General features: G+C 70.9%; 34 protein-coding genes and 1 pseudogene. 28 read left to right on the top strand and 7 right to left on the bottom strand.

Annotation, left to right across the window (positions count from 1 at the left end):
• The 4 genes and pseudogenes from AB0G15_RS38330 to AB0G15_RS38315 all read left to right on the top strand — a co-directional run.
• A pseudogene (locus tag AB0G15_RS38330) lies at nt 1-117 on the top strand (succinate--CoA ligase subunit alpha); the annotation flags it as partial.
• Nucleotides 118-623: 506 nt separating this feature from the next.
• Nucleotides 624-2,285: a DUF6350 family protein gene (locus AB0G15_RS38325; protein WP_362850000.1), complete on the top strand. Its 1,662-nt coding sequence runs from the start codon at nt 624-626 to the stop codon at nt 2,283-2,285.
• A gap of 88 nt (nt 2,286-2,373) precedes the next feature.
• Entirely contained in the window at nt 2,374-2,892 is a 519-nt protein-coding gene (locus tag AB0G15_RS38320) for a SigE family RNA polymerase sigma factor (protein ID WP_362849998.1), read from the top strand.
• The gene (locus tag AB0G15_RS38315; protein ID WP_362849995.1) at nt 2,879-4,300 is read left to right on the top strand and encodes a hypothetical protein; all 1,422 of its coding nucleotides are present in this window, start codon (nt 2,879-2,881) and stop codon (nt 4,298-4,300) included. Before AB0G15_RS38320 ends, AB0G15_RS38315 begins: the two co-directional genes overlap by 14 nt.
• 340 nt (nt 4,301-4,640) lie before the next feature.
• On the opposite strand, the gene AB0G15_RS38310 is transcribed toward AB0G15_RS38315, so the two are convergent.
• Nucleotides 4,641-5,051 carry a hypothetical protein gene (locus tag AB0G15_RS38310; RefSeq protein ID WP_362849992.1) on the bottom strand — a complete coding sequence of 137 codons (411 nt, stop codon included), beginning with the start codon at nt 5,049-5,051 and terminating at the stop codon, nt 4,641-4,643.
• Nucleotides 5,052-5,130: 79 nt separating this feature from the next.
• On the opposite strand from AB0G15_RS38310, the gene purN reads away from it, so the two are divergent.
• From purN to AB0G15_RS38290, 4 genes are all read left to right on the top strand, one after another.
• On the top strand, nt 5,131-5,751 hold the full coding sequence (gene purN, locus AB0G15_RS38305) for a phosphoribosylglycinamide formyltransferase (RefSeq protein ID WP_362849989.1): 621 nt from the start codon (nt 5,131-5,133) through the stop codon (nt 5,749-5,751).
• A 46-nt stretch (nt 5,752-5,797) separates the two neighbouring features.
• Entirely contained in the window at nt 5,798-7,342 is a 1,545-nt protein-coding gene (gene purH / locus AB0G15_RS38300; RefSeq protein WP_362849986.1) for a bifunctional phosphoribosylaminoimidazolecarboxamide formyltransferase/IMP cyclohydrolase, read from the top strand.
• A gap of 150 nt (nt 7,343-7,492) precedes the next feature.
• Nucleotides 7,493-7,675: a hypothetical protein gene (locus AB0G15_RS38295; RefSeq protein WP_362678706.1), complete on the top strand. Its 183-nt coding sequence runs from the start codon at nt 7,493-7,495 to the stop codon at nt 7,673-7,675.
• Nucleotides 7,676-7,723: 48 nt separating this feature from the next.
• Complete coding sequence (locus AB0G15_RS38290) at nt 7,724-8,584, top strand: bifunctional methylenetetrahydrofolate dehydrogenase/methenyltetrahydrofolate cyclohydrolase (RefSeq protein ID WP_362849983.1); 861 nt, start codon at nt 7,724-7,726, stop codon at nt 8,582-8,584.
• A 26-nt stretch (nt 8,585-8,610) separates the two neighbouring features.
• Here the strand turns inward: AB0G15_RS38290 and AB0G15_RS38285 are convergent, their stop codons facing one another.
• Complete coding sequence (locus AB0G15_RS38285) at nt 8,611-9,267, bottom strand: FHA domain-containing protein (RefSeq protein ID WP_344749230.1); 657 nt, start codon at nt 9,265-9,267, stop codon at nt 8,611-8,613.
• A 181-nt stretch (nt 9,268-9,448) separates the two neighbouring features.
• Here AB0G15_RS38285 and AB0G15_RS38280 point away from each other — a divergent pair, with 181 nt between their 5' ends.
• The 3 genes from AB0G15_RS38280 (at nt 9,449) to AB0G15_RS38270 (ending at nt 12,226) form a co-directional block, all read left to right on the top strand.
• On the top strand, nt 9,449-10,570 hold the full coding sequence (locus AB0G15_RS38280; protein WP_362678713.1) for a citrate/2-methylcitrate synthase: 1,122 nt from the start codon (nt 9,449-9,451) through the stop codon (nt 10,568-10,570).
• Between the two features lie 34 nt (nt 10,571-10,604).
• Nucleotides 10,605-10,892: a DUF3017 domain-containing protein gene (locus AB0G15_RS38275; RefSeq protein WP_362849980.1), complete on the top strand. Its 288-nt coding sequence runs from the start codon at nt 10,605-10,607 to the stop codon at nt 10,890-10,892.
• A gap of 116 nt (nt 10,893-11,008) precedes the next feature.
• Entirely contained in the window at nt 11,009-12,226 is a 1,218-nt protein-coding gene (locus AB0G15_RS38270; protein ID WP_362849977.1) for an NADP-dependent isocitrate dehydrogenase, read from the top strand.
• A gap of 1,238 nt (nt 12,227-13,464) precedes the next feature.
• Here AB0G15_RS38270 and AB0G15_RS38265 read toward each other — a convergent pair.
• Complete coding sequence (locus tag AB0G15_RS38265; protein ID WP_362849974.1) at nt 13,465-15,015, bottom strand: sigma factor-like helix-turn-helix DNA-binding protein; 1,551 nt, start codon at nt 15,013-15,015, stop codon at nt 13,465-13,467.
• Between the two features lie 274 nt (nt 15,016-15,289).
• On the opposite strand from AB0G15_RS38265, the gene AB0G15_RS38260 reads away from it, so the two are divergent.
• The 3 genes from AB0G15_RS38260 (at nt 15,290) to AB0G15_RS38250 (ending at nt 20,037) form a co-directional block, all read left to right on the top strand.
• Complete coding sequence (locus AB0G15_RS38260; RefSeq protein ID WP_362850003.1) at nt 15,290-17,746, top strand: transporter substrate-binding domain-containing protein; 2,457 nt, start codon at nt 15,290-15,292, stop codon at nt 17,744-17,746.
• A gap of 216 nt (nt 17,747-17,962) precedes the next feature.
• A complete protein-coding gene (locus AB0G15_RS38255; RefSeq protein ID WP_362849972.1) occupies nt 17,963-18,940 on the top strand; it encodes a malate dehydrogenase in 978 nt (325 codons plus the stop codon).
• Nucleotides 18,941-19,197: 257 nt separating this feature from the next.
• A complete protein-coding gene (locus tag AB0G15_RS38250) occupies nt 19,198-20,037 on the top strand; it encodes a hypothetical protein (protein WP_362849969.1) in 840 nt (279 codons plus the stop codon).
• An 83-nt stretch (nt 20,038-20,120) separates the two neighbouring features.
• On the opposite strand, the gene galE is transcribed toward AB0G15_RS38250, so the two are convergent.
• Nucleotides 20,121-21,080, bottom strand: coding sequence for a UDP-glucose 4-epimerase GalE (gene galE, locus AB0G15_RS38245; protein WP_362849966.1), 960 nt, complete (start codon nt 21,078-21,080; stop codon nt 20,121-20,123).
• A 122-nt stretch (nt 21,081-21,202) separates the two neighbouring features.
• Between galE and AB0G15_RS38240 the strand changes: the two genes are divergently transcribed.
• From AB0G15_RS38240 to AB0G15_RS38220, 5 genes are all read left to right on the top strand, one after another.
• Nucleotides 21,203-22,516 (top strand): hemolysin family protein, encoded by a 1,314-nt coding sequence (locus AB0G15_RS38240; protein WP_362849964.1) that lies wholly within the window; start codon nt 21,203-21,205, stop codon nt 22,514-22,516.
• 199 nt (nt 22,517-22,715) lie between these two features.
• Nucleotides 22,716-23,720 (top strand): tryptophan--tRNA ligase, encoded by a 1,005-nt coding sequence (trpS, locus tag AB0G15_RS38235; protein WP_362849961.1) that lies wholly within the window; start codon nt 22,716-22,718, stop codon nt 23,718-23,720.
• 159 nt (nt 23,721-23,879) lie between these two features.
• Complete coding sequence (locus tag AB0G15_RS38230) at nt 23,880-24,812, top strand: YihY/virulence factor BrkB family protein (RefSeq protein WP_362678750.1); 933 nt, start codon at nt 23,880-23,882, stop codon at nt 24,810-24,812.
• Between the two features lie 64 nt (nt 24,813-24,876).
• Nucleotides 24,877-25,248 (top strand): PadR family transcriptional regulator, encoded by a 372-nt coding sequence (locus AB0G15_RS38225; protein ID WP_362849957.1) that lies wholly within the window; start codon nt 24,877-24,879, stop codon nt 25,246-25,248.
• Nucleotides 25,249-25,345: 97 nt separating this feature from the next.
• Nucleotides 25,346-26,398: a hypothetical protein gene (locus tag AB0G15_RS38220; protein WP_362849954.1), complete on the top strand. Its 1,053-nt coding sequence runs from the start codon at nt 25,346-25,348 to the stop codon at nt 26,396-26,398.
• A gap of 129 nt (nt 26,399-26,527) precedes the next feature.
• On the opposite strand, the gene AB0G15_RS38215 is transcribed toward AB0G15_RS38220, so the two are convergent.
• A complete protein-coding gene (locus AB0G15_RS38215) occupies nt 26,528-27,772 on the bottom strand; it encodes a D-alanyl-D-alanine carboxypeptidase (RefSeq protein WP_362849952.1) in 1,245 nt (414 codons plus the stop codon).
• Between the two features lie 87 nt (nt 27,773-27,859).
• Between AB0G15_RS38215 and AB0G15_RS38210 the strand changes: the two genes are divergently transcribed.
• Entirely contained in the window at nt 27,860-28,078 is a 219-nt protein-coding gene (locus AB0G15_RS38210) for a hypothetical protein (RefSeq protein ID WP_362849950.1), read from the top strand.
• On the opposite strand, the gene AB0G15_RS38205 is transcribed toward AB0G15_RS38210, so the two are convergent.
• The gene (locus AB0G15_RS38205; RefSeq protein ID WP_362849947.1) at nt 28,037-29,458 is read right to left on the bottom strand and encodes a peptide ligase PGM1-related protein; all 1,422 of its coding nucleotides are present in this window, start codon (nt 29,456-29,458) and stop codon (nt 28,037-28,039) included. The genes AB0G15_RS38210 and AB0G15_RS38205 overlap by 42 nt on opposite strands.
• 537 nt (nt 29,459-29,995) lie before the next feature.
• Between AB0G15_RS38205 and AB0G15_RS38200 the strand changes: the two genes are divergently transcribed.
• The 7 genes from AB0G15_RS38200 to AB0G15_RS38170 all read left to right on the top strand — a co-directional run bounded on the left by AB0G15_RS38200 (nt 29,996) and on the right by AB0G15_RS38170 (nt 38,532).
• Nucleotides 29,996-31,237, top strand: coding sequence for a M20 family metallopeptidase (locus AB0G15_RS38200; protein WP_362678769.1), 1,242 nt, complete (start codon nt 29,996-29,998; stop codon nt 31,235-31,237).
• Nucleotides 31,238-31,537: 300 nt separating this feature from the next.
• A complete protein-coding gene (locus AB0G15_RS38195; protein WP_362849945.1) occupies nt 31,538-32,617 on the top strand; it encodes a BMP family ABC transporter substrate-binding protein in 1,080 nt (359 codons plus the stop codon).
• Between the two features lie 100 nt (nt 32,618-32,717).
• Nucleotides 32,718-34,241 (top strand): ABC transporter ATP-binding protein, encoded by a 1,524-nt coding sequence (locus AB0G15_RS38190; RefSeq protein WP_362680578.1) that lies wholly within the window; start codon nt 32,718-32,720, stop codon nt 34,239-34,241.
• Nucleotides 34,242-34,320: 79 nt separating this feature from the next.
• Nucleotides 34,321-35,469 (top strand): ABC transporter permease, encoded by a 1,149-nt coding sequence (locus AB0G15_RS38185; protein WP_362849942.1) that lies wholly within the window; start codon nt 34,321-34,323, stop codon nt 35,467-35,469.
• Nucleotides 35,466-36,746 (top strand): ABC transporter permease, encoded by a 1,281-nt coding sequence (locus tag AB0G15_RS38180; RefSeq protein WP_362849939.1) that lies wholly within the window; start codon nt 35,466-35,468, stop codon nt 36,744-36,746. Before AB0G15_RS38185 ends, AB0G15_RS38180 begins: the two co-directional genes overlap by 4 nt.
• A gap of 95 nt (nt 36,747-36,841) precedes the next feature.
• A complete protein-coding gene (locus tag AB0G15_RS38175; RefSeq protein ID WP_362849937.1) occupies nt 36,842-37,249 on the top strand; it encodes a cytidine deaminase in 408 nt (135 codons plus the stop codon).
• 2 nt (nt 37,250-37,251) lie between these two features.
• Entirely contained in the window at nt 37,252-38,532 is a 1,281-nt protein-coding gene (locus AB0G15_RS38170) for a thymidine phosphorylase (protein ID WP_362849934.1), read from the top strand.
• Between the two features lie 150 nt (nt 38,533-38,682).
• On the opposite strand, the gene AB0G15_RS38165 is transcribed toward AB0G15_RS38170, so the two are convergent.
• The gene (locus AB0G15_RS38165; RefSeq protein ID WP_362849932.1) at nt 38,683-39,123 is read right to left on the bottom strand and encodes a MarR family transcriptional regulator; all 441 of its coding nucleotides are present in this window, start codon (nt 39,121-39,123) and stop codon (nt 38,683-38,685) included.
• Nucleotides 39,124-39,210: 87 nt separating this feature from the next.
• Here AB0G15_RS38165 and AB0G15_RS38160 point away from each other — a divergent pair, with 87 nt between their 5' ends.
• The gene (locus AB0G15_RS38160; protein ID WP_362849930.1) at nt 39,211-40,734 is read left to right on the top strand and encodes an MFS transporter; all 1,524 of its coding nucleotides are present in this window, start codon (nt 39,211-39,213) and stop codon (nt 40,732-40,734) included.
• Nucleotides 40,735-40,909 lie beyond the last annotated feature (175 nt).

The following is a 40,909-nucleotide window of genomic DNA, read 5'->3' as shown; positions in this document are numbered from 1 at the left end:
GGCTCGGCCGGCACCGCCCAGGCCAAGAAGGACGCCCTGGAGAAGGTCGGCGTCCGCGTCGGCAGGACCCCGAGCGAGACCGCCCGCCTGATGCGCGAGGTCGTCGAGTCGCTCTAGCGCACGGCCCCGGGTTCACGGCCCCGGGAACGGGCTGACGCGGCGGCGCATCGCCCCGGAGCGTGCTCCGGGGCATGGGCTCCGGGGCACGGCTCCGGGTGAGTGAACGCGGTCGGGGCGCCGCACGATCGGTGGCGGGCCCGGCACCGGGTCGCGCGCCGTTCCCGCCGCGTCGATGAACGTCGATGAACGTCGAAGGGCGTCCGGCATCCCGCCGGGCGCCCTTCGTCATGCGGCCCCGGTGCGCGGCCCCGGTGGGATCCCCCCCCCGCCGCCCCGCCGCGGTTCCTCACCGGTTCCTCACGGGTGGTCGCTCGATCGCCTGATGGCCTGGTGGCCTGGTGGCCTGATCGGCTGACGGCCGTATGTCCCTCTCCGGGGAGGGGACGCAAGCGGTTCCCGTGCCGGCGCGGTCCGGATACCACAGGGGACTCCTGTCACACGGTGCGCGACACGCGGGCGCGGGAGTCCCTTCCGCACCGAAGATCCTGAGACCATCGACTACTGTGACGGCCCTTTTCGATCAGCTACGGACGGCTCCCCGCAACGTCCTCAGCCGTATCCCCCTGCCCGGCCTCACGGGTGACGACGATGACGTCCGCCGGCCGCTTCCCGTCTCCGGGATGCTCGCCGCCGCGTGGACCCTCGGCGTGGGGCTGGCGGTGCTCACCACGCTCACCCTGGTCGGCTGGATCGCCGCTCCCCGCGGTGCGCTCGGCGCGGGCCTGCCCGCGGTGTTCCGCACCGCGTCGCAGCTCTGGCTGGCCGCGCACCACGCGGGCTTCGCGATACCCGGTGGCTCGGTGGGCCTGCTCCCGCTCGGGCTGACGGTCCTGCCCGCCTTCCTGCTGTACCGCGCCGGGATGTGGATGGCCCGCGACGCGGACCTGCGGCTCCGGCTGCCCGCCCGGCTGCCCAAGAACACCCCGAAGGAGGTGTCCAACGCCCGCCGCAGGGCTCAGCTGGTCCTGATCGCGCAGGCGGGCATCTCGCTGGCGGCGCCGTACGCGCTGCTGGCCGGGCTGATCGCGCTGGTCACCAGGAACGAGATCACCCAGCCCTTCCTCGGCGACGTGCTGGTCAGCCATCTGGCGCTGGCCTTCATCGCGGGCTCCGTGGCCGTCGCCAGGACGATCGGGCCCTGGCGGTCGATGCTGCGCCTGCTGCCCGAGCGGCTGCGCTCGGTCGTGGTCGGGACGTCCGCCGCCCTGGCGATCATGCTCATGGCGGGTGCCGTCATGGTGCTCGGGGCCGTCGTGGTCAACTTCGGGCAGGTCCAGGAGCTGTCCGGGATCCTGGCGCCGGGGTTCGTCGGCGGGATGCTGCTCCTGCTGGTCCAGGGGCTCTACCTGCTCAACGCCGTCATCTGGGGGCTGGCCTACATCGCGGGTCCCGGTTTCGCGGTCGGCACCGGCACGCTGGTCGCGCCGACGGGCGTGCAGCTGGGTACGGTGCCGAGCCTGCCGATCCTGGGCGCGCTGCCCGAGGCGGGCCCGACCCCGGCCTGGGTGATGATGGTGATCGCGGTGCCGTTCGTGGCCGGGGCCGTGGCGGGCGTCCTGGTCGTCCGGATCTCGCCCTCCTCCTCGTACGAGGGGGCACCGCTGTGGGGGTTCGTCTGCGGGCTGGCGACCGGGGCGACGGCGGGCCTGCTCGCGGCGCTCTCCGGCGGCTCGCTGGGCGGCGCGCGGCTGTCCGCGCTGGGCCCGGCGGGGTGGGAGGTGATGCTCTCGGTGACCCTGGAGGTGGGCGTCGCGGCGGGGATCGCCGCCGGGCTGGCCAACTGGTGGCTGATCTTCCGTGGCCACAACACGGCCGTCACCAAGGCGGCGGCCAAGGTCGGCACGGCCACCGCGCCGGTGCGCAAGGCGGGTGTCAAGATCGCCAAGGCGGCGGCCTCGGCGGCCGGCAAGGTCGGCTTCGCCGAGCCGGAGGAGCTCCAGAAGCTCCCCGGCTACTGGTTGGACGCCACGGAGTGCGACACCCAGCCGATCCCGGTCATCAGGGACGACTGGGAGGACGAGCACGCCTCGGCCGCGTCGGAGAGCTCGCAGAAGGCCCGCCGCCCCGACCCGCCGCGCCCGCCCCGGCGCGACATCGTCGACGAGACCGACGACAAGGGCGGCCACGTCATCTACGTCGACCCCTACGCCTGGGACCGCGACTGAGAATCCGGTGACCGGGGATCCGGTCATGCTTGGAAACCCTTCGCACGGGGCCGGGCGTATGGACGGGTATGAGACCTAAGACGGCCGCGTGAGCGGTCACGAGGGGTTCACCGAGTTCGTCGCGGCGCGGGGAGCGAGCCTGTTCAGGATCGCCCACCTCACCTGCGGATCCCGCGACGAGGCCGAGGACGTCCTGCAGAGCGCGCTGGAGAAGGCCTACCGCAGCTGGAGCCGCCTGCACGCGGGCAGCGATCCCGAACCCTACGTGCGCCGCATCATCGTCAACACCGCCATCAGCCGCGCCCGCCGTCGCGCGGTCCTGCGGATCTTCCTGACCGGCTCGCCCCCGGAGACTCCGGCACCCGACTCCCTGAGCGGCGTCGAGCTTCGTCAGGTCCTGATCGCCGGTCTCCGGAGCCTGCCGCCCCACCAGCGCGCCGTACTGGTCCTGCGCTTCTTCGAGGACCAGACCGAAGCCCAGACCGCCGAGGTCCTCCGCTGCTCGATCGGAGCGGTCAAGAGCCAGTCGTCCAAGGGGCTGGCCCGTCTGCGCGCCCTGATCGGCGCCGGCCTTCACGAGGAGGAGTTTCCCCATGCCGAACGTTGAGCAAGAACTCCGGCTGGCCATGGTCGAGGAGACCGCCGCGCTCGGCGCGCCTCCCGGCCTCGCCCACCGGGTCGTACAGGGCGCGAGGCGGGGAAGGAGGGCCCGTACGACGGCGGTGGCCCTGGTCGCCGCGGCCGTGCTGGCGGCGGCCGTACCCGCATATCTGACCGTGAGGGACCGGAGCGGCGTCGCCTCCCCCACCCAGGCGGTGGGCGTGGACGGGGTGAAGGTCGGTTACCTGCCCGCGGGTCTCGGCGCCCCCGTACTGGAGAGAGCCGACGCCGGAGGTCTCCGAGGCACCGGCGCGACCTGGGGGTCGGGGGACGACTTCGTCCGCGTCACGGTCTACCGGGACCCGGCCTTCCACACAGGGGGGGCCGAGCGCGTGCTCGGCGGGATCAAGGGCACGCCCGAGACGCTGCCGGGAGTCCTCGCCGTGCAGGTGCGCGGCCGCGGGGCGTTCACCCGCGCCGAGAGGGACGACCTGGTCTGGGAGGAGCGGCCCGGCCTGGTCCTGCGCGTCACGGTGGGCGCCCGGCACCGGGACGACCTGCGGAGGATCGCCGGTGGTCTCATCCCCAAGGATCCGACCGGCGGAGTCTTCCAGGAACTGCGCGTCACCTACGTTCCTCCCGGCCTGTACCTGAAGACTCCCTTCTCCGTGGTCGACCAGACCGGGTGGGCCGAGCTCGGGTGGGGCGGGGACGGCGGCGCCTCGGTCCGGCTCCTGGCGGTGCGCGGGGTGAGCGCCGCGGACGCGGAGGCGTTGCTCACCTGGGCCAGGACCCGCCAGAAGCTGTCCGCCGCGACTCCGGAGAAGGTTCGCGGCAAACCCGGGTACCGGGCCGCCGGGGGCGCGGGGGGCGCCTCGCAGACCCGGATGCGCCTGTGGCTGGAAAGGCCCGGTCTCGGATACGTCGTGGCGGTGAACCAGGGCCTCGAGACCACGCTGGACAGGATCGTGAAGGGCCTCGTCCCCGCCGAGCCGTCGCCCGCCTCCGGTAAGCCGTCCACCTCAGGTGACGCGGTCGACCACGTCACCGTCGCCTACCTGCCTCCCGGCCTGCGGCGGGTCGCCGGGGAGACGACACGGCTCGGCAAGGGCTGGAGCGCGAAGGCCGGACGCTGGTCGGACGGCTCGCGCGACGTCGAGGTCACCGTGATACGCGGCGCGGTCCTGCACAGCAGCCAGTGGGCGGACGAGTTCCTGCGCGGGGAGAAGCGGGAGTCCGCGCGCACGAGAAGGCCGCCCATGGGCATAAGGACCACCGGTCCGGACGGTCGCCGGGGGATCTTCTTCGAGAGCCCGGAGGTCGCCGTCCATGTCAAGGTCGATCCCGCCCTGGCCGGCGAACTGGACAGGATCGCCGCGAAGATCCGCGTCCCGCCCCCGTCCTACAGGCCGTAGCTCCCGCAGGCCGTAGCTCTCACCGCCACCGATCGAGGAGGCAGGACCTGCCCGCACTCTCCCAGGACCTGCCCGCACTCTCCCAGGACCTGCCCGCACTCTCCCGGGAGTTGCCCGCACTCTCCCGGGAGTGCGGGCGGCGTCGCCACCGGCGGCCGGTCGTGGCGGGAACGGGCCGTCAGGGAGGAAAGATGCGGGTCAGGGCGGAAAGGGCGCGTCAGGGCGGGAACAGGCCGGCAGGGCGGAAAGGGGCGGGTCAGGGCGGCAGGGCGGAAAGGGGCGGGTCAGGGCGGCAGGGCGGAAAGGGGCGGGTCAGGGCGGCAGGGCGGAAAGGGGCGGGTCAGGGCGGGAACGGGAACTGCACCTGGCCCGGCTGGAGGAAGGGCATCTTCTGCTCCATGGCCCGTTCGAGCTGCTCCACGCACTCGTTCTGCGACGCTATGGTGCCCGCGCCCCTGCCGCACTCGGTGTAGGCGGCAAGCTCGTCACCGAAGTAGAACTGCAGCGCCGTCACCGCGATCGAGATCAGCAACGCTCCGGCCGACAGCACGACGCCCACCACGGCGGTGCCGGCCGGCTTGGGGATGGAGCGGAGCGTCCTGATCGCGCGGATCGAGGTGATGAGGGCGAAGATCGCCATGACGATTCCCGCCAGGGGGAGCACCAGCGTCATCACCACCGCGGCGACCGCGAGCCACAGCGCCCTCCGACCGGCGCTCTCAGCAGGCCGGACCTCGACCGGTAGTGTCACCTGACCTCCTTGCGTTGTTCGTGCGGACAGGCCGATACCCTTGCAGCGGCGTGAGTCCCCGTCCGAATGGAGTGCGTCGGTGTCATCCCAGGCCGTTCGGCTTGTGGTTCTCGTGTCCGGTTCTGGAACCAACCTACAGGCCCTGCTGGACGCTGTGGCAGACGAAACCTACGGTGCCCGGATCGTGGCCGTGGGTGCCGATCGCGCCGGTGTCGAGGGCCTGGTGCGCGCGCAGCGCGCGGGGGTTCCGACCTTCGTGGAGAGGCTGGCCGACCACCCCACCCGCGAGGAGTGGGACGAGAGGCTCGCCGCCCGCATCGCCGCGTACCGGCCGGATCTCGTGGTCTGCGCGGGGTTCATGAAGATCCTCGGCGCGCCGACGCTGGAGGCCTTCCCGGTCCTCAACACCCACCCCGCCCTGCTGCCCTCCTTCCCCGGCGCGCACGGCGTCCGCGACGCGCTCGCGTACGGCGTGCGCGTCACCGGCTGCACCGTGATGCTCGCCGACGCGGGTGTCGACACCGGGCCGATCATCGCCCAGGAGGCCGTGCCCGTGCTGGACGGCGACGACGAGGCGGCCCTGCACGAGCGCATCAAGACCGTCGAGCGCCATCTGCTCGTCGACACCGTCGGCCGGATGGCCCGCGAGGGCTGGACCGTGACCGGCAGGACTGTCCGATTCGGACGACCCGGTGGATGAGCCGGGCGCCTCGGAGAAAACCGGAACCAACCAGGAGGAGCACGAAGTGACCCGCATCGCCATCCGGCGCGCGTTGATCGCGGTGTATGACAAGAGCGGGCTGGAGGAACTGGCCCGCGGGCTCGACGCCGCGGGCGTGGAGATCGTCTCCACCGGGGGCACCGCCGCGAGGATCGCCTCCTTCGGCGTCCCCGTCACTCCTGTCGAGTCGCTGACCGGCTTCCCCGAGTGCCTCGACGGCCGGGTCAAGACGCTGCACCCGCGCGTGCACGCCGGGCTGCTGGCCGACGGCGGCAACCCGTCCCACGTCAAGCAGCTCGAAGAGCTGGAGATCGAACCGTTCGAGCTGGTGGTGGTCAACCTCTACCCGTTCCAGGAGACCGTGGCCTCCGGCGCCTCCGACGCCGAGTGCGTGGAGCAGATCGACATCGGCGGTCCCGCCATGATCCGGGCCGGTGCCAAGAACCACGCCACCGCCGCGGTCGTGGTCGACCCCGCCTCCTACGGCGACGTGCTCGCCGCGGTCGCCGCGGGCGGCTTCACCCTCGACGAGCGCCGCCGCCTGGCCGCCGCCGCGTACGCCCACACCGCCTCGTACGACACCGCGGTGGCCTCCTGGTTCGCGAACGTCTACGCCGCCGAGGACGGCGCGTGGCCGCGTTACATGGGCGCGGCCTGGGAGCTGCGGTCGCCGCTGCGCTACGGCGAGAACCCGCACCAGGGCGCCGCCCTGTACTCGGGGCAGAAGGACGGCCTGGCCAACGCCGAGCAGCTGCACGGCAAGGAGATGTCCTACAACAACTACCTCGACGCCGACGCCGCCTGGCGGGCCGCCTGGGACTTCGACGGGCCCGCCGTGGCGATCATCAAGCACCAGAACCCGTGCGGCATCGCGGTCGGCGCCGACGTCGCGGAGGCGCACCGCAAGGCACACGCCTGCGACCCCGTCTCGGCGTACGGCGGGGTGATCGCGGTCAACGCGGAGGTGACCGGGGAGCTGGCCCGGCAGATCGCCGAGGTGTTCACCGAGGTCGTGGTGGCCCCCTCCTTCACGGAGGAGGCGCTGGAGGTGCTCACCGCCAAGAAGAACATCCGGCTGCTGTCCTGCCCCGCGGGGCCGTCCAACCCGGCGGAGTTCCGCCGGATCGACGGCGGCCTGCTGGTGCAGATCGCCGACCGGGTCGACGCCCCGGGCGACGACCCGTCCGCCTGGGAGCTGAAGGCCGGGCCCGCCGCCTCCGCCGAGGTCCTCGCCGACCTCGCCTTCGCCTGGAAGGCGTGCCGCTCGGTGAAGTCCAACGCGATCCTGCTGGCCTCGGACGGCGCGAGCGTGGGCGTCGGCATGGGCCAGGTCAACCGGGTCGACTCGGCGCGGCTCGCGGTCTCCCGGGCGGGCGAGCGCGCTTCAGGGGCCGCGGCGGCCTCCGACGCGTTCTTCCCCTTCGCCGACGGCCCGCAGATCCTCATCGACGCGGGAGTGCGGGCGATCGTGGAGCCGGGCGGTTCGATCCGGGACGAGGAGGTCGTCGCGGCGGCCGAGGCGGCCGGGGTGACCCTCTACTTCACCGGCACCCGTCACTTCTTCCACTGATCCATCCCCTGCGTGCGGCCGCCGCACGGCTGTGGCGGCCGCACACAGGAGATAAGAAAGTGGCGGATTAGACAGGACTCCCTGGATGAAAAAGGTTTGACCTGCGGTTAGTCTGAAGCATCCCTTTCGTCCCAGTCGTGGAGCTCCCCTATGCCCCTGCTCGACCACGCCCTGTACGCCTTCGTGATCATGCATGGTTTCTGGATCAGCCCCTGGATGATGATCATCATCGCGCTCGGCGCGGCCTACCTCAGCGGGCGGGCCATGGAGTGGATTCCCTTCACCCGCAGGATCATCGAGCGAAGGGAAGCGAGGGAGGCGGAGCGCGGCTGATCCCGGGGGACCCGGTGCTCCCGCCGATCCCGTGAGAGGGTTGTCCGCATGAGCGCGCGGATTCTCGACGGCAAGGCCACGGCGGCGAAGATCAAGGCAGACCTCACGGCGCGGGTGGCCGCGCTGAGGGAGCGGGGTGTCGTCCCCGGGCTCGGCACCGTCCTGGTGGGCGGTGATCCCGGCAGCCAGATCTACGTCGCGGGCAAGCACCGCGACTGCGCGGAGGTCGGCATCTCCTCCATCCGCAGGGACCTGCCGGAGGACGCCACCCAGGCCGAGGTCGAGGCGGTCGTCGACGAGCTCGACGCCTCCGCCGAGTGCACCGGCTACATCGTCCAGCTCCCGCTGCCCCGCCACCTCGACACGCAGGCGCTGATCGAGCGGATGGACCCGGCCAAGGACGCCGACGGTCTCCATCCGGTCAACCTGGGCCGCCTGGTCCACATGGTCGACGCGCCGCTGCCCTGCACGCCGTACGGCATCGTCACACTCCTGCAGGCGTACGGGGTGCCGATCAAGGGGGCCGAAGTCGTCGTGGTCGGCCGCGGCATCACCGTGGGCCGCTCGCTCGGCCTGCTGCTGACCCGCCGCTCGGAGAACGCCACCGTCACCCTCTGTCACACCGGCACCCAGGACCTCGCGGCCCACACCCGGCGCGCCGACATCGTCGTCGCCGCGGCCGGGGTGCCGCACCTGATCACCGCGGACATGGTGAAGCCGGGCGCCGCCGTGCTCGACGTCGGCGTCTCCCGGGTCGACGGGAAGATCGCCGGTGACGTGGCCCCGGGCGTCGAGGACGTCGCGGGCTTCCTCACCCCCAACCCCGGCGGCGTGGGCCCGATGACCCGGGCCATGCTGCTCACCAACGTGGTCGAGGCCGCCGAGAGGCGTGCCCGCGAGCGGGGCTGATCCCACTCGCGGGAGCCCGCGGTCCGCTATGAGGCCCTGCGGTTCGCGGTGGTGGACGACGCCGTCTGAGGCTCCGGGGAACCGGCCGCGCGCTGCGGCGGCACCACGGGGGTGGGCCTGACCAGCCCCAGGGCGACGACCTCGTTCGCCAGCCTGGTGCGCCGGTTGGTCCCCTCGGGAATGCGGAACTTCTGGTAGAGACGCAGGAGGTGCTGCTTGACAGCCGCCTCCGTCACCACCAGATCGTCGGCTATCTCCCTGGCCGTGGCCGGTGCGACGAACGCCTCGTCCGACAGCGCCGGACGGCACAGCGACGTCAGGACATCAACCTCCCGCCTGGTCAGCTCCGGTGCCGCGGCGCGGCGGAGCTCGACCTCCGGGGCGAAGTCCTCGCGCGGCACTCCGCCGATCCTGCCTCGTGCCGCGCCGAAGGACACCACGTCACCGTCGTCAAGCACCCTCCGGGCGATCGGCCGGCCGTTGACCCGAGTGCCGTTGCGGGACAGGCCCAGATCAACGACGTACAGGTAGGGTCCGCGCCGGACGAATTCCGCGTGCAGCCGGGAAACACTCGGATCGGTGAGCCGGATGTCCACTCCCCGGCCACGTCCGATCGTCGTGATCTCGGGGCGCAACGGGACCACCTCGCCAGTGTCCTCGATGCGTATGAACGGCCCCTCCACGGCAGTTCCTCCCCAGGTAGCCCGCCGTAACTATTCCTACAGCTCCGGCTTACCCAAACGAGGTGATGGGGAATCGCCTTTGCCAGAAGGAGAATCCTTCGTGAAATTGGTCTGTACCTCTCGGGAGGGTTTCCGCTGCTCACAGGTAGACTTCGGACACAGATAAGCGGAGGAAACACTCATGGCGGACAAGCCCACCAAAGGTCTCGCCGATGTCGTAGCCGCGTCCACAGCGCTCAGTGACATCGACGGTCAGGCCGGTCGCCTCTTCTATCGTGGCTACGACATCCACGATCTGGCCGGCCGCACCACCTTCGAAGAGACCGCCCACCTGCTCCAGTACGGCACCCTCCCCACGCGGGAGCAACTGTCGACGTACGGGGAGGAACTGGTCCGAGGGCGCACGCTCGGCACGCTCGCCGAGGCCAACATCCAGGAGATCGCGGAGAAGCAGGCTCCCATGGAGGCGCTGCGCACGCTGGTCTCGATGGCCGGAGGCGACGATCCGGACAAGGGCACCAACGCCCCCGAGGCGAACCTGCGCAAGGCCGCCAGGCTGACCGCGCAGCAGCCGATCCTCGTGGCCCGCTACCACGCGGCCAGGACCGGGGCCACCGTGCCCGATCCGGACCCCGAGCTGAGCGTGGCGGCGAACTTCCTGCTCCAGATCACCGGCCGTACCCCCGGTGAGCGCGAGGTCGAGATCTTCGACGCCTGCCTGGTCCTGCACGCCGACCACACGATGAACGCCTCCACGTTCGCCGCCCGCGTCTGCGCCGCGACCCTGTCCGACATGCACTCGGCGGTCGTGGCGGCGATCGGCACCCTCAAGGGCCCCCTGCACGGCGGTGCCAACGAGCAGGTCATGCGCACCCTGGAGTCGCTCGACGCGGGCTCGGTCGCCCGGTCCGTCCGGGACCGGCTCGCCGCCGGCGAGAAGATCATGGGCTTCGGGCACCGCGTCTACAAGACCGAGGACCCGCGCGCCACGCACCTGCGCAAGATGTCGCAGGAGCTCGGCGAGGCCTCCGGCGACGACACGTACTACCGGATGTCGAAGGAGATGGAGGAGGTCGTCTTCGAGACGAAGGGCCTCTACCCGAACGTCGACTTCTACGCGGCGACCGTCTACCACTATCTCGGCATCCCGACGGACCTGTTCACTCCCGTCTTCTCGGTCAGCCGCATGTCAGGATGGACCGCACACGTCATCGAGCAGCACGCCGACAACCGGCTGATCCGCCCGGACAGCGAGTACATCGGCGAGCGCGACCAGAAGTGGAAGCCGATCTCCGAGCGATGAGCCGACGTCAGGGGCGAGAGCGGGTGGTGGGCCGGTGAGCGCGCGAGCGGCCGAGGTGAACAGGGAGCGCTGGGGGGCCTATCCCCTGGTGGTGGGCGGCGCGCTCGTCGCGCTGGTCCTCGCCGTGCTGCTGGGCATGCCCTACTGGGGCGGGATCGCCATGGGTGCCGTCATGACGCTGGGCGCGCTCGCCCGGCTGTTCGGAGGCGGGCGGCTCGCTGTCCGCCGCAAGGTCACCGACGTCGTCACGCTGGGCGGTCTCGGCGTCGTGCTGATGGTGGCCGGGGTCATCCTTGAGTTCAAGGACCACATACCGATGTGACGGGTCGGATGGCCGGGTGCGCCACGAGGGGATCGACCACGTCCGATAGCCTCAACGGCCAGTGAGCCTCAAAAAGGACTGTCTGGCCAATTTAGTTCAGAAGGGGAACCACACGCATGCCCAAGATCAAGGTAGAGGGCCCCGTCGTCGAGCTTGACGGCGACGAGATGACCCGGATCATCTGGCAGTTCATCAAGGACCAGCTGATCCTTCCCTACCTCGACGTCGACCTGAAGTACTACGACCTCGGGATCGAGCACCGCGACGCCACCGACGACCAGGTGACGATCGACGCCGCGAACGCGATCAAGCAGTACGGAGTCGGCGTCAAGTGCGCCACGATCACCCCCGACGAGGCTCGGGTGGAGGAGTTCGGCCTCAAGAAGATGTGGAAGTCCCCGAACGGGACCATCCGTAACATCCTCGGCGGCGTCATCTTCCGCGAGCCGATCATCATGTCCAACGTGCCGAGGCTCGTCCCCGGCTGGACCAAGCCGATCATCATCGGCCGTCACGCGTTCGGCGACCAGTACCGCGCCACCGACCTGAAGATCCCCGGCGAGGGCAGCCTGACCCTCACCTACACCCCCAAGGACGGCTCGGAGCCGATCGAGCTCGACGTCTACGACTTCCCCGGCCCCGGCATCGCGCTGGCGATGTACAACCTGGACGACTCGATCCGCGACTTCGCCCGCGCCTCCATGCGGTACGGCCTGTCGCGCGGCTACCCGGTCTACCTCTCCACGAAGAACACGATCCTGAAGGCCTACGACGGCCGCTTCAAGGACATCTTCGCGGAGGTCTTCGAGACCGAGTTCAAGGCCGACTTCGACGCCGCCGGGATCACCTACGAGCACCGTCTCATCGACGACATGGTCGCCGCGGCGCTCAAGTGGGAGGGCGGATACGTCTGGGCCGCCAAGAACTACGACGGCGACGTCCAGTCCGACACCGTCGCGCAGGGCTTCGGCTCGCTCGGCCTGATGACCTCGGTCCTGCTCACCCCCGACGGCCGGACCGTCGAGGCCGAGGCCGCCCACGGCACGGTGACCCGCCACTACCGCGAGCACCAGAAGGGCAACCCCACCTCCACGAACCCGATCGCCTCGATCTTCGCGTGGACCCGGGGCCTGCAGCACCGCGGCAAGCTCGACAACACCCCCGCGCTGATCGACTTCGCCGACAAGCTGGAGCAGGTCTGCGTCGAGACCGTCGAGGGCGGCCAGATGACCAAGGACCTCGCCCTGCTGGTCGGCGGCGACGCCAAGTGGCTGACCACCCAGGACTTCCTGGCGGCGCTGGACGAGAACCTGAAGAAGAAGATGAGCCTGTAAGTCGAAACGGCCGTTGCCCGGCACGGTGAGTGCCGGGCAACGGCCGTTTCTTCGTTCTGGGCCGTTGCGGCTCGTGATCACCGTGGGACACGGCGGCGGTTCACGGCGAAAAAGCGGTGTCGCATGGAACGCATGTTCCGGAGAGGCCACGGAAAAGAGTCCGCTGGCCCATGGTGAGCCGACGCCGTGTCGCGCCGGCTCACCATGGTTTTTCTAGATCCAGATGATGTCGCACATGTTTCCCGCTACCCGTGGTGAGCCGGCGCTTCACAGCGGAAATGCGGTGTCACCTGAAACGCATGTTCAGGTGAATCGCCGGAAAGAGTTCGTCGGGTGCGGGTGAGCCGACGCTCTGGCGCATCGGCTCACTGCGGAGTTTTCCTTATTCCCATTCGACGATGCGCATGTTTCCCCTCCCCGTGGAGTCGGTGGTTTACGGCGGAGTTTCCTTTAGTCCCACTCGGTGCTGCGCATTTTTCCCCCTCCCCCAAGAGGTCAACGCTTTGCAGCGGAAGCGCGGCATCGCCTGAAACGCATGTTCAGGTGAGTCGCCGGAAAGAGTTCGTTGGGTGCGGGTGAGCTGGCGCTTTGGCGCATCGGCTCACCGTGCAGGATCCCCTAGTCCCATTCGAGGATGCGCATTTTTCCCCCTCCCCAAGAGGTCAACGCTTCGCAGCGGTAATGTGGTGTCACCTGAAATGTAGTTTCAGGTGTGCCAAAAGGAAGTATGCCTATATCACGATTCGTATGTCAAGGATGGAGGTGGGGACATGTGATGGGATATGTACGCCCAGGTGCGGGAAAAGCCCCTGACCTGAGCCGATGGGCAGAATGGGCGGCAGGGGCGCATCGAAAACGTTGCGTCGGCAAACACTTTTCCCCGCCCGGTCGACGCGGACGAACACGCGCGGCGACGGTGCGCGCTACCGGACGTCAATTCGCCGGACGACCCGCGGTTGAATGTCCCGTGCGGAGGTCGCGGCCGGGAACGGTGTGAGGGGCGCGGACGGGAAGCGCCCCCGCGCATCTCGCCGATGACGAGAAACGGTGGCCGAAGGGGGTTGTCACAGGCGGGAAGGCGCGGCGCGATCTCGCGTACCGAAGGTGAACCGGGTCGCACCGCGCTCACGGGGCCACCGGCCCGCCCGGCGACCGCGGAGTCGTCGTCACGACGCCGGGAGGCCGGTCACGGTGCCGCCCACGGCCCCCAGGTCACGGTGCCGCCCACGGCCCCCAGGTCACGGTGCCGCCACGGCCCCCAGGACGAGCGGGGCGTTGGCGGGGAGGCCGGGCACGCGGTGCGACCGCCCGGTGACGGCGTCCACCCGGAAGGAGCCGAGAGGGCCGCCCCCGGCCTTGGCGCTCATCCTCACGACCACCTCGCGGTTGTTCAGCCAGCTCACGACCTCGGCCGTGGCGGGCCGCCTCACCTCGGGGAGCGCGAGCCGTTTGAAGACCCGTCGCGACTCGGCGTCGATGATGTGGAGGCTGCCGAGGTCCTCGCCCTTCCCCGCGACGACCGCGGCGGAGTGTCTCCCGCCGGGAGAGTCCGACCAGGTCCCGTACCTCTTCTGGAGCCAGGGGGCGATCCGCTGCGCCGGAGGCGTCTGTCCTGCGGGTACAGACGTCAGGGCGCCGGTCGCGAAATCGGTTCGCAGCCGCCGCTCGCCGAGGGTGACGGTGAAGTGGCGGCCGTTGGGGGAGACGCTCACCCGCGCGCCGTTCTCGGTGTCGGCGGGGACGAGGACCGGTGACAGGTAGCGCTTCACGCCACTGCTGAGATCGTGGGCCACGTACCGGCGCTCCGCCGCGCTCAGGTAGGCGATGCGGCGCCCGTCAGGACTGATGGCGGGGGAGAGTCTCGGGCTCTTCTCCTCGTCGCCGTGCGCGAGGCGCTGGGCGGCGTCGGGGACGCGCAGCGTCGCCGCGCAGGGTTTCCGGCCATCGCACCCGGCCAGGCCGGGAGCGGGGCTCTCGGGGCCGCCGGAGGCCATTGTCAGCGTCCAGCCCGCGCAGGTGACGTCTCCGGCGCGCGCGGGAGGTGTCCCGACGGGGGCGTCGGGACACGGCCCGGGGACCGCGTAGCGGATCACCGAGGAGGTCCGCGGGGCCCGCCACGGTGCCGGGACGGCGCCGGATTCCCCGCCGCCCGGCCCCGAGCCGTCCGGCTCCGGGCTGGAGACCGCGCCCACGGGCTCCTGCGCCTGTGCCGCGTGCGGCCGGCTGCGCTCGCCCAGCGCCGAGTTCCACACCTCGCCCTGCTGGGACACGACGAAGGCGGCGATCAGGCCGACCGGCACGAGCGCCGCCGCCACGCCCAGGAGGGCCCCCCTGGCGCGACGCCGCCTGAGCGTGCGCATGGACCGGACGGTGAGGTCGGGGACGGAGGCCTCACCCGCGGCCGTGGCCATCCTGGTGATCAGACGGCTCTCGCTGCCCTTGGTGAGGGTGTCGACCGCCTCGGCGATCTCCGACTTCACGGTCTCCTCCGGGAGCCCGAGGAGGGAGGCCATCTCCGCGCGGGACCTGCCGTCGTGCAGGCAGGCGACCACGAGGAGCCGCTGCCGGGGCGGGATCCGTACCAGGGCCGTCGGGCCGGCGGCGCTCGGCCGCTGGAGGAAGCGGCGGTAGAGCGCGATCTGGGCGTGCGTGGTGGGGTTCTCCCACAGCGGCGGCGGCCAGGAGAGGGCGACGGTGTGGAAGGAGCGCAGGGTGAGGCGGATGGCCTGCTCGTGGCTGCCGGTGAGGAGAAGGGCGGTGCCGACGAGGGAACGCTGATCGCGCTGCACGAACTCGCGATAACCGATATATCGGCGCATGGAAGTTTTAGCTCCGGCTTGCCTGAGGGACGTACAACGGTAGCGATCTAAGCGGCTGGAGCCCCAGATTGGGGTGAATGTCGGAGATTGGGGGGTGGGGGCGTCTGCCGTTTTTCATCGTGACACGGGCGGGGACAGGTCGTTGTCGTGAGAAATGTGAGGTCACGTCGGGATAACAGGGAGAGAGGGCGGGTCATGGCGCCGTAAAGTTTGCCACGTCGAAGATTACGAGACCGTGGGGACGATGATGCCGGAGATCGCGCCACTGGAAGCGGGAGAGCCGCGCCAGCTCGGGCCGTTCCGCGTCGTCGGGCGGGTCGGCGAGGGCGGGCAGGGCATCGTCTACCTGGGGGTCAACGCCGCGGGGGAGCGGGCGGCGATCAAGCTGCTGCACGTGAAGTTCTCCGGCGACACCATCGCCAGGTCCCGGTTCGCCAGGGAGGCGAGGGCGGCCCAGCGGGTCGCCTCGTTCTGCACGGCGGGCGTGATGGACGCCGATCTCGAAGGCGACACCCCCTATATCGCGAGCGAGTACATCGAGGGCAGGTCGCTGCGCGAGGTCGTGGAGACCGACGGCCCTCTCAAGGGTGCCCCGCTGCAGCGGCTGGCGATCGGCACGGCCACCGCGCTCACCGCGATCCACCACGCCTCGATCGTGCACCGCGACTTCAAGCCGGACAACGTGCTCATCGCGGCCGACGGCCCGAGGGTCGTCGACTTCGGAATCGCCCGCATCCTCGACTCCACCGGCACGATCACCAGCCGGGCCATCGGCACCCCCGCGTACATGGCACCGGAGCAGATCTCCGGCGCCGACGTCGGGCCGCACACCGACGTCTTCGCCTGGGGGGCGACCATCGCGTTCGCCGCGACCGGTGAGACGATCTTCGCCGGAAGCTCGATCGCCGTGGTGCTCAACCGGATCCTCAACCACGAGGTCGACCTCGGCGCGCTGCCGGAGCCGTTGCGCGGCGTGGTCGGCTCGGCGCTGGCCAAGTCGCCCGCCACGCGGCCCTCGGCCGACCAGCTCCTGCTGCGGCTGCTCGGCCACACGGAGACGGTGAACGCCTCGTCCGCGATCCTCACCCAGGGCGCCAAGGTCGCCGTCCCGGAGCCGCCCCGCGACGAATCCCGTTCCCGGGAGCGTGACCGTGAGCAGGGCCGTGAGCAGGGTCGCGACCGGGGACCCGCCGACGACGGCGATCATGGCCGTGACCACGACGCCACCAGTCCCATGCGCACCCCGAAGCCCCGGACGGGCGGCGTCTCGGGCGACCTGCCCCTCCCGTCCACGGGATTCCAGGCCCGGCACCCCGTCCATGACCAGCACCCCCACCCCGTTCACGGCGATCAGACCGGGCCGGGTCAGGGCGGTCAGGGGGTTCGCCCGGGACCGGGTGGTCAGACCGGGCCGGGCCAGGGCGAGCGTCGCGCACCCGCCGCCCACGGCGGGCCGTCACACCTCCCCGCCCCTCCTCCCGTGGAGCATCCGTCCTTCCCGGACCAGCGCTTCCCGGACCAGCGCTTCCCGGACCAGCGCTTCCCGGACCAGCGCTTCCCGGACCAGCGCTTCCCGGACCAGCGCTCTCCCGAGTCGCGCCCCGAGGACCGCCGCCTCCCGCAGCAGAGCCCACCGGACCCCCTCTCTCCGGATCGCCGCTCACCGGCGCGTCACGACCACCCGTCGTCGCCGGACTACTGGGACCACCCTCCGCCTCCCGCGTACGGCGACGTTACGGGGTACACGGATCACGGGGGCGAGGTGCCGCCGCCCAGCTGGCAGGCGTCCACGACCCTCGTCGGGGCCCCGGAAGCGCCGCCGCGCCCGCGCAGGGGGCGCTGGATCGCCGCCGCCGTGGCCGTGCTGCTGCTGATCGCCGGCGGGGCCGCCGCGGTCCGCTGGTGGCCGGGAGCCGCCTCGGAGGGCGGACCGGAGGAACCCGTCCCCACCGCGTTCACCTCCGTGGTGGACAAGGCCGCCAAAACGGGCAGGCTCGTCGTCGGCGTACGCGACTTCCTGCCCGGCATCGCCCTGCAGAACCAGAGCAGGTGGAGCGGCTTCGAGATCGACCTGGCCCTGGAGATCGCCAAAGCGCTGGGAGTGCCGGCGAGCGGTGTCACCTTCCGGGGCACCGGCCGCCCCGAACGGCCGAAACTGCTGGCGGACGGAGACGTCGACCTCGTCCTGGCGACGTACTCGATCAACGAAACGGACGACGTCACCTTCGCCGGGCCGTACTACCTCGCCCACGTCGACGTCCTCGTCAAGGACGGCTCGCCGATCACGAACCTGGCGGGCCTGGAGGGCGGAAGGATGTGCCAGCCGGCCTCCAGCGCGGCCGTGGCCGTCCTGCAGGGCGCGGTCGAGAGTCTCACGCTGGTCGCCGCCCAGACGTACTCCGAGTGCGTCAACATGCTGCAGGCCGGGCAGGTCGACGCGATCCCGGGCGACGACCTGCTGCTGGCCGGTTTCGCCAACCGGGAGAGCATCCGCTACAAGCTGCTCGGCCTGAAGCTCACCGACGAGCGCTACGCGGTGGCCCTCAAGAGAGGCGACGTGCGCACCTGCGAGGCCGTCAAGGGGGCCGTCGCCGACCTCTACCGGAGCGGCACGATCCGCACGCTGCTCGACAAGCACTTCTCCAGGGTCAAGTTCCCGGCGCGGGAGAACGACGCCCCCACCATGGCCGCCTGCACCTGACCGCGCCGGGCCTCGCGGGGACCTCTGCCGGGGCCCTGACCTGGGGCCGGTGCCAGGGCCGTGCCCCGCCGTCGCGGGGCGCTCGTCGTGCTCGCCCTGCCGGCCGACTGCCGGCCGACTGCCCGGAACGCGGATCGGGGCACTCGCCGGACGGCCGTCCACCGTGGACGGGTAGCATCCGAGCGTCACAATTCATCCTTCGAGTGGGGGAAGGTCATGGCCCAGACTCCCGTAAAGGTCACCGTCACCGGCGCCGCCGGTCAGATCGGCTACGCGCTGCTTTTCCGCATCGCCTCGGGCCAGTTGCTGGGCGCCGACGTCCCGGTCACGCTGAGCCTCCTGGAGATCCCGCAGGCCGTGAAGGCCGCCGAGGGCACCGCGATGGAGCTCGACGACTGCGCGTTCCCGCTGCTGAGCGGCATCGAGATCACCGACGACCCGAACGTGGCGTTCAACGGCGCCAACGTCGCGCTGCTGGTCGGTGCCCGCCCCCGGAGCAAGGGCATGGAGCGCGGCGACCTCCTCCAGGCCAACGGCGGCATCTTCGGCCCGCAGGGCAAGGCGATCAACGACAACGCGGCCGACGACATCCGCGTGCTGGCGGTCGGCAACCCGGCCAACACCAACGCGCTCATCGCCCAGCAGCACGCCCCGGACGTCCCGGCCGAGCGCTTCACCGCGATGACCCGCCTCGACCACAACCGCGCGCTGTCCCAGCTCGCCGCCAAGCTGCAGGTCCCGGTCACCGAGATCAAGAAGATGACGATCTGGGGCAACCACTCCGCCACTCAGTACCCGGACCTCTTCCACGCCGAGGTCGGTGGCAAGATCGCCGCCGAGCTGGTCGACGAGGCCTGGCTGCGCGACACCTTCATCCCCACCGTCGCCAAGCGCGGCGCCGCGATCATCGAGGCCCGGGGCGCGTCCTCGGCCGCCTCCGCCGCCAACGCCGCGGTCGACCACGTCTTCGACTGGGTCAACGGCACCGCCTGGACCTCGGCCGCGATTCCCTCCGACGGCTCGTACGGCGTGCCGGATGGGCTCATCTCGTCCTTCCCGGTCACCTCGCGCGACGGCAAGTGGGAGATCATCCAGGGTCTGGAGATCGACGCCTTCTCCCGCGAGCGCATCGACGCCACGGTGCGCGAGCTGGAGGAGGAGCGTTCCGCGGTACGCGAGCTCGGCCTGATCTGAGCCGTCCCGCATCCAGGCCGTCCTGACATGGGCCGTCCCGCATCCGGGCCGTACTGATCTGGGTCGCCACGCGAAAGGGGCCCCGGCGTGCCGGGGCCCCTTTCGCGTTCCCCGCCTCCCGGGTTCCCGCCCTTTCGCGTTCCCGGCCTTTCGTCCCTCCCCGGCCCTCCCGCCGCGCGGGTGGCGGGGGAAGGCGGAGGAAAAGGCGGCGTGTCGATCATCGCGGAGCGGCGCGACCCGGCGTTCAATGATCACTTGTGGTCGGGGGATCGGTGTTCAGGGAGTACGCCGCGGTGCGGATCGTCGCCGGGGTGATCTGTCTCGCGCTCGTGGCGACCCCCCGGGGGGCGCCCGCCTCCCCCGACGACGACGGCTGGGGCGGCGCGGACCTGTCGGTGCGGCTGACGGTCTCCCCGAAGCGCGCGCAGCCCGGGCGGCCGCTGACCTACCGGGCCGAGGTGCGCAACGACGGTCCCGGCGACGCGGTGCTTCCACTGCTCACCGTACGACTGCCCGAGAAGGTGGCGGTGGCCGGCGTCAACGTCGCCGAGTGCCTTCCCGGCGCCGTGGCCGGAGAGGTGGTCTGTCCCTCGCCGACGGACGTCCTGGCCGGGCAGACCGGCGGGGTGACGATCACCGGGGTGGTGGGGTCCGGCGCGCGGGGCACGCTGAGGGCGAGCGCCACGCTCTCCTCCGAGGTCGTGGACGACGACGAGACGGACAACTTCGCCGAGACGCTCACCGAGGTGGACGAGGGTGCGGACCTGGCCGTCAGGCTGTCGCGCGCGACTCGTGCGGGCCGCCTGGTCACCGTGGCCGCCGTGGTGCGCAACCGCGGGCCGCGGCGCGTCCACGACGCCGGGGTCCTCTTCGACACCGGCGGGGCGCGTCTCATGTCGGCGAGGGGCGCGCGGTGCGACTCCCACCCCGCCTACGTCGGGTGCAGGCTTCGCACGGTCGGCGCGGGCCGGCGGGTGAGCTTCATGCTCGCCTTCACGGCCCGCGCGCACACGCCACGGGCCGAGGCGACCGTCTACTCCCTCCGGCTGGGCGACCGCCGCCCGGCCAACAACACGGCCCGCTTCAGTCTGAGGTAGGCACGGCCGGCCGGTCCGCGCCCGGCCCCGGTTGCAGATCTCCGAGACCGGTGGCGCGGCCGGGGCGGCGGGGCGGGGTGGTGTCAGCCGAGCATGGCGGCCCAGGCGTCGGCGACGACGTCGCGGACCGAGGGGTGCTCGGGTTTCCAGCCGAGCTCGCGCTGGATCTTCTCCGACGAGGCCACCAGCACGGCCGGGTCGCCGGCGCGGCGCTCGCGCACGACCGCGGGGATCTCGTGGCCGGTCACCTCACGGCAGACCGACAGCACCTCCTGGACCGAGAAGCCCGTCCCGTTGCCCAGGTTGTAGATCTTGTGTTCGCCCGGCGAGCAGGCGTCCAGCGCCAGCAGGTGGGCCCTGGCGAGATCGGCCACGTGGATGTAGTCGCGCACACATGTGCCGTCGGGAGTGGGGTAGTCCGTGCCGAACACGCTGACCGACTCGCGACCGCCGAGTGCGACGGCGAGGATGTTAGGGATCAGGTGGGTCTCCACGGTGTGACGTTCGCGGTAGACCCTGCCGTCTCCGGCGGTGTAGGCGCCGCCCACGTTGAAGTAGCGCAGGCTCACCGCGGCCAGGCCGTACAGCCCGGCGAACGCGCTCAGCGCGGTGTCGACGGCGAGCTTGGACGCGCCGTAGGGGTTGGTCGGCCGGGTCGGGTCGGTCTCCTCGATCGGGGAGCGCTCCGGCTCGCCGTACGTCGCGGCGGTGGAGGAGAAGACGATCCGGCCCACCCCGGCGCCCCGCATGGCGTCGAGCAGGGCCAGGGTGCCGCCGAGGTTGTGCGCCCAGTAGAGGCCGGGCCGCTCCACGGACTCGCCGACCAGGGACTTCGCCGCGAAGTGGAGCACGGCGTCCGTGCCGGGCAGCAGGCCGGCGGCCTCGGTGATCGACCCCTCGACGAAGCGGGCGCCCGGCGGCACCGCGTCGGCGTGGCCGGTGGAGAGGTCGTCCAGCACGGTGACCTCGTGGCCCGCCTCGACGAGTTGCGCCGCCACGACCCCGCCGATGTATCCGGCGCCTCCGGTGACGAGCAGCTTCACGGAGCCTCCTGTTTGATGATGTTTGTACTTGTTTACTTTTGTAAGTCTATCGCCAGCATATGCTGGCACATCAAATATCGGCCACCGCCGAAACAGGCGACCGCCACGACGGAGACGATCTCGTGAACAGCGTCCTGGCGAACATCGCCTTGGTCATGCTCTTCGTACTGATCGGGGGATTCTTCGCCGCGGCCGAGATGGCCATGGTCTCTCTCAGGGAGAGCCAGGTCAGACGGCTCGACACCCGGGGTCGCAGGGGGGCGCGAGCCGCCAAGCTCGCCCGCGACCCCAACCGCTTCCTGTCCGCGGTGCAGATCGGCGTCACCGTGGCGACCATGCTCTCGGCCGCCTTCGGCGCCGACACCCTCGCCCAGGACCTCATCCCCGTGGTGACCGGCTGGGGGGTGCCGGAGGCCGTGACGGCCCCGCTCTCCCTGGTGCTGGTGACGCTGGCGATCTCGTACGCCTCGCTGGTGTTCGGCGAGCTGGCCCCCAAACGGATCGCAAGGCAGCGCGCCGAGGGGATCTCCCTGCTGGTCGCGCCGTTCCTCGACCGGATGGCCGCGCTGTCGCGGCCGATCATCTGGGCGCTGTCCAAGTCCACCGACGGGGTCGTCAAGCTGCTCGGCGGCGACCCCGACGCCGACCGCGAGGAGATCTCCACCGAGGAGCTGCGCGACATGGTGGTGGGCCACCAGGAGCTCACCGCCGACGAGCGCCACCTGATCGGGGAGGTGTTCGCGGCGGGCAAGCGGCAACTCCGCGAGGTGATGCTGCCGCGCACCGAGGTGGAGTTCATGTCCGCAGACACGCGGCTGGCCGAGGCGGCGGTCCTGGCCGCGGCCATGCCGCACTCCCGTTTCCCCGTCTACCGCGACTCCTACGACGACGTCGTGGGCTTCGTCCACATTCGCGACCTGCTCGACCCGGTGCTGACCGGGTCCATCGAGCCGATCAGCGAGCTGGTGCCGATCCGCCCGGTCAAGCTGGTCCCCACCAGCAAGCGGCTGATGGCCACGCTGTCGGAGATGCGCAGGGAGGGCCACCACCTGGCGATCGTGGTCGACGAGTACGGCGGCACGGCGGGCATCGTCACCCTGGAGGACCTCGTCGAGGAGCTGATCGGCGACATCCGCGACGAGCACGACGTGGCGGACGAGCACGTCGCGCTGCCCGCGGGGGAGGTCGAGCTCGACGGGCTGGCCAACCTCGACGAGGTGGCGACCGAGAGCGGGATCCGCCTGGCCGACGGCCCGTACGAGACCCTCGGCGGGTTCGTCATGTGGGCGCTCGGCCACCTTCCCGCGCTGGGTGAGCGGGTGGAGATCCCGGGATTCGACCTGACGGTCACCGAGATGGACGGGCGCAGGGTCGCCCGGGTGAGGATCAAGCGGAGCACGTCGCGGCCGGAGGCGCCGCCCGCGCCCGACAGCTGACGGGGAGCGCCCCGCGCGACCGGGGTTCTCCGGCGAGGCCGTGAGCGGGGTCCGGGGGGAGGCCGTGAGCGGGGTTCTCCGGCGAGGTCGTGAGCGGGGTCCGGGGTGAGGCCGTAGGGGGGTCCGGAAGGGGGGGCCGGGGGCGGGATGCCGTGATCGACGGGCCAACCACTCCCGGCAGCTGACAGAATTGGCTGCTATGGCCAGTCCTCGTGTCCTGTCGGGAATCCAGCCGACCGCAGACTCCTTCCACCTGGGAAACTACCTCGGTGCCATCAGGCAGTACGTCGCCATGCAGGAGGGGTACGACGCCTTCTACTGCGTCGTCGATCTGCACGCGATCACCGTGGACTACCAGCCGGACGTGCTGCGCAGGCGTTCCAGGGTCGCCGCGGCCCAGCTCTTCGCCGCCGGTCTCGACCCTGAGCGCTCCACGGTCTTCGTGCAGAGTCACGTCCGTGAGCACACGGAGCTGGCCTGGGTGCTGATCTGCCTCACCGGCATGGGCGAGGCCGGGCGGATGACCCAGTTCAAGGACAAGGCGGCCAAGGCCGGTGAGAGCTCGGCCAGTGTCGGGCTGTTCACCTACCCGATCCTGCAGGCGGCCGACATCCTGCTCTACCAGGCCAACCGGGTTCCGGTCGGCGCGGACCAGAAGCAGCACCTGGAGCTCACCCGCGACCTCGCGCAGCGCTTCAACCACCGCTTCGGCGAGACCTTCACGCTGCCGGAGCCGCACATCGTCAAGGGGGTCGAGAAGATCACCGACCTCCAGGAGCCCACGGCGAAGATGTCGAAGTCGTCCTCCTCGCCCACCGGGATCCTGGACCTGCTGGAGCCGCCGGGACCGCTCCGCAAGAAGATCATGCGCGCGGTCACCGACACCGGCTCCGAGGTCCTCGCCGACGACGAGAACAAGCCCGGCGTCACCAACCTGCTGCGCATCCAGTCCGCGCTGAGCGGCGTCCCGATCCCCGAGCTGGAGGCCCGCTACGCCGGGCAGGGGTACGGCACGTTCAAGAAGGACGTGGCCGAGCTCGTGGTCGACACCTTCACCCCGATCCGCGAGCGCACCGAGAAGCTGCTCGCCGACGAGACCGAGCTCGACCGGATGCTCGCCGTCGGGGCCACCCGGGCCCGCGCGGTGGCCGCCGAGACCATGGCCAGGGTGCGCGACCGGGTGGGGTTCCTGCCCACCTCGTGATCCTCCTACGCGCGGCCCGGGCGGGATTCCCGCCCGGGCCGCGGCGTTCTCCCGTACAGCGGCGTTCTCCCGTACACACGCACGCTCCCGTACACACGCACGGCCGCTTTTCCGCCGCCGTCCACGATCGGGACGGAGGTGGTTGGGTAGGGGGCGCACGTGACAAGCGTGCTGGAACGCATCCAAGCGGCCCGTGAGCGGTTCGGAAGGACACTCGGCACGGCCCGGGTCAGGTGGCACTGGCTCGACCACCTGGTCAGGACCTTCCAGCGCTACCAGATCCAGTCGGGAGACCGGCTCGCCGGAGCGGTCAGCTACTTCGCCTTCCTGTCCTTCTTCCCGATCGTCGCGCTGGCCTTCGCGGTCTTCGGCTACTTCCTCTCCACCAGGCCCGAAGCCACCCAGGCCCTGCAGACGGCGATCAACCAGTACCTGCCCGGCCTCGCCGACAAGCTGCCGATCAAGCAGATCGCCGACTCCCGGACCAGTGCCGGGATCATCGGCCTGCTCGGGCTCCTCTACGCCGGGCTCGGCGCGATCGACGCCCTGCGCGGCGCGCTGCGCGAGATCTCCATGACGACCGAGGCGCCGCTCAACTTCGCCCTGGCCAAGCTGAGGGACCTGGCCGCACTCGTGATCGTCGGCACGACGATGGTGGCGTCGGTGCTGGTCGCCGGTTTCGCCACCCAGGCCAGCGGGGTCGTGGCCGGATGGCTCGGCCTGTCGGGGTCGGCGGTGGCCACCGCCACGATCTGGCTGGCCGGGCTGGCGGTCAGCGTGCTCACCGACGTCGTCGTCTTCCTGGTCATCCTGCGCGGGCTGGGCCGGTCCAGGCAGCCGTGGCGGGTGCTGCTGCGTGGAGCCCTGCTCGGCGCGGCCGGTTTCGCCCTGCTCAAGCAGCTCGCCGCACTGATCCTCTCGGGCACCCTGAACAACCCCGTCTACGGGGTGTTCGCCGTGGTGGTCGGCCTGCTGGTCTGGATCAACTTCTCGGCCCGGGTGATCATGTACGCCGCAGCCTGGACCGCGACCGCCTCCCTGGGCCCTCCGCCCGACCCCACCCCGGTCCCGGCGACCGCCATCCGCGCCTGAACGCCCGGCGTCGCGTGAGATCCGCCCCTCGTCATATCCTGCTTGCCGATATATGCTGCGAAGCATGACTCCAAGGATGATGACGGAGCCCGCGTTCCTCGTTCTCACCGCGCTGGTCGACGAGCCGTGTCACGGCTACGGCATCGTGCGGGAGGTCGAGCGGCTGTCCGGCGGGCGGGTCCAGCTCAAGGTCGGCACGCTCTACGGCGTGCTCGACCGGCTGGCGGGTGACGGGCTGGTGGCCCTCGACCGCGAGGAGGTCCAGCAGGGGCGGCTGCGCCGCTACTACCGGCTCACCGACTCCGGTTCGCGGACGCTGGAGGCCGAGGCCGTCCGGCTCGCGGAGAACGCCAGGACCGCCGTCGACCGGCTCCGCGCCCGGCACGCTCAGCATGCTCAGCACGGCCGGCCGTCCGCCGCCGGAAGCCCCGCGTGAGGGCGGGCGCGAGGTCCTGCGCGAGTTCCCGCGTGAGGACGAGCGCGAAGTACCGAGTGAAGTCCTGTGTGAGAGCGAGTGGGAGAGGGGCGTGCCGATGAGCCTGCTGGAGGATCGCTACCGGAGCTGGTTGCGCCTGCTGCCCGCCTCCTACCGAGCCGAGCGCGAGGAGGAGATGGTCTCCGTATTCCTGGAGGGCTCGCCGGGCGTCTCCGACGCCGACGGGCCCCGGCCTCGCTGGTCGGAGATCGTCAGCGTCGCCGTGCTGGCGGTCCGGGTCCGTCTCGGGGGAGCGGGTCACACGGTGCCGAGGTTCCTCGCGTGGGGAGAGACGATCCGCCTCGTCGCCCTGCTGGGGGTGGGCTTCCAGGCGTTGCTCGGAGCCCTCGCCGCCACGGCCACGCTGCGCATGTACGGGGTGATCGGCGAGGCCCACCCCCTGCTCGCCCAGGGGGCCGGGCCCCCGGGCTCACCCGAGCGGCTCGTGGTCATCCTGGGAGGCTTCACGGGCGCGCTCTGGTTCGCCCCGCTCGTGGCGCTCCTCGCCGGGCGTCCGCGCGCCGCCAGAGCGCTGGCGCTCCTCGCGTTCGCGCTGAAGCTGCCGTTCCTGCTCCAGGAGCGCGTGGACGTCTTCCTGTGGAGCGCGCTGATCGGCCTGCTGCCGTCCCTGGTCACGGTGCTGGCCCTGTGGGCCGGTTTCCACCGGGACGCGCGGCTCGTGCGCCGACCGGCGTGGCTCCTGCTGCCTCCCCTCGTCGCCGGTGCCGCCCTCGTCGCGCTGCACGACGCGATCGCGTCCCCCACGACCGCCGCCTGGGTATGGCCGTGGCTGGACGATCCCGGCCTGGCGAGCGCGCTCATCCTGGGCGCGGGCGTCGCGTACGGCTGCGTGCACGTGTACGCGCCCGCCCGGCGTACCCCGTCGTGGCCGATCGCCCTGGCGATCCTGGCGCTGCCGATGCTGTGTGTCCGCCTGGCCACGATGGGGTACGGTGCCGACTTCGACGACGAGGTGAGCCGGACCATCACGCTCGGCATGGCCGGCCAGACGGCCCTGCTCCTGGCCTTCGCCGCCTGGAGCGCCGTCCTGGGAATCAGGACCCTCCCGGCCGCACCGGCCCCGGACCGCGGGGAACCGGCCGAGGGGTGACCGGGCCGCCGGGAACGGGCGGACCGCCGCGGTGGAGCCGTTCACCCGGCCCGGGGCGTCCACCCGGCCGGGGGGGCGAGCCGTGCCCGTACCGGAGCGGGTGCCCCGGGCACGATGAGGGTCCTCGGATCACCGCGGACGGCGGGATCGCCCGCGCAGGCCGTACACCAGCCAGGCCAGGCCGCCGAGCAGGGCGGCGCCGAGGGCGTAGTAGCCGATCGGGACGCCCTCGTCGGCCGGTCTGGCGGCCGCGGCCGGGTCCTGCGCGGAGACGGGGGCCGGGGCGGCCGGGGTCGCCGAGGCGGCGGGCCCGGTGGGCAGCGGGGCGGGCTCGGGGACCGGGTCGACCAGCTTTCCGACCGGGAGGACCTTGCCGCGGTTGGCGAAGCCCCAGTCGAGGAGGTCGGCGACCTCCTCCCAGAAGTAGCCGTCGTGACGCATGATCGACACGATGACGGTGTGGCCGTCGCGCTTGGCCGCGCCGACGAAGCTGCCCAGGGCCTTGGACGTCCAGCCGTTCTTGACGCCGATCATGCCCTTGTAGCGCCAGAGCAGCTTGTTGTGGTTGCCGATCTCGTAGTAGCCCTTGGGTGCCGGGAATTTGTCAGTCTTTGTGCTGATATATCGCCGAAAATCGGCGTTGGCCAGGCCGGCGCGGGCGATCAGCGCCAGGTCGTAGGCCGAGCTGCTCTGGCCCGGCTTGTCCAGCCCGCTCGGGGTCTTGGCCACCGTGTCGAACGCCTGCAGGCGCTTGGCCTCGGCGTTCATGTCCGCCAGGGTCGTGGCCAGGCCGCCGTTGGCCTCGGCCAGCGCCATCGCGCAGTCGTTGCCCGAGACGAGCATCAGCGCCTTGAACAGGTCCTCGACGGTGTAGAGGGGCTTGGGGACCAGGCCGACCGCGCTGCCCTCCTCGTTCACGGCGCGCCTGCTCGGCGTGATCTTCCGGTCCTTGTCCAGTTTCGGGATCAGGGTGAGGGCGGTCAGCGCCTTCAGCGTGCTCGCGGGAAGGTAGCGCCCGTGGGCGTCCTTGGCGGCCAGCACCGCGCCGCTCTCGGCGTCGGCGATCACGTACGCCTTCGCGGCCGTCTTGGGAGGGGCCTTCACGCCCACGGGAACGACGAGGCCCCGCCCCCCGAGCCGGGTGCCGCCGACCGGTTCCCGCTCGCGGCGCGTGCGCGGGCCCGCCGCGGAACCGGCGCCCGTGCGCGCTTCCGCCGGACCGGCGCCGGTGCGCGGATCCAGTGGACCGGCACCCGCGCGCAGGTCAAGCCCACCGTTCGCGGGCACGTGCGCGACCCGGGCCTGTGCGGGCGCGCCGAGAAGGGCGGTCGCCGCGAGCAGCACCCCGACGGGCGCGACATGTTTGATCCCCATGATGATCTCAGGGTAGCTTCGTACCGGTTCGCATGGAGTTACCGGTGCCCTGACCAGGTACGAACCACTCGGCGGAATACTGACATCATGCAAATAACGCGAAAGACAGCCGTTTTTCTGATCGGTCTTGCCGCTTTCATGATCTTTGAATGGATCACCCTTGGCTTCAACCTCGCGGACGGTCATCCGACGGCCTTCTACGTGGTCCACGGAATCCTGATCGCCGTCAACCTCGTGCTGGCGGCCGTGCTCGGTGTGATCGGCCTACGCTGTCTGGCGAAGCGTGGCCAGCGTCCTCCGGTGTAGCTCGGCGGCCTCCTCCGCGGAGTCGCCGATGCTGGTGAACCCGAGCTTGCCGTACTTCGGGATCCCGCCCAGCATGTGCAGCACGTTCCCGGTGCGGCGCTCGCGGTCGAAGCCGAGGCCCTCGTCGTGGACCAGCTTGACCACCTCCCCGGGGGTGCGGCCCCGCAGGGCGGGCGCGGCGCAGTTGTCCGTCGCCACGTAGTGCTTGGGCCGGCCCGCGTGCACGAGCGTGCCGGTCCCCGGGTCGTACGACGCGCCGGTGGTCAGGAGCGCGGCGCCGAACGGGTGGGTGGTGCCGCCGATGCGCAGGTTGATCTCGCACATCAGCGTGCGGTAGCCGCCGTCGGTCTTGACGGCGAAGAAGTCGATGCCGAACAGCCCCACCACGCCGCGGCCCGCGAGGATCCTGGCGATCCGCTCCGCGTGCGCGCCCAGCTCGGCCCGGTACTCCTGCCGGGCGGGGAAGGTGCAGCCCTGGTAGACGTCGCCGTTGGGGCCGCCGAGGATCTGCTCGTGGGTGGCGACCACGTCGTACACGCCGCCGGGGGTGATCCGCGCCAAGGCGCTGGGGGAGTACAGGGGCCGGTCCTCGATGAACTCCTCGATCACCGCTCCCCGCTCGGCGACCTTCTCGGCGAACGTCGTCCAGTTCTCGTCCGACGCGGAGAAACTCGTGGGGCAGGAGACGAGCGGCCGGTCGTCCTTGGTCACGATGGCGTTGCCGAGTCCCGAGTAGCTGTTGTTGAGCTTGACCATCAGCTTGCTCGTGGGGCTCATCGCGCGGGCGGCGTGCTCCACCTCGGTCAGCGAGCGCAGGTCGCCGAAGCCCCTGACCAGCGGTACCTCGGCCTCGTCGCCGATCGTGCGTCCGCCGCTCTTGGACCCCAGGTGGGCCAGGGAGGTGGCGGGGCCGTACACCGGCAGGGAGAGGATCCCGGCGAGACGCTCCTCGTACTCGCTCACCACGAACGGCACCATCCAGGCGGTCCTGCCGTTGCCGCCGTCGCCGTCGTCCCCGGCGGCGTCGCCCTCCCGGTGGCCGCCGAGGGCGGCGCGGATGCGCGCGATCGCGTCCGGGCGGCGCAGCAGCGCCTCGGTGAGCGGATGCGTGTCGGGATCATCCAAACTGATCATCTGCAGGCGCGTGCGGGCCTCGTCGGGATCGTCGAGGAAGCCCAGGTAGTAGTCCACGATCGCACTGTCCACCGGCGTCGAGGTGAGGTAGACGACCTCGACTTTCGGCTTCCTCAGGGTGAGGAGGAGAAAAAGCAGCCGCTCCTCGTAGCAGAGGGGGCCGGTGATCCTTCGCAGCTCATCCTGGGGAAGCGACAACGAGGGAAGGACCACCAGGGTGCCCTCGTCCGGTTCAAATATGCTCAAACGCGACTGCCTCTCCCCGAATGGGATGTTAGCGATCATGTGAGGAGTGAAACACGCATTCCTCCCGTTTGCATCACTCCGCCGGGTTCGATGACCGGCACCTGGGGTCACGTAAATTGCCAGGTCGGCGACGTTTGGAAATGGCCCGGGGGCTACCGCCTCCCGGATCGTCCGTCCCCCGACCTAACCATCGTCTCATAGTCAATTTGGGCTATCTTTCCTGGTCCTCCCGGGTCGGAAGGTGTACGAGTGGGGCATGGGGTGACAAAACATTTGGCCTGGATGTCGGCGAGCTGCTCGGGGGGAGGGATAAAGTCGTTGTCATCGCCAACGCGGCGGCTTCTCCGGGTCACCGGCCTGCCGTTTTCGCGTCGGTGACCGACCAGCCCGCGCTGATGCGGCCCGTGAGACCCCACTCCGGCCCGTCGGTGCGGCGATCGCTTTTTTTTCGAGACTGCCTCATGGGTTTCGAGATCCTGGGCAGTGGCACGGTGCGTCGAGGATCCAGGCCCGCCGGCGCGGATGGGACGGTGAGCAATGCGGGGGCGTAATTTGCGGGGAGAACTCGACACGTTCCTCGCCGGTCGCGAGCAGGAACTGATCAACTTCCGTCGAGACCTGCACATGCATCCCGAGCTCGCGTTCGCCGAATACCGCACGACGCAGCGCGTCGCCGAGCGCCTGACCGCCGCGGGGCTGGTCCCCTCGGTGCTGCCGCGCGGCACCGGCCTGCTCTGCGACGTCGGCAGCGGCGACGGCCCGACCGTGGCGCTGCGGGCCGACATCGACGCGCTGCCCGTGCCGGACGAGAAGGACGTCTCCTACAGCTCGACGGTCCCCGGCGTGTGCCACGCCTGCGGCCACGACGTGCACACCGCGATCCTGCTCGGCACCTCGCTCTTCCTCGCCCAGCAGGCCGAGGCCGGTCTGCTGCCCGGCCGGGTCCGGCTGATCTTCCAGCCCGCCGAGGAGCTTCCCGGCGGCGCGCTGGAGGTGATGGCCTCGGGCGGCATCAGCGGTGTCGACCGCATCTTCGGCCTGCACTGCGACCCGCGGCTGGACGTCGGCAAGGTCGGCCTCAAGGCCGGTCCCATCACCTCGGCCTGCGACAGGGTCACGATCAGGGTGAGCGGTCCCGGCGGGCACACCGCCCGGCCGCACCTCACCGCCGACCTCGTCTTCGCGCTCGCCAAGATCCTCACCGAGCTGCCCGCGGCGCTCTCGCGCCGGATCGACCCCCGCTCCTCGCTCAGCCTGGTCTGGGGCCGGGTCGAGGCGGGCTCGGTGGCCAACGCCATCCCGGACGACGGCGTCGCCGAGGGCACCGTGCGCTGCCTGGACGAGGCGGCCTGGCACGCGGCCCCCGACATGATCAAGTCGCTGCTGGAGTCGGTCGCCGGCGCGTACGGCGTCGAGGCCGAGATGGACTACGTGCGCGGCGTGCCGCCGGTGGTCAACGACAAGGTCAGCGTGCAGATGCTTGCCGAGGCCGCGGAGGGCGTGCTCGGCGAGGGCGCTCCGGTGCCGACGGAGCAGAGCCTGGGCGGCGAGGACTTCGGCTGGTACCTGGAGTCCATTCCCGGAGCGTTCGCCAGGCTCGGCACCCGCGAGCCGGGCTCGACGCACCTGGCCGACATCCACCAGGGCACCTTCGACGTGGACGAGACCGCCATCGGCGCCGGGGTGCGTTTCCTGGCGGCGACCGCGCTGACGGCCCTGTGGGAGGGTCAGCGTCCCATCGCGGGCGAGCCGCTCATGGCCCTGAACGCCGACAACTAGTCGGTCCTGACATCTAGTCAGCCGAAAAGTCCGGACATATCCTGAGGAACCGGTCGATGATCCCCGGAGACGATCGTCGACCGCCGGACAGGTGCGCCAACGCCAGGCCGCGTCGGCCATCCAGGGCTACCGGCGGGTAGTTCCGCCCCGCTTCCCGGGTCACAAGGTGGCGTGAGCTGGATAACGGACCTGTTGCGGACTTGTGTGCTGGTTTGGTCAACCCTGATGGACCAACTATCTTCCGTGCAGGGTTGCCGTGCGTCTCTTCGCGCGTGCACTGAAACGCGAAGGGAGTCCATCTTGCTTCAGAACCGATTCGGCAAGCTGGCCGCGACCGCACTGGCGGGCAGCATGCTCATGGGAGCTGCCGCGTGTGGTGGAAGCGAGGAACCGCCCACGTCGGCTCAGCCGAGCGGGGCCGCCAGCAGTGCGGCGCCGGCCGCGACGGGACCGAAGGTCGGTCTCGCGTACGACATCGGCGGGCGTGGCGACCAGTCGTTCAACGACTCCGCGGCGGCGGGCATCGACAAGGCCAAGACCGAGCTGGGCCTGGCCGAGGTCAGCGAGCTGGAGGCCGGTAACGGCGAGACCGAGGCGGCCAAGGAGGAGCGGCTCCGCCTGCTCGCCGACGGCGGCTTCAACCCGATCATCGCCGTGGGCTTCGCGTACTCCAACCCGGTCAAGAAGGTCGCGACCGAGTTCCCCGACGTCAAGTTCGCGATCGTCGACGACGCGGCGGCCGTCGCCCCCAACATCTCGAACCTGCTGTTCGCCGAGCACGAGGGTTCCTTCCTGGTCGGCGCCGCGGCGGCGCTGAAGAGCAAGAAGAACCACGTGGGCTTCGTCGGCGGGGTAGAAGTTCCGCTGATCAACAAGTTCGAGGCCGGATTCGCCGCGGGCGCCAAGGCGGTCAAGTCCGACGTGAAGATCGAGGTCAAGTACCTCACCCAGCCGCCGGACTTCACCGGCTTCAGCGACCCGGCCAAGGGCAAGACCGCGGCCGAGGGCATGTTCGACGCGGGTGCCGACGTGGTCTACCAGGCCGCGGGCGGCTCCGGTGGCGGCGTGTTCGAGGCGGCCAAGGCCGCCAAGGGCCTGGCCATCGGCGTCGACTCCGACCAGGCGAAGACCGCCGCCCCCGAGCTGCAGAGCGTCATCGCGACCTCCATGCTCAAGAAGGTCGACGTCGCCGTCTTCGACTTCCTGAAGAGCTTCACCACCAACTCCGTGAAGTCGGGCAGCACGATCTACGACCTCAGGGCCGGCGGCGTCGACTACTCCACCACCGGTGGCCAGGTCGACGACATCAAGGCCAAGCTCGACGAGTACAAGCAGAAGATCATCTCCGGCGATATCACCGTTCCGGACAAGACCTCCTGACCTGGTACTAATGAGGGGCCCGGCGGACATTTCCCCCGGGCCCTTTGTCCTCTCTGACCACCACGTTCCGTATCGGGGCATCCGTACGGAGGAGGCCGTCATCAGCACCTCGGCACCGGCCGTCGAGCTCGAGGGAATCACCAAACGATTCCCCGGCGTCGTCGCCAACCGTGACATCTCCCTATCCGTACGTCAGGGGCACGTGCACGCCGTCGTCGGCGAGAACGGCGCGGGCAAGTCCACCCTCATGAAGATCCTGTACGGCATGCAGCGCCCGGACGAGGGGCGGATCCGCGTCAACGGCCAGGACGTGAGCTTCCGCTCCCCCGGGGAGGCGATCGCCGTGGGCATCGGCATGGTCCACCAGCACTTCATGCTGGCCGACAACCTGACCGTGCTGGAGAACGTGATCCTCGGCAGCGAGCCCCGCAAGGGCGGGATCGCCCTCGACTTCGGCGCCGCGCGGAAGAGGATCCGGGAGATCTCCGACTCCTACGGCCTCGGCATCGATCCCGACGTCACCGTCGAGGACCTGGGCGTCGGGGCCCGCCAGCGGGTGGAGATCCTCAAGGTCCTCTACCGGGGCGCCCGGATCCTCATCCTGGACGAGCCGACCGCCGTGCTCGTGCCGCAGGAGGTCGACGAGCTCTTCGCCAACCTGCGTGAGCTGGTCCGCGAGGGTCTGACGATCATCTTCATCTCGCACAAGCTGGACGAGGTGCTCTCGGTCGCCGACGCCATCACCGTGATCCGGCGCGGCACGACCGTGGCCAGCGTGGATCCCAAGGACGTGACCGCCAGGCAGCTGGCCGAGCTGATGGTCGGCAGCGAGCTGCCCAGCCCGGAGACCCGCGAGTCCACCGTCACCGACGTGGTGGCTCTGTCGGTGCGCGGGCTGAACGTCCACTCGGCCGAGGACCGCTGCGTCGTGGACGGCGTCACCTTCGACATCCGCAAGGGCGAGGTGCTCGGCATCGCCGGGGTCGAGGGCAACGGCCAGGCCGAGCTGGTCGAGGCCATCATGGGCATGCGCGCGGCCGAGGGCGAGATCCGCCTCGGCGAGCACGACATCTCCGCCTGGACGACGCTGCGCCGCCGCGAGGCCGGCATCGGCTACATCCCCGAGGACCGTCACCGGCACGGCCTGCTGCTGGAGGCCCCGCTCTGGGAGAACCGGATCCTGGGCCACCAGACCCGGCGGCCCAACGTCAAGGGCCCCTGGATCGACCGCGCGGGAGCGCGCGAGGACACCCGGCGCATCGTCGAGGCGTACGACGTGCGGACCCCGGGCATCGACGTGGACGCCGCGGCCCTGTCCGGCGGCAACCAGCAGAAACTGATCGTCGGCCGGGAGATGAGCGGGGAGCCGGTCTTCCTGATCGCGTCCCACCCGACGCGCGGCGTCGACGTGGGCGCCCAGGCCGCGATCTGGGACCACCTGCGCGCGGCGCGCGCCGCGGGCCTGGCGGTCCTGTTGATCTCGGCCGACCTCGACGAGCTCATCGGCCTGTCGGACACCCTGAAGGTGATCCTGCGCGGCCGGATCGTCGCCGAGGTGGATCCCAAGGACGTGACACCCGAGCAGCTCGGTTCGGCCATGACGGGTGCTGGAGAGGCGGCATGAACACCCACGTAGCGCACACGCCCCCGGGGACGCGCGGCATGAACACCCTCGTAGCGCACACGCCCACCGGGACGCGCGGATGAGCCGGGAAAAGTCCACCTTCGCCGACCGGCTGCTCGGACGGGTCTCGCCGGCGGGGCTGCTCTCGCTCGTCGCCCCGCTCGTCGCCATCGTGTTCGCGGCGCTGGTCACCATGGTCATCCTGGCGATCACCGGCGCCCCGCCGCTCGACACGCTGGTCGTCATGGGCGAGTACGGCATCCGGCCGCGCTCGATCGTGCTGACCCTGAACTACGCGACGACCTACTACCTGTCCGCGCTCGCGGTGGCGATCGGGTTCAGGATGAACCTCTTCAACATCGGCGTCGACGGCCAGTACCGCCTGGCGGCGCTCACCGCCGCGGCCGTCGGCGGCGCGGTCACCCTGCCCGCCCCGCTGCACGTCGCGCTGATCATCTTCGTCGCCCTGCTGGTCGGCGCCGGATGGGCGGCGATCGCCGGGCTGCTCAAGGTGCGGCGCGGGGTGAGCGAGGTCATCTCCACGATCATGCTGAACGCCATCGCCACCGCGCTCGGTGCCTGGCTGCTCAACAAGGAGCGCCTCGCGGTCGAGGTCGCGGGCAGCAACAACATCGGCACCAAGCCGATCGGCCCCTCCGGCCAGGTGCCGGGGCTGGAGATCATCTCCGGCACCCAGACGAAGGTGTTCGGCCTGATCATCCTGTCGGTCGTGATGGGCGTCCTCTACCACGTGGTGATCAACCGGACCCGCTTCGGCTTCGACCTGCGCGCCACCGGCCGCTCGGAGTCGGCCGCGGTGGCCAGCGGCGTCAACGTCAAGCGGATGATCCTCGTCTCGATGATCCTGTCCGGCGCGATGGCGGGCCTGGTCGGCATGCCGCAGCTGCTCGGCGCCTCCTACAGCTACAGCCTGGACTTCCCCACCGGGCTCGGTTTCACCGGCATCGCGATCGCGCTGCTCGGCCGCAACCACCCTGTCGGCATCGCGTTCGGCGCCCTGCTGTGGGCCTTCCTCGACACCTCCGCGGGCATCCTGCAGATCCAGAAGATCTCCCCGGACATCGTGACCATCATGCAGGGAACGATCGTGCTCTCGGTGATCATCGCCTACGAGCTGGTCCACCGCTACCAGATTTCCGCCGAGCAGCGCCGGGTGAGCCGCCAGCTGGCTGGCACCACCCCGACCAGGGAAGGAACGCCGGCATGAGCCAGGGCGCCCTCACCACGCCGGAGGCTCCCTTCGTGGAGCCGAAGACCCCCGCCCGCAGATTCAGGGTCACCTGGCGGGTCCTGCTGCTCGCCCTCGGCGCGCTCGTCCTGCTGCTCTCGTTCGCGCGGACCGTCACCGGCGCCGTCGACCTCACCTCCGCGGGCGCGATCAACGCCTCCGTCGCGCTGGCCATCCCCATCGGCCTGGCCGGTCTGGGCGGCCTGTGGGCCGAGCGGGCCGGCGTGGTCAACATCGGCCTCGAAGGCATGATGATCCTGGGCACCTGGTGCGGCGCCTGGGGCGCGCTCCAGTTCGGCAACCCGTGGGCGGGCGTCGTCGCGGGCGCGATCGGCGGGGCGCTGGGCGGCCTGCTGCACGCGATCGCCACCGTGACGTTCGGCGTCGACCACATCATCTCCGGTGTCGCGATCAACATCCTGGGCCTGGGCGTCACCCAGTTCCTGTCCAAGGTCACCTTCGCCGAGATGCCGGGCGGCGGCGACTCCCAGTCGCCCCCGGTGCCCAAGCCCGGCGTGGTGAGCGTGCCGTGGATCGGGGACCCGCTCAGGACGCTGGAGGCCAAGCAGTGGTTCCTGCTGTCGGACGTCGCGGGCATCCTGCGCGGCCTGACCACGAACGTCTCGCTGCTGACGATCCTGGCGATCCTGCTCGTCCCGCTCTCGTACTACCTGCTGTGGCGTACGGCGTTCGGCCTGCGCCTGCGCTCCTGCGGGGAGAGCCCGGTGGCCGCGGAGTCGCTGGGCGTCAACGTCTACACCTACAAGTACATCGCGGTCCTCGTCTCCGGCGCCCTGGCGGGCCTGGGCGGCGCGTTCCTGGCACAGGTGGCCGCCAGCGCCTACCGCGAGGGACAGACCGGCGGGCGCGGCTTCATCGGCCTCGCCGCCATGATCTTCGGTAACTGGCGGCCGGGAGGGCTGGCCGGGGGCGCCGTGCTGTTCGGCTACACCGACGCGCTCCAGCTGCGCAGGGGTGGCGAGTCGGTGCACGCGCTGCTGCTCGTGGTGACGATCCTGCTCGCCGCGGTCGCCGTCTACCAGCTCGTACGGCAGAACCGGACGCGAGCCGCACTGATCACCGGGGTCGCGGCGGTCGCCGTGTTCGTGGTGTTCGCGCTGACCGACTCCATCCCCTCGGAGTTCACCTCCGTCACCCCGCACATCACCACGCTGCTGGTGCTGTCGCTGGCGGCGCAGCGGCTCCGCCCGCCGGCCGCCGACGGCGTGCCGTACCGCAGGGGGCAGGGCAAGTGACCATCACGCGGCACCTCACGAGCGGATCTGATTCGATGGGCACCGAGACGGGCAATGAGACGGGCGCCGAAGCGGGTGCCGAGACGGGTGGTGAGATGAGCACCGGGACGGGCATCGACTGGGCGGCGCTGAAGGCCGAGGCCGTGCGGGCCATGGGCCACGCCTACGCCCCCTACTCCAAGTTCCCGGTCGGCGCCGCCGCGCTGGTGGACGACGGGCGGATCGTGTCCGGCTGCAACGTCGAGAACGCCTCCTACGGCATCGGGCTGTGCGCCGAGTGCGGGCTGGTGTCCTCGCTGCAGGCCACCGGCGGCGGCCGTCTCGTCGCGTTCACCTGCGTCGACGGGCACGAGGAGCTCCTCATGCCGTGCGGCAGGTGCCGCCAGCTCCTGTACGAGTTCGGCGGCCCGGAGCTGCTGCTGGAGACCATCGACGGCCCGAAGCCGATGGCGGAGATCCTGCCCTACGCCTTCGGGCCCGACGACCTGAGCCGGGGGGCCTGAGCATGGACGCGATCGACGTCATCGTCACCAAGAGGGACGGCAGGGAGCTGTCGGCCGAGCAGATCGACTGGGTGATCGACGCCTACACCAAGGGTGTCGTCGCCGACGAGCAGATGTCCGCCCTCGCGATGGCGATCCTGCTCAACGGCATGAACCGGCGGGAGATCGCCGAGTGGACCCAGGCCATGATCCGCTCCGGATCCAGGATGGACTGGTCGTCGCTGCCGGGGGCCACCACCGACAAGCACTCCACCGGGGGTGTCGGTGACAAGATCACGCTGCCGCTGGCACCGCTGGTCGCCGCGTGCGGGGGGTACGTGCCCCAGCTGTCCGGCAGGGGGCTCGGCCACACCGGCGGCACCCTGGACAAGCTGGAGTCCATCCCCGGCTGGCGGGCGTCCCTGTCCAGCGACGGGATGCTCGACGTGCTCGGCAAGGCCGGAGCGGTCATCTGCGCGGCCGGCGACGGCCTCGCCCCCGCCGACAAGAAGCTGTACGCGCTCCGCGACGTCACCGGCACCGTCGAGGCGATCCCGCTGATCGCCTCCTCGATCATGTCGAAGAAGATCGCGGAGGGTACCGGCGCGCTCGTCCTGGACGTCAAGGTCGGCTCCGGAGCCTTCATGAAGAACGTGGAGCAGGCCCGCGAGCTGGCCACGACCATGGTCGAGCTCGGCACCGACGCCGGGGTCAACACCGTCGCGCTGCTGACCGCGATGGACCGGCCGCTGGGCCGGGCCGTGGGCAACGCCCTGGAGGTCACCGAGTCGGTCGAGGTGCTCGCCGGAGGCGGGCCCGCCGACGTGGTCGAGCTGACCGTGCGGCTGGCACGGGAGATGCTCCAGGCGGCGGGCCTGTCCGTGGGCAAGGACCCCGAACGCGCCCTGGCGGACGGCTCGGCGATGGACGCCTGGCGCCGGATGATCGCCGCCCAGGGCGGCGACCCCGACGCACTGCTGCCCAGGGCCGCCGAGACGATGGAGGTCACCGCGCCCTCCTCCGGCGTGCTGTCCAGGCTCGACGCGTACGGCGTGGGCCTGGCGGCCTGGCGGCTCGGCGCGGGCCGGGAGCGCAAGGAGGACCCGGTGTCGTTCGGGGCGGGCATCGTACTGCACGCCAAGCCGGGGGACCTGGTCCGCGCGGGGCAGCCGCTGATGACGCTGCACGCCGACGAGACCGCGCGCTTCGAGCGGGCGCTCGCCGCCCTGGAAGGCGCCTACACCGTCGGCGAGGCCGCCGACCCGGACCTGCTGCCCCTGGTGATCGACCGCGTCACCGCCTGACGCAGGCGGCCGGAACGCCTTCCCGGTCCGTCTCGCGGGCCGGGACATCCTTCTGCTCCGCCTCGCGGGCCGGAACGCCTTCCCGGTCCGTTTCACGAGCCGGGACATTCTTTTTCGCCTCGCGGGGCGGGTGCCTTCCCGGTCCTCCGCTCAGCGGGCCGGGACGCCCTCCCGGTCCGTCTCGCGGGCCGGGACGCTCTTTTGTTCCGCGTGGCGGGCCGGTGAGCCGAAGATCTCGCCGATCACGGCGCGGTGGGTGGGCAGGGCGGTCGCGTGGCGCTCGCGGCCGTCCTCGGTGATGCCGACGAAGATGCCGCGCCGGTCGTCCTCGCAGATGCGGCGGGTCACCAGGCCCGCCTTCTCCAGGCGGGCGATCAGCCGGGAGCAGGCGCTCTGGCTCAGATGGACCGCGTCGGCGATCTCCTGGACCCGGTATTTGCCCTGGCCGCCCTCGACCATCCGCTCCAGGACCTCGAACTCGCTCATGCCGAGCCGGTGCCGTTCGGAGAGCTCGCGTTCCAGAGCGCAGGCGGTCGCGGCGTACTTGGCGAGCGCCTCACGCCACGCTCGGACCGGGTCCTCCTCGTTCATGCCGCGGATCGTACCATGCGTGAACATTAAATGCACAGGCATTAAATGCTTTTGCATTAGATGTGCTTGCATGTATTGTCGGACGACATGACCTCTTCATCGACCTCGACGGCTCCACCCGATCCGTCGGTCGCAACCGTTCCAACCGCTTCACCTGCCGCTTCTGTTCCCCGGGTTCCGCTGGTTTCGCCGCCCGACGAGCGCTGGGGCGCGGGACTGTGGGCCGCGCTCACCGTGCTCTGCGCCGTGGTCTTCCTCGACGCGCTCGACGTCTCGATGGTGGGAGTCGCCCTGCCGTCCATCCAGGCGGACCTGGGACTGTCCACGTCCTCCCTGCAGTGGGTGGTCAGCGGTTACGTGCTCGGCTACGGCGGGCTGCTCCTCCTCGGCGGCCGGACCGCCGACCTGCTCGGGCGTCGCAGGGTCTTCCTGGTCGCCCTTGCGGTCTTCGCCGTGGCCTCGCTCCTCGGGGGTCTCGTCAACGACGGCACGCTGCTGATCGCGGCCCGCTTCGTCAAGGGCGTCAGCGCCGCCTTCACCGCGCCCGCCGCGCTCTCCATCATCACCACGACCTTCGCCGAGGGACCTGCCCGCAACAGGGCTCTCAGCGTCTTCACCGCCTCCGGCGCCAGCGGGTTCTCCCTGGGCCTGGTCATCTCCGGATTCCTGACCGAGCTCGGCTGGCGCTGGACGTTCCTCATGCCCGTCCCCGTCGCGATCATCGCGCTGGTCGCGGCCCTGAAGTTCCTCCCCAGACAGCGGGAGGAGCGCGCCGAGGGCGGACACGACCTCATCGGCGCCGTCACCATCACCGCCTCCATGCTGCTGCTCGTCTACGCCGTGGTGGAGGCGCCCGGCGCGGGCTGGGGCTCGCCGCGCACGATCGCCTCGCTGCTGGGAGCCGCCCTGCTGCTGGCCGTCTTCGTCCTCACCGAGCAGCGCGTCAAGCACCCGCTGGTACGCCTCGGCATCCTGCGCTCCGGCCCGATCGTCCGCGCCAACCTGGGACTCGTGATCCTGTTCGGCTCCTACGTCGGCTTCCAGTTCGTCGCCATGCAGTATTTCCAGAACTTTCTGCACTGGTCGGCCCTGGAGACCGCGCTGGCCTTCCTGCCCGCCGGACTCCTGGTGGCGGTGACCTCCACCAGGATGGGCAAGCTGGCCGACCGGTTCGGCACCGCCCGGCTGATCGTGATCGGCTCGGCCGCGCTGGCCGCCGGGTACGCGTTCTTCCTCCGGATCAACGGCGAGCCCAGCCTGGCCACGCTGATCATTCCCGGCATGGTCCTGCTGGGCATCGCGTTCGCCCTGTCCTTCCCCTCACTGAACATCCAGGCCACCAACGGGGTGGCCGACGACGAGCAGGGCCTGGCCTCGGGGCTGCTCAACACCTCGGGACAGGTCGGCGGGGCGGTCGTGCTGGCCGTCGTGACGGCCGTCCTCACCTCGGGTACGGGCGCCGACCCGATCGGCACCTTCCGTGCCGCGATCACGGTCTCGGGGATTCTCGCCGTGGCCGGCCTGCTGATCGCCCTCACCGGCCTCCGCGGCGGCCGACGCGCGGCCGCCGCGGCCGAGGGGGAGAGGGAGAGGGCGCTGGAGACCGTCTAGGCCCGGCGCACCGCTCGCGTCCGCCGTCCCGCACGGGGACGGGGACGGGGACGCGAGTCCCGCGGGTCGCGGGGAGGGGGCCGCCGCCGGGATCCCGGGGCCGGCGGCGGCCCCCACGCCCCAGATCGGAAGAGGACACGGCTGAAATACAGTCACGCAACCGGGGTTCGGGTTT

This window comes from Streptosporangium sp. NPDC023825, from assembly GCF_040639575.1.
Taxonomy (GTDB): Bacteria; Actinomycetota; Actinomycetes; order Streptosporangiales; family Streptosporangiaceae; genus Streptosporangium.
Note: the sequence above shows the minus strand (reverse complement) of the source record. Positions and strands in the feature narration are given on the sequence as shown.

Excerpts from the sequence above, each read along its gene's own strand:
- AB0G15_RS38225 (WP_362849957.1), top strand. The coding sequence starts at position 24,877 with ATGACTCCAAGGATGATGACGGAGCCCGCGTTCCTCGTTCTCACCGCG.
- AB0G15_RS38270 (WP_362849977.1), top strand. The coding sequence starts at position 11,009 with ATGCCCAAGATCAAGGTAGAGGGCCCCGTCGTCGAGCTTGACGGCGAC.
- AB0G15_RS38185 (WP_362849942.1), top strand. The coding sequence starts at position 34,321 with ATGAGCCGGGAAAAGTCCACCTTCGCCGACCGGCTGCTCGGACGGGTC.
- AB0G15_RS38280 (WP_362678713.1), top strand. The coding sequence starts at position 9,449 with ATGGCGGACAAGCCCACCAAAGGTCTCGCCGATGTCGTAGCCGCGTCC.
- AB0G15_RS38165 (WP_362849932.1), bottom strand. The coding sequence starts at position 39,123 with ATGAACGAGGAGGACCCGGTCCGAGCGTGGCGTGAGGCGCTCGCCAAG.
- AB0G15_RS38215 (WP_362849952.1), bottom strand. The coding sequence starts at position 27,772 with ATGGGGATCAAACATGTCGCGCCCGTCGGGGTGCTGCTCGCGGCGACC.
- AB0G15_RS38260 (WP_362850003.1), top strand. The coding sequence starts at position 15,290 with ATGATGCCGGAGATCGCGCCACTGGAAGCGGGAGAGCCGCGCCAGCTC.
- AB0G15_RS38210 (WP_362849950.1), top strand. The coding sequence starts at position 27,860 with ATGCAAATAACGCGAAAGACAGCCGTTTTTCTGATCGGTCTTGCCGCT.
- AB0G15_RS38160 (WP_362849930.1), top strand. The coding sequence starts at position 39,211 with ATGACCTCTTCATCGACCTCGACGGCTCCACCCGATCCGTCGGTCGCA.
- AB0G15_RS38255 (WP_362849972.1), top strand. The coding sequence starts at position 17,963 with ATGGCCCAGACTCCCGTAAAGGTCACCGTCACCGGCGCCGCCGGTCAG.
- trpS (WP_362849961.1), top strand. The coding sequence starts at position 22,716 with ATGGCCAGTCCTCGTGTCCTGTCGGGAATCCAGCCGACCGCAGACTCC.
- AB0G15_RS38315 (WP_362849995.1), top strand. The coding sequence starts at position 2,879 with ATGCCGAACGTTGAGCAAGAACTCCGGCTGGCCATGGTCGAGGAGACC.
- AB0G15_RS38295 (WP_362678706.1), top strand. The coding sequence starts at position 7,493 with ATGCCCCTGCTCGACCACGCCCTGTACGCCTTCGTGATCATGCATGGT.
- AB0G15_RS38290 (WP_362849983.1), top strand. The coding sequence starts at position 7,724 with ATGAGCGCGCGGATTCTCGACGGCAAGGCCACGGCGGCGAAGATCAAG.
- AB0G15_RS38175 (WP_362849937.1), top strand. The coding sequence starts at position 36,842 with ATGAGCACCGGGACGGGCATCGACTGGGCGGCGCTGAAGGCCGAGGCC.
- AB0G15_RS38220 (WP_362849954.1), top strand. The coding sequence starts at position 25,346 with ATGAGCCTGCTGGAGGATCGCTACCGGAGCTGGTTGCGCCTGCTGCCC.
- AB0G15_RS38180 (WP_362849939.1), top strand. The coding sequence starts at position 35,466 with ATGAGCCAGGGCGCCCTCACCACGCCGGAGGCTCCCTTCGTGGAGCCG.
- AB0G15_RS38200 (WP_362678769.1), top strand. The coding sequence starts at position 29,996 with ATGCGGGGGCGTAATTTGCGGGGAGAACTCGACACGTTCCTCGCCGGT.
- AB0G15_RS38170 (WP_362849934.1), top strand. The coding sequence starts at position 37,252 with ATGGACGCGATCGACGTCATCGTCACCAAGAGGGACGGCAGGGAGCTG.